This is a genomic window from Halomonas sp. 3H, from assembly GCF_024206005.1.
Classification (GTDB): domain Bacteria; phylum Pseudomonadota; class Gammaproteobacteria; order Pseudomonadales; family Halomonadaceae; genus Halomonas; species Halomonas campaniensis.
The window spans coordinates 55985-109713 of the sequence record NZ_CP100360.1; the positions used below are offsets into that span (position 1 = coordinate 55985).

General features: G+C 68.4%; 55 protein-coding genes (2 of these 55 running past the window's edge). 22 read left to right on the top strand and 33 right to left on the bottom strand.

Features of this window, described 5'->3' with window-relative positions; translation table 11 throughout:
• From NFC98_RS00250 to NFC98_RS00280, 7 genes are all read right to left on the bottom strand, one after another.
• Positions 1-1213, bottom strand: partial view of a multidrug effflux MFS transporter gene (locus tag NFC98_RS00250; RefSeq protein ID WP_254276278.1) — the 5' portion only. 5 nt of this gene lie to the left of the window's left edge; only the first 1213 of its 1218 coding nucleotides appear in the window; its start codon is at positions 1211-1213; its stop codon lies off the left edge, out of view.
• A 115-nt stretch (positions 1214-1328) separates the two neighbouring features.
• Entirely contained in the window at positions 1329-1973 is a 645-nt protein-coding gene (gene maiA / locus NFC98_RS00255) for a maleylacetoacetate isomerase (protein ID WP_254276279.1), read from the bottom strand.
• 26 nt (positions 1974-1999) lie between these two features.
• Positions 2000-3016, bottom strand: coding sequence for a fumarylacetoacetate hydrolase family protein (locus NFC98_RS00260; RefSeq protein ID WP_254276280.1), 1017 nt, complete (start codon positions 3014-3016; stop codon positions 2000-2002).
• Positions 3017-3091: 75 nt separating this feature from the next.
• Positions 3092-4402, bottom strand: a complete 1311-nt coding sequence (hmgA, locus tag NFC98_RS00265; protein ID WP_254276281.1) for a homogentisate 1,2-dioxygenase — start codon at positions 4400-4402, stop codon at positions 3092-3094.
• 15 nt (positions 4403-4417) lie between these two features.
• Positions 4418-4636, bottom strand: a complete 219-nt coding sequence (locus NFC98_RS00270) for a DUF2783 domain-containing protein (protein ID WP_254276282.1) — start codon at positions 4634-4636, stop codon at positions 4418-4420.
• Positions 4623-6353, bottom strand: coding sequence for an FAD-dependent oxidoreductase (locus tag NFC98_RS00275; protein ID WP_254276283.1), 1731 nt, complete (start codon positions 6351-6353; stop codon positions 4623-4625). The genes NFC98_RS00270 and NFC98_RS00275 overlap by 14 nt, the downstream gene beginning before the upstream one ends.
• Before the next feature lie 151 nt (positions 6354-6504).
• On the bottom strand, positions 6505-7473 hold the full coding sequence (locus NFC98_RS00280; protein ID WP_254276284.1) for an MBL fold metallo-hydrolase: 969 nt from the start codon (positions 7471-7473) through the stop codon (positions 6505-6507).
• A gap of 313 nt (positions 7474-7786) precedes the next feature.
• Here NFC98_RS00280 and NFC98_RS00285 point away from each other — a divergent pair, with 313 nt between their 5' ends.
• From NFC98_RS00285 to NFC98_RS00315, 7 genes are all read left to right on the top strand, one after another.
• Positions 7787-8341: a TRAP transporter small permease gene (locus NFC98_RS00285; RefSeq protein ID WP_254276285.1), complete on the top strand. Its 555-nt coding sequence runs from the start codon at positions 7787-7789 to the stop codon at positions 8339-8341.
• Positions 8334-9629 (top strand): TRAP transporter large permease, encoded by a 1296-nt coding sequence (locus NFC98_RS00290; protein ID WP_254276286.1) that lies wholly within the window; start codon positions 8334-8336, stop codon positions 9627-9629. The genes NFC98_RS00285 and NFC98_RS00290 overlap by 8 nt, the downstream gene beginning before the upstream one ends.
• 36 nt (positions 9630-9665) lie before the next feature.
• Entirely contained in the window at positions 9666-10172 is a 507-nt protein-coding gene (locus tag NFC98_RS00295) for a MarR family winged helix-turn-helix transcriptional regulator (RefSeq protein ID WP_254276287.1), read from the top strand.
• A gap of 408 nt (positions 10173-10580) precedes the next feature.
• A complete protein-coding gene (locus NFC98_RS00300; protein WP_254276288.1) occupies positions 10581-11639 on the top strand; it encodes a TRAP transporter substrate-binding protein in 1059 nt (352 codons plus the stop codon).
• Between the two features lie 33 nt (positions 11640-11672).
• On the top strand, positions 11673-12227 hold the full coding sequence (locus tag NFC98_RS00305; RefSeq protein ID WP_254276289.1) for a TRAP transporter small permease: 555 nt from the start codon (positions 11673-11675) through the stop codon (positions 12225-12227).
• On the top strand, positions 12220-13515 hold the full coding sequence (locus NFC98_RS00310) for a TRAP transporter large permease (protein WP_254276286.1): 1296 nt from the start codon (positions 12220-12222) through the stop codon (positions 13513-13515). Before NFC98_RS00305 ends, NFC98_RS00310 begins: the two co-directional genes overlap by 8 nt.
• A gap of 180 nt (positions 13516-13695) precedes the next feature.
• Positions 13696-14100 (top strand): hypothetical protein, encoded by a 405-nt coding sequence (locus NFC98_RS00315; protein ID WP_254276290.1) that lies wholly within the window; start codon positions 13696-13698, stop codon positions 14098-14100.
• Positions 14101-14229: 129 nt separating this feature from the next.
• Here the strand turns inward: NFC98_RS00315 and paaZ are convergent, their stop codons facing one another.
• The 12 genes from paaZ to paaF all read right to left on the bottom strand — a co-directional run bounded on the left by paaZ (position 14230) and on the right by paaF (position 26466).
• On the bottom strand, positions 14230-16272 hold the full coding sequence (paaZ, locus tag NFC98_RS00320; RefSeq protein ID WP_254276291.1) for a phenylacetic acid degradation bifunctional protein PaaZ: 2043 nt from the start codon (positions 16270-16272) through the stop codon (positions 14230-14232).
• A 112-nt stretch (positions 16273-16384) separates the two neighbouring features.
• Entirely contained in the window at positions 16385-17482 is a 1098-nt protein-coding gene (gene paaE / locus NFC98_RS00325) for a 1,2-phenylacetyl-CoA epoxidase subunit PaaE (RefSeq protein WP_254276292.1), read from the bottom strand.
• An 8-nt stretch (positions 17483-17490) separates the two neighbouring features.
• Positions 17491-18030: a 1,2-phenylacetyl-CoA epoxidase subunit PaaD gene (paaD, locus tag NFC98_RS00330; RefSeq protein WP_254276293.1), complete on the bottom strand. Its 540-nt coding sequence runs from the start codon at positions 18028-18030 to the stop codon at positions 17491-17493.
• A 21-nt stretch (positions 18031-18051) separates the two neighbouring features.
• The gene (paaC, locus tag NFC98_RS00335) at positions 18052-18816 is read right to left on the bottom strand and encodes a 1,2-phenylacetyl-CoA epoxidase subunit PaaC (protein WP_254276294.1); all 765 of its coding nucleotides are present in this window, start codon (positions 18814-18816) and stop codon (positions 18052-18054) included.
• Positions 18817-18835: 19 nt separating this feature from the next.
• Positions 18836-19123, bottom strand: coding sequence for a 1,2-phenylacetyl-CoA epoxidase subunit PaaB (gene paaB / locus NFC98_RS00340; protein ID WP_183330839.1), 288 nt, complete (start codon positions 19121-19123; stop codon positions 18836-18838).
• A gap of 12 nt (positions 19124-19135) precedes the next feature.
• Positions 19136-20050: a 1,2-phenylacetyl-CoA epoxidase subunit PaaA gene (gene paaA, locus NFC98_RS00345; RefSeq protein ID WP_254276295.1), complete on the bottom strand. Its 915-nt coding sequence runs from the start codon at positions 20048-20050 to the stop codon at positions 19136-19138.
• Positions 20051-20218: 168 nt separating this feature from the next.
• Positions 20219-21532 carry a phenylacetate--CoA ligase PaaK gene (gene paaK, locus NFC98_RS00350; RefSeq protein WP_254276296.1) on the bottom strand — a complete coding sequence of 438 codons (1314 nt, stop codon included), beginning with the start codon at positions 21530-21532 and terminating at the stop codon, positions 20219-20221.
• A gap of 41 nt (positions 21533-21573) precedes the next feature.
• Positions 21574-22779 carry a 3-oxoadipyl-CoA thiolase gene (pcaF, locus tag NFC98_RS00355; protein ID WP_254276297.1) on the bottom strand — a complete coding sequence of 402 codons (1206 nt, stop codon included), beginning with the start codon at positions 22777-22779 and terminating at the stop codon, positions 21574-21576.
• Positions 22776-23243: a hydroxyphenylacetyl-CoA thioesterase PaaI gene (gene paaI, locus NFC98_RS00360; RefSeq protein WP_254276298.1), complete on the bottom strand. Its 468-nt coding sequence runs from the start codon at positions 23241-23243 to the stop codon at positions 22776-22778. The genes pcaF and paaI overlap by 4 nt, the downstream gene beginning before the upstream one ends.
• Positions 23236-24765, bottom strand: a complete 1530-nt coding sequence (paaH, locus tag NFC98_RS00365) for a 3-hydroxyacyl-CoA dehydrogenase PaaH (RefSeq protein ID WP_254276299.1) — start codon at positions 24763-24765, stop codon at positions 23236-23238. The genes paaI and paaH overlap by 8 nt, the downstream gene beginning before the upstream one ends.
• 119 nt (positions 24766-24884) lie before the next feature.
• The gene (paaG, locus tag NFC98_RS00370; protein ID WP_254276300.1) at positions 24885-25676 is read right to left on the bottom strand and encodes a 2-(1,2-epoxy-1,2-dihydrophenyl)acetyl-CoA isomerase PaaG; all 792 of its coding nucleotides are present in this window, start codon (positions 25674-25676) and stop codon (positions 24885-24887) included.
• A gap of 16 nt (positions 25677-25692) precedes the next feature.
• Entirely contained in the window at positions 25693-26466 is a 774-nt protein-coding gene (gene paaF, locus NFC98_RS00375) for a 2,3-dehydroadipyl-CoA hydratase PaaF (protein ID WP_254276301.1), read from the bottom strand.
• A 396-nt stretch (positions 26467-26862) separates the two neighbouring features.
• Here paaF and paaN point away from each other — a divergent pair, with 396 nt between their 5' ends.
• Both paaN and paaY read left to right on the top strand, forming a co-directional pair.
• Entirely contained in the window at positions 26863-28539 is a 1677-nt protein-coding gene (paaN, locus tag NFC98_RS00380) for a phenylacetic acid degradation protein PaaN (RefSeq protein WP_254276302.1), read from the top strand.
• Between the two features lie 11 nt (positions 28540-28550).
• On the top strand, positions 28551-29165 hold the full coding sequence (gene paaY / locus NFC98_RS00385) for a phenylacetic acid degradation protein PaaY (protein WP_254276303.1): 615 nt from the start codon (positions 28551-28553) through the stop codon (positions 29163-29165).
• A gap of 117 nt (positions 29166-29282) precedes the next feature.
• On the opposite strand, the gene paaX is transcribed toward paaY, so the two are convergent.
• From paaX to serA, 5 genes are all read right to left on the bottom strand, one after another.
• Complete coding sequence (paaX, locus tag NFC98_RS00390) at positions 29283-30209, bottom strand: phenylacetic acid degradation operon negative regulatory protein PaaX (RefSeq protein WP_254276304.1); 927 nt, start codon at positions 30207-30209, stop codon at positions 29283-29285.
• Between the two features lie 144 nt (positions 30210-30353).
• Positions 30354-30863 carry a DUF1566 domain-containing protein gene (locus NFC98_RS00395; protein ID WP_254276305.1) on the bottom strand — a complete coding sequence of 170 codons (510 nt, stop codon included), beginning with the start codon at positions 30861-30863 and terminating at the stop codon, positions 30354-30356.
• Positions 30860-31702 carry an IclR family transcriptional regulator gene (locus NFC98_RS00400; protein WP_254276306.1) on the bottom strand — a complete coding sequence of 281 codons (843 nt, stop codon included), beginning with the start codon at positions 31700-31702 and terminating at the stop codon, positions 30860-30862. Before NFC98_RS00400 ends, NFC98_RS00395 begins: the two co-directional genes overlap by 4 nt.
• Positions 31703-31807: 105 nt before the next feature.
• On the bottom strand, positions 31808-32593 hold the full coding sequence (locus NFC98_RS00405; RefSeq protein WP_254276307.1) for an enoyl-CoA hydratase: 786 nt from the start codon (positions 32591-32593) through the stop codon (positions 31808-31810).
• Positions 32594-32765: 172 nt separating this feature from the next.
• The gene (serA, locus tag NFC98_RS00410; RefSeq protein ID WP_254276308.1) at positions 32766-34016 is read right to left on the bottom strand and encodes a phosphoglycerate dehydrogenase; all 1251 of its coding nucleotides are present in this window, start codon (positions 34014-34016) and stop codon (positions 32766-32768) included.
• A 230-nt stretch (positions 34017-34246) separates the two neighbouring features.
• Between serA and NFC98_RS00415 the strand changes: the two genes are divergently transcribed.
• The 3 genes from NFC98_RS00415 to dxs are packed head-to-tail and all read left to right on the top strand — an operon-like array spanning position 34247 to position 37357.
• Entirely contained in the window at positions 34247-34540 is a 294-nt protein-coding gene (locus NFC98_RS00415) for an exodeoxyribonuclease VII small subunit (RefSeq protein WP_183330854.1), read from the top strand.
• Positions 34524-35414, top strand: coding sequence for a farnesyl diphosphate synthase (locus tag NFC98_RS00420; protein WP_254276309.1), 891 nt, complete (start codon positions 34524-34526; stop codon positions 35412-35414). Before NFC98_RS00415 ends, NFC98_RS00420 begins: the two co-directional genes overlap by 17 nt.
• Positions 35415-35431: 17 nt before the next feature.
• Positions 35432-37357 carry a 1-deoxy-D-xylulose-5-phosphate synthase gene (dxs, locus tag NFC98_RS00425; protein ID WP_254276310.1) on the top strand — a complete coding sequence of 642 codons (1926 nt, stop codon included), beginning with the start codon at positions 35432-35434 and terminating at the stop codon, positions 37355-37357.
• Between the two features lie 82 nt (positions 37358-37439).
• Here the strand turns inward: dxs and NFC98_RS00430 are convergent, their stop codons facing one another.
• Positions 37440-38111: a hemolysin III family protein gene (locus NFC98_RS00430; RefSeq protein WP_254276311.1), complete on the bottom strand. Its 672-nt coding sequence runs from the start codon at positions 38109-38111 to the stop codon at positions 37440-37442.
• A 54-nt stretch (positions 38112-38165) separates the two neighbouring features.
• Positions 38166-38801: a GTP cyclohydrolase II gene (gene ribA / locus NFC98_RS00435; RefSeq protein WP_254276312.1), complete on the bottom strand. Its 636-nt coding sequence runs from the start codon at positions 38799-38801 to the stop codon at positions 38166-38168.
• A 158-nt stretch (positions 38802-38959) separates the two neighbouring features.
• Here ribA and hemE point away from each other — a divergent pair, with 158 nt between their 5' ends.
• The 6 genes from hemE (at position 38960) to NFC98_RS00465 (ending at position 44957) form a co-directional block, all read left to right on the top strand.
• Positions 38960-40036 carry a uroporphyrinogen decarboxylase gene (gene hemE, locus NFC98_RS00440; RefSeq protein ID WP_254276313.1) on the top strand — a complete coding sequence of 359 codons (1077 nt, stop codon included), beginning with the start codon at positions 38960-38962 and terminating at the stop codon, positions 40034-40036.
• Positions 40029-40415 carry a VanZ family protein gene (locus NFC98_RS00445; protein ID WP_254276314.1) on the top strand — a complete coding sequence of 129 codons (387 nt, stop codon included), beginning with the start codon at positions 40029-40031 and terminating at the stop codon, positions 40413-40415. The genes hemE and NFC98_RS00445 overlap by 8 nt, the downstream gene beginning before the upstream one ends.
• Before the next feature lie 293 nt (positions 40416-40708).
• The gene (locus tag NFC98_RS00450) at positions 40709-41734 is read left to right on the top strand and encodes an amino acid ABC transporter substrate-binding protein (RefSeq protein WP_254276315.1); all 1026 of its coding nucleotides are present in this window, start codon (positions 40709-40711) and stop codon (positions 41732-41734) included.
• 113 nt (positions 41735-41847) lie between these two features.
• The gene (locus tag NFC98_RS00455; protein ID WP_254276316.1) at positions 41848-43038 is read left to right on the top strand and encodes an amino acid ABC transporter permease; all 1191 of its coding nucleotides are present in this window, start codon (positions 41848-41850) and stop codon (positions 43036-43038) included.
• A gap of 10 nt (positions 43039-43048) precedes the next feature.
• Positions 43049-44149, top strand: a complete 1101-nt coding sequence (locus tag NFC98_RS00460; protein WP_254276317.1) for an amino acid ABC transporter permease — start codon at positions 43049-43051, stop codon at positions 44147-44149.
• 79 nt (positions 44150-44228) lie between these two features.
• A complete protein-coding gene (locus NFC98_RS00465) occupies positions 44229-44957 on the top strand; it encodes an amino acid ABC transporter ATP-binding protein (RefSeq protein ID WP_254277752.1) in 729 nt (242 codons plus the stop codon).
• 36 nt (positions 44958-44993) lie between these two features.
• Here the strand turns inward: NFC98_RS00465 and NFC98_RS00470 are convergent, their stop codons facing one another.
• Positions 44994-45488, bottom strand: a complete 495-nt coding sequence (locus tag NFC98_RS00470) for a hypothetical protein (RefSeq protein ID WP_254276318.1) — start codon at positions 45486-45488, stop codon at positions 44994-44996.
• Positions 45489-45713: 225 nt separating this feature from the next.
• Here NFC98_RS00470 and NFC98_RS00475 point away from each other — a divergent pair, with 225 nt between their 5' ends.
• On the top strand, positions 45714-46142 hold the full coding sequence (locus tag NFC98_RS00475) for a host attachment protein (protein ID WP_254276319.1): 429 nt from the start codon (positions 45714-45716) through the stop codon (positions 46140-46142).
• Between the two features lie 89 nt (positions 46143-46231).
• Here the strand turns inward: NFC98_RS00475 and NFC98_RS00480 are convergent, their stop codons facing one another.
• Positions 46232-47158 carry a LysR family transcriptional regulator gene (locus tag NFC98_RS00480; protein ID WP_254276320.1) on the bottom strand — a complete coding sequence of 309 codons (927 nt, stop codon included), beginning with the start codon at positions 47156-47158 and terminating at the stop codon, positions 46232-46234.
• Positions 47159-47319: 161 nt separating this feature from the next.
• Here NFC98_RS00480 and NFC98_RS00485 point away from each other — a divergent pair, with 161 nt between their 5' ends.
• Positions 47320-48096, top strand: a complete 777-nt coding sequence (locus NFC98_RS00485; protein ID WP_183330867.1) for a ferredoxin--NADP reductase — start codon at positions 47320-47322, stop codon at positions 48094-48096.
• A gap of 192 nt (positions 48097-48288) precedes the next feature.
• On the opposite strand, the gene glnK is transcribed toward NFC98_RS00485, so the two are convergent.
• From glnK to NFC98_RS00500, 3 genes are all read right to left on the bottom strand, one after another.
• Positions 48289-48627: a P-II family nitrogen regulator gene (glnK, locus tag NFC98_RS00490; protein ID WP_110069051.1), complete on the bottom strand. Its 339-nt coding sequence runs from the start codon at positions 48625-48627 to the stop codon at positions 48289-48291.
• Positions 48628-48780: 153 nt separating this feature from the next.
• A complete protein-coding gene (locus NFC98_RS00495; RefSeq protein WP_254276321.1) occupies positions 48781-50031 on the bottom strand; it encodes an ammonium transporter in 1251 nt (416 codons plus the stop codon).
• A 29-nt stretch (positions 50032-50060) separates the two neighbouring features.
• Positions 50061-50399: a P-II family nitrogen regulator gene (locus NFC98_RS00500; protein WP_106231078.1), complete on the bottom strand. Its 339-nt coding sequence runs from the start codon at positions 50397-50399 to the stop codon at positions 50061-50063.
• A gap of 282 nt (positions 50400-50681) precedes the next feature.
• On the opposite strand from NFC98_RS00500, the gene NFC98_RS00505 reads away from it, so the two are divergent.
• Positions 50682-51035: an accessory factor UbiK family protein gene (locus NFC98_RS00505; protein WP_183330869.1), complete on the top strand. Its 354-nt coding sequence runs from the start codon at positions 50682-50684 to the stop codon at positions 51033-51035.
• Positions 51036-51102: 67 nt separating this feature from the next.
• A complete protein-coding gene (locus tag NFC98_RS00510; protein ID WP_254276322.1) occupies positions 51103-52605 on the top strand; it encodes a YifB family Mg chelatase-like AAA ATPase in 1503 nt (500 codons plus the stop codon).
• Position 52606: 1 nt separating this feature from the next.
• Here the strand turns inward: NFC98_RS00510 and NFC98_RS00515 are convergent, their stop codons facing one another.
• Positions 52607-53095 carry a hypothetical protein gene (locus tag NFC98_RS00515; RefSeq protein ID WP_254276323.1) on the bottom strand — a complete coding sequence of 163 codons (489 nt, stop codon included), beginning with the start codon at positions 53093-53095 and terminating at the stop codon, positions 52607-52609.
• Positions 53092-53729: the 3' portion of an alpha/beta hydrolase gene (locus NFC98_RS00520; protein ID WP_254276324.1), read on the bottom strand. 349 nt of this gene lie beyond the right edge of the window; 638 of the gene's 987 nt are visible here — the last part of the coding sequence; the start codon falls outside the window, past its right edge; the stop codon is at positions 53092-53094. The genes NFC98_RS00515 and NFC98_RS00520 overlap by 4 nt, the downstream gene beginning before the upstream one ends.

A 53729-nucleotide genomic window follows, 5' to 3' on the forward strand; every position in this document is an offset into this window, starting at 1 on the left:
CCTCGCCGGCCGGGCAGCGTTCGGCCGACTCGGCGCGGCGGCGCACCAGCAGCAGGTGGCTGGCCAGCGACAGCAGCCCCATCAGGCCGATGGTCAGGGCCAGGGTGCGCGTGCTGCCGTCGTGGAACTGGCCCACCAGGCCGCCCACCACGGCGGCGATGGTCATCTGCAGGAAGCCGAACAGCGACGAGGCCGCGCCGGCGCACTGGGGGTTGGGGGCCAGGGCGCCGGCCATGGTCTGGGGCATCAGGATGCCCACCCCCAGCATGAACACCATGTGCGGGCCCACCACCGCCCAGGGGGCGTGCACGCCGAGGGTGGCCAGGCCGGCCATCGTCGTGCCGCCGACGGCACAGAGCAGGGTGCCGCGGGTGATCAGCCGGTCGCGGCCCAGGCGGTGGCTGTAGCGGCCGCTGACCAGGGTGCCGGCGAAGAAGCCCGCCACGATCAGGGTGAAGAGGGCGCCGTAGAGGGTCGGTGCCACGCCCAGGTACTCGATCAGCACGAACGACGAGCCCGAGAGGTAGGCGAAGAGCCCCGAGAAGGCCGCGGCGTTGACCAGCGTATAGCCGACGAAGGCGCGCTGGCCCATCAGTCGCCGGAAATTGGCCAGTATCGCCCGCGGGGCGATCGACTGGCGGCGCTCCCGGGGCAGCGGTTCCGGCAGCAGCAGCACCAGCACGGCGAGCATCACCGCGGCATAGAGCGCCAGCACCACGAACACCGACTCCCAGCCGAAGAACAGCAGTAGTCCCGCCCCCACCACCGGGGCCAGGGCCGGGGCCAGCGCCATGGTGCTGGCCATGTAGGAGAGGATGCGTCCGGCCTCCAGGGGGCCGTGGATGTCGCGCACCGCGGCGCGCCCCAGCACCGGGCCGGCGGCGCCGCCGAAGGCCTGCAGGAAGCGGCCGACCAGCAGCCACTCGATGGTCGGCGCCAGGGCGCAGAGCAGGCTTGCCGCCAGGAACAGGGCAATCCCGGCGATCATCACCGGGCGGCGGCCGAAGCGGTCCGAGACCGGGCCGCAGAGCAGCTGGGCCATGGCGAAGCCGGCCATGTAGAGGCTGAGGGTCAGCTGCACCCTATCGGGGCCGGTGCCCAGCGCCTCGGCCATGGCCGGCATGGCGGGCAGGTACATGTCGGTGGCCAGGGGGCCCAGCGCGGTCAGCGCGGCCAGGGTCACCACCGTGGCGGGGGAGGTCAGCTTCAGCACCCGATGTTCCTTCTGCTGTGGGGCCTCTCGGGTTGGTGAAAGGCTCGGGAACGCGAGGCGGGCGCCTCCCCCGGGGGGAGAGGCGCCCGCTTATCATTAGCCTGCTTATTCTAGATCAGCCGGCGTCGGGTTGCGCCCCCGGCGCGGCCTGGGCGAAGGCGTCCAGGGCCCGGCAGTTGGCGGTGATGCGCCGGATCCGCGGATAGGGCGAGAGGTCGCACTCGAAGCGTTCGGCGTTGAACACCTGGGGCACCAGGCAGAGATCCGCCAGGGTCGGGGTGTCGCCGTGGCAGAAGTCGCCGCTGCCGGCCTCCCGCGACAGCATCGCCTCCAGGGCCCGGAAGCCCTCGGCGACCCAGTGGCGGTACCAGGCCAGCTTGGCCGCCTCGTCCGCCCCCAGCTCGCCCACCAGGTACTTGAGCACCCGCAGGTTGTTGAGCGGGTGGATCTCGCAGGCGATGAGCTGGGCCAGGGCGCGTACCCGGGCGCGGCCGGCGGGGTCTTCCGGCAGCAGGGCCGGGTCGGGATGCACCTCGTCCAGGTACTCGCAGATCGCCAGCGACTGGGTGAGCACCAGGCCGTCGTCCGTCACCAGGCTGGGCACCAGCCCCTGGGGGTGGCGGTCGAGGTTGGCCTCACCGCGCTGCTCACCCTTGACCAGGTTGACCGGGGCCTGGTCATGGGCCAGGCCCTTGAGATTCAGGGCGATGCGCACCCGGTAGGCGGCCGAGGAGCGGAAGTAGCCGTATAGCGTGGTCATGCGGCCTCCTTGCTTGGTTTGATGCCTCAGGGCTGGTACTTCACCACCTGCTGGTCGATGGCGCCGAAGATGCTCCTGCCCTCGCGGTCGAACATCTCGATGCGCACCCGGTCGCCGAAGCGCATGAAGGGGGTCTTCACCTGGCCGTGCAGGATCTGCTCCACCATGCGGACCTCGGCCAGGCAGCTGTAGCCCACGCCGCCCTCGCTGATCGGCTTGCCGGGGCCGCCGTCGGCGTCCGGGTTGGAGACGGTGCCCGAGCCGACGATGGCGCCGGCGCCCAGGTAGCGGGTCTTCGCCGCGTGGGCGATGAGCTCCGGGAAGCCGAAGATCATGTCGGGGCCGGCCTCGGGCACGCCGAACGTCTCGCCGTTCAAGTGCACGGTCAGCGGCAGGTGGACGCGGCCGTCCTGCCAGGCGTCGCCCAGCTCGTCCGGGGTCACCGCAATGGGCGAGAAGGCGGAGGCGGGCTTGGCCTGGAAGAAGCCGAAGCCCTTGGCCAGCTCGCCGGGGATCAGGCCGCGCAGGCTGACGTCGTTGACCAGCATCACCAGCTTGATGTGGCCGGCCGCCTGCTCGGGGGTCACCGCCATGGGCACGTCGTCGGTGATCACGGCGATCTCGCCCTCGAAGTCGATGCCGTGCTCCTCGCTGACCGCCTCGATGTCCTCGGTGGGGGCGAGAAACTTGTCGCCGCCGCCCTGGTACATCAGCGGGTCGGTCCAGAAGGTCTCGGGCATCTCGGCGTTGCGCGCCTGGCGCACCAGCTTGACGTGGTTCAGGTAGGCGGAGCCGTCGGCCCAGTGGTAGCTGCGCGGCAGCGGCGAGTGCAGCTGGCCCTGGTCCAGGTCGAAGGCGCCCTCGGCGCGGCCGTCGTTGAGCTCGGCATAGCGGGCCTCGAGCGTCGGGCTCAGCGCGTCCCAGGCCTCGATGGCCTGCTGCAGGGTCGGGGCGATATCGGTGGCGGAGACACCCCGGGAGAGGTCCCGGGAGACGATGATCAGTTCACCGTCGCGTCCGTTCTTGAGGGTGGCCAGTTTCATGGGCGTTCAATCCTTGTCGTCGGGGGCGGGGCCGCGCAGCGACCCCGTCGTCACTCTAGGTGGTGTTCTCTTGGCTCAAGGCTGGTTCGGGTCGAAATGCGAACGCAGGGTCGACCAGACGTCCACGTAGTCGCGCTGGCGGAAGTCGGCGTCCAGCGCCGCCTCGGTGGGATGGTAGACGTAGCGGCTCTCGAACATGAAGGCCATGGTGGCGCCCTGGTACTGCGGGGCCAGCTCGGCATTCGAGGCCTTCTCGAAGGTGTCGGCATCCGGGCCGTGGGGCGACATGCAGTTGTGCAGGCTGGCGCCGCCGGGCAGGAAGCCCTCCGCCTTGGCGTCATACTCGCCGTGGATCAGGCCCATGAACTCGCTCATCAGGTTGCGATGGAAGTAGGGCGGGCGGAAGGTGTTCTCGGCCACCATCCAGCGCGGCGGGAAGATCACGAAGTCGAGGTTGGCCATCCCCGGGGTGTCGGAGGCCGAGGTCAGCACGGTGAAGATCGAGGGGTCCGGGTGGTCGAAGCTCACGGTGTTGATGGTGTTGAAGTGGGCCAGGTTGTACTTGTAGGGCGCGACGTTGCCGTGCCAGGCCACCACGTCCAGCGGCGAGTGACCGAGCCGGGTCTCCCAGAAGCGGCCGGAGAACTTGGCCACCAGGCTGAAGTCGCCCTGCAGGTCCTCGTAAGCCGCCACCGGGCTCTGGAAGTCGCGGGGGTTGGCCAGGCCGTTGGCGCCGATGGGGCCGAGACCCGGCAGCTCCAGGGGGCTGCCGTAGTTCTCGCAGAGATAGCCGCGGGCGGCATCGGCGCCCTCGCCCAGGCGCACCTGGAACTTGATGCCGCGGGGGATCACGGCGATCTCGCCGTTGGCGACCTCCAGCTCGCCGAACTCGGTGCGCAGCCGCAGGGTGCCCAGCTGGGGCACGATCAAGAGCTCGCCGTCGGCGCTGTAGAAGAAGCGCTCGGTCATGTCCCGGTTGAAGGCGTAGACGTGCACCCCCACCCCGGCCTGGGACCCGGCATCGCCGTTGACCGCGATGGTCAGCAGGCCGTCGACGAAATCGGTGGGCTCGGTGGGCACCGGGACCGGGTCCCAGCGCATCTGGTTGGGGTCGGCGGCCGGCCGGGCCAGCGGGGCGGTGGCCACCGGCTTGTCCGGCAGCGGGCGGTAGGCGCTCTGCAGGACCGAGGGGCGAATGCGGTAGAACCAGCTGCGCAGGTTCTGGTGGCGCGGTGCGGTGAAGGCCGAGCCGGTGTACTGCTCGGCATAGAGGCCGTAGGCGCAGCGCTGTGGCGAGTTCTGACCCTCCGGCAGGGCGCCGGGCAGCGCCTCGGTGGCGAAGTGGTTACGGAAGCCGCTCTGGTACTGGAGTGTATCGGTGGTCATGGGAATTTCCTCTGTTCAGCGCTGTTGTTGTTGGGCGGGCCCGGCGGCCTGGGCGGCGATGGCCAGGGCCTCCTCGAGCACCCGCTGGTCGCCGACATGGTTGGCCAGCAGCAGGATCAGCCGGGCGTTGATGCGTTCGCTTTCGGCCTCGCTGCGCTCGCGGTGCGTCTCGGTCAGCGCGGCGTAGAAGGCGTCCGGGTCGGTGAAGTTCGGATTCAGCTCAAGCCGTGGCATGGCGGCCTCCCTGGGTGGTGGCGTCGGTGGTCGCGTCGAGATGGGCGCCCAGGGCGCGGGCCAGGGCGTCTTCCACTGCGGTGGCACTGATGGCGTGCCAGCGGGCGGCGACGTGCTGGTCGGGGCGCAGCAGGTAGCCGCTCCCGGCGGTTAGGCCATAGCGCTCGCCGACCAGCCCCTCGGTGTCCTCCACCAGGGTGGTGCGCGGCAGGGCGGCGAGGGGGTCGGGCGCCGGGCCGACGATCACCAGGTCGAGGTCGTCCTGGCGGGCCAGGAGCGCGCCCAGCTCCGCGGCAAGGGCTTCGGCGCGGACGGTGTCGATGCGGCCATCGAGCAGCAGCACGAAGCGGTCGCCGAACCGGTTGAGCAGCCAGGCCGCTTCGTCGTCCAGGCGCACGGGGGCGTCCTTGGCGGGGCTGCCGGGGCGCAGCTCGGCCGGATAGCCCTCGGCGTCGGGACCGTTGAGGGGCGAGCCGTCATAGCGACAGGGCAGGGAGAGGCGGCCGCTGTTGACCAGGCGCCGGGCGAAGGGGTAGTGCTCGGCCAGTTCCAGGGTCACGTCGCGGAACAGCCGGCTGACGCGGCTCTTGGGGGTGATGAAGTCGGTGGCCCGGGTGGAGTTGAGGATGTTCTCCGCCGCGCCGAGCTGGCGCTCGGTGTTGTAGGTGGCCAGCAGCGCCTCGGGGGCCTGGCCCTTGAGGATCCGCGCCAGCTTCCAGGCCAGGTTCTCGGTGCTCTGCAGGGCGCCGTTGGCCCCCCGGGCGCCGAAGGGTGAGACCTGATGGGCGGCGTCGCCCATGAACACCACCCGGTGGTGGATGAAGTCGTCCATCTTGCGGCAGCGGAAGGTGTAGACGCTGGCCCACTCGAGGTCGAACTCCACCTCCTCGCCGAGCATCGCCTGGACGCGGGGACGGATGTTCTCCTCCTTCTTCTCCTCCTCCGGGTCGGCGTCCCAGCCCAGCTGGAAGTCGATGCGCCAGACGTTGTCAGGCTGGCGGTGCAGCAGCACCGATTGGTTGGGATGGAAGGGCGGGTCGAACCAGAACCAGCGTTCGGTGGGGAAGTCGGCCTTCATGATCACGTCGGCGATGAGGAAGCGGTCCTGGAACACCTGGCCACGGCTCTCCAGGCCCAGCATGTCGCGGATCCTGCTGTTGGCGCCGTCGGCCACCAGCAGGTAGTCGCAGGTCAGGCGGTAGTCGCCGTCCTGGGTGGTAACGGTGATCGCGGTGCGCTCGGGCCGGGCCTCGACCTCGACCACCTTGTGCAGCCAGCGCAGGTCGATCCGCTCGGCCAGCGCCTCGGCGCGGTCGACCAGGTACTCCTCGAAGTAGTACTGCTGCAGGTTGATGAAGGCCGGGGCGCGATGGCCCGCCTCGGGCAGCAGGTTGAAGTCGTAGACCTCGCGCTCCTGGAAGAAGACGCGGCCGTGCTGCCAGGTCACGCCCTTGTCGAGCATGGGCTGGGCACAGCCGAGGCGGTCGAGGATCTCCAGGGTGCGCTTGGCGAAGCAGATGGCGCGGGATCCCACGCTGACGGTGTTGTTGTCGTCCAGGACCACGCTCTCGATGCCCTGCTGGGCCAGGTCGATGGCCGCGGCCAGGCCCGAGGGGCCGGCGCCGACGATCACCACCGGGCAGTGGCGAACCTCGTTGCTGTCGAGCTCGGCGGGGCGTCGGTAGGGGTAGACGGGATTGTTGTAGGTCGTTGGCATGGTTCCTCCGACCGCGGCTGTTTCCGGTGACAGGCCTGTGCGAGGGCGCTGCGAACCCCTCCCTGGGCGCTACCGATTCCTTCCCTGGAATCGGACCCTCTTCAGGCCTGTCCCCGGCGCCGCGCGTCTCGAACGTTGGGAATGCAGAGCGTTACTGGTTCTCGACCACTTCCTGCAGCGAGTGCCACATGGCGGTGTCGCGTTCGGCGGTCCAGATGCGTGGATCCGGGTACTCGCCGCCCGCCTCGTCGTAGCAGCGGGTGATGTCGAAGGGCACGCAGTGATCGAAGATCACCCAGTGGCCATACTTCGGCTTGAGCAGGGCGTAGGTCTCGGCGTAGCACTCGGAGAGGGACTTGCCGGCGGCCTTGCCCGCCTTGACGCTCTCGTACATGTCGGCGAGGAAGTCGCGGGTGCCCTGGATGGCCTCCTGGCACTTCTCGGGGGTCTGCAGGGCGTCGCCGCGGCCCGGCACCAGCTTCTGGGGGCTCATGGCCTGCAGGCGATCCAGGGTGGCGGGCCAGTACTCGTGGTAGGCGTCGCCGGTGTAGGGGGTGGCGCCATACTCCACCAGGTCGCCGGAGAACATCACCTTCTCCTCGGGCAGCCAGACGATGGTGTCGCCCTTGGTGTGGCCGCGGCCCAGGTGGATGATGCGCACCTCGCGCTTGCCCATGAACACCGTCAGCTCCTTCTGGAAGACGATGTTCGGCCAGGTCAGGCCGGGCACGGAGTCGACGCCCTGGAAGAGGCGCGGGAAGCGGCCGACCTCGGACTCGTAGTCCTGCTGGCCGCGCTCGACGATCAGGTCGTAGGTGTGCTGGCTGGCGATGATGTTCTCGGCGTCGTAGGCGGAGGCGCCCAGCACGCGCACGGCGTGGTAGTGGGTCAGCACCACGTGCTTGATCGGCAGGTCGGTGACCTCGCGGATCCGGCGGATCACGTCCTGGGCCATGATTGGGGTGGCCTGGGTATCGATCACCATCACGCTGTCATCGCCGATCACGATGCCGGTATTGGGGTCGCCCTCGGCGGTATAGGCATAGAGGCCCTCGGCCAGCTTGGTGAAGCTGACCTGCTTCTCTTCGGTATCGGCGTGGGACGCGAACTTCTTGCTCATGGATCCTCCGGTGTCGTCGGGGTCGTCACGCGCTGGCGACGCGCTGCTGTTGTAAGGATGAGATGCTTGTCTGGACGAGCTTTGTGGGGCGAGCATAGTTGCTATTGAAACTATATGTCCAGCTTGCTGTGTGATTCATCGCCGACCGTGTAGCCGGGAGACCGCAAAATTCTGCTGCAGATCAACGTTTTTCCTGGATTTTTCGACCTAAGTCTAAGTGCCTCATGTTGCAAACTAGTTGCACAGGAGACTGTCAGCCGGCAAGGTGGCGACCATAACAATCACCCGTGACGATCAGGAGCGAACCCGACCCATGTCGACTTCAGCACTCCTCTGGCCACGCGTCGGCCGGGGTCTGCAGCTGACGCTGGAGGGGGTGGCCGGTGCCACCCTCTTCGGCATGATGCTGCTGACCACGGCAGACGTGACCGGCCGCTACTTCTTCAACTCCCCGATCCTCGGTGCCGTGGAGCTGACCCAGCTGATGCTGGCGGCGCTGGTGTTCCTGTCGCTGCCGGTGGTGTGCTGGCGCCAGGAGCACATCAGCGTGGACCTGCTCGATGCGATCTTTCCTGCCCGGCTGATCTGGGTGCGGGAGGTGCTGGTCAACCTGCTGGTGACGGCGGCGCTGTGGGTGATGGCGCGGCGCGTCTGGGCGCTGGCCGAGCGCGCCTTCGAGTGGGGCGACGTGACCGAATTCCTGCGCATCCCGTACGGCTACCTGATCGGACTGATCGCGATCATGCTCGCGCTCTCCGCGCTGCTGACCCTGGCGCGGGCGGTGCTCTACCTGCTGGAAGGGGTCAGGGTGATCCCGCAGGGCGGCCCGCTGAGTCCCTCTGCAGAACGGGGAGGGCCCCATGACTGAGGCACTCTACGGCTTTGCCGCGCTGCTGGTGCTGGTGTTCCTGCGGGTGCCGCTGGCGTTCGCCATGGGCATCGTGGGCTTCGTGGGCTTCTACTACCTGACCGGCAACTGGAACGCCGCCGAGGCGATGGCCGCGCGGCGGGTGGTGGACACCGCCATGGACTACGGGCTGTCGGTGATCCCGCTGTTCATCCTGATGGGCAACTTCGTCTCCCATGCGGGGCTGTCGGATGCGCTGTTCCGGGCCTCCAACGGCTTCCTGGGGCACCGCAAGGGCGGCCAGGCGATGGCCACCATCGTCGCCTGCGGCGGCTTCAGCGCCATCTGCGGCTCGAGCCTGGCCACCTGCGCCACCATGGGGCGCGTGGCCATGCCGCAGATGCGCAAGTACGGCTACAAGGACTCGCTGGCCGCGGCCTCGATCGCCGCCGGCGGCACCCTGGGCATCCTGATCCCGCCGAGCGTGATGCTGGTGATCTACGGCATCCTCACCGAGACCAGCATCCGCGAGCTGTTCGCCGCGGGCTTCATTCCCGGCATCCTGGGGATCTTCCTCTACCTGGGGGCGGTGAAGTGGGTGCTGTGGCGCGACCCCGAGGCAGGCCCGGCGGCGGAGAAGGTGCCGTGGCCGGAGCGGCTCAATGCGCTGAAGAGCGTGGGCAGCACCCTGGCGCTGTTCGTGCTGGTGATCGGCGGCATCTACCTGGGGGTGTTCACGCCCACCGAGGCGGCCGGCATCGGCGCCATGGGCGCCTTCCTGATCGCCCTGATGCGCCGGGCGCTGAATCCCAGGGTGCTGATGGCGGTGCTGATGGACACGGTGCGGACCACGGCGATGCTGTTCGCGGTGGTGCTGACGGCGCTGATCTTCGCCAACTTCGTCAACCGGGCCGGGCTGCCCAATGATCTGCTGGCGCTGGTCAACGGGCTGAACGTGGCGCCCTTCGTGGTGATCCTGACGATCATCGCCATCTACGTGGTGCTGGGCTGCGTGTTCGAGAGCATGTCGATGCTGCTGCTGACGGTGCCGGTGTTCTTCCCGGTGGTGGCGGGACTGGGCTACGACCTGGTGTGGTTCGGCATCCTGGTGGTGATCGTGATCGAGATCAGCCTGATCACGCCGCCGGTGGGGATGAACGTCTTCGTGCTGCGGGCGGTGCTGCCGGACGTTTCCACGGGGACGATCTTCCGCGGCGTGACGCCGTTCTGGGTGGCCGGTACGATACGGGCGCTGCTGGTGCTGGTATTCCCGGCGATCGTGCTGTTCCTGCCCCAGCTGCTCTATTGAGGGCCGCCCGAGGGAAGGCCGCCGAGGAGAATTGCGATGAATATGGAGGAATCCGGGCTCGATGCCAGGCACCCGGGCGGTGAGGGGGCGGCGTCGGCCCCCCGGGCGGAGCTGGACCTCAACCAGTTCCTGCCCTATCGGCTCAACCGCCTGGCGGACCAGATCAGCCAGTCCCTGGCCGAGCTCTATGCCGAGCGCTACCAGCTCAACGTGGCCCAGTGGCGGGTGCTGGCCTGGCTCAGCCACTGCGACGACCTGACGGCGAAGAAGGTCTGCGCCTACACGAACATGGACAAGGCGCGGGTCTCGCGGGCGATCCAGGCCCTGGAGGAGCGCGGCCTGATCTCCCGCACCCCCTCCCCGCAGGATCAGCGGCAGCACGACCTGCACCTCACCGCGGCGGGACAGGCGCTGCTGGCCGAGCTGGTGCCCGAGGCCCAGGCCTGGGAGGCCGAGCTGGTGGCCACCCTGAGTGCCGGTGAGTATCGCGACCTGCTCAACGTGATGCGCAAGCTCGAGCGCCAGCTCGAGCGTATCGGCTGAGGCGCCTTTCTCTTCCTGCCGGGGCCTTCCTGACGACGCTCCTCGCGGCCGTTGCCCGAGCGGCCGGTGGGAACATGTTGCCGGTTTTTTGTTTGCAGGCTATGTAGCGTAACGCAAAATGTCATCTGTCATGGGAGGCGTGTGCAGTCTCGCCGCCTGCCCATACTCCACTTGCCTTCCTTAATCCATTGATTTAGATATTCTTTATCCGGATGCGACTTAAGTTGTATTAGCTATTGGTCGTGATGGCGTTGCGTTCATGGGCGTGGCAAGGGCATTGTATGCCCGAACGTGTTTCCTGGATTAGCGAGTATAAGAAGATTGATGTATCGCATTGATCGCCCCGGAAACCGTTCCCTGCCACCCGACGATACCGCCAGCCGCCCGCGACGACGGAGGAACTGAACAATGAACAAGACAACAGGCCTGATGCTCGGCACCCTGACAGCCGCCATCATGAGCACGTCCGCCCTGGCCCAGACCACCATCACGGTCAGCACTTGGGCCGGCCCCAACCACGGCATCAACACCATGGTCTGGCCGACCTGGAAATCCTGGATCGAGGAGGCCACCGAGGGTCGCGTGACCGTCGAGGTGGTGCACGACATGGGGCCGCCCGCCTCCCAGATGGAGATGGTGGCCGACGGCATCGCCGATGCCACCTGGGTCTTCCACGGCTACAACACCGGCCGCTTCGAGCTGACCAAGCTTCCCGAATTCCCCACCTTCGAGGACTTCTCCTCCGAGAATGCCTCCGCCGCCTACTGGCGCACCCATCTGGAGCACCTGGAGCAGGCCGGCGAGCACCGCGGCGTCGACGTGGTGGCGGCCGGCGTGCACGGCCCGGGCTGGATCTTCAGCAGCGAGCAGTACGAGACCCTCGACGACATGAAGGGCAAGCGCATCCGCGTCGGCGGCGGCGTGATGGGTGACCTCTCCAACGCCCTGGAGCTGACCGGCGTGGCCCTGCCGCCCACCGGCGTCTACGAGGCGGGCTCCCAGGGGGTCATCGACGGCGCGATGCTGGTGCCCGAGGGGCTGCGCAGCTTCCGCGTGGCCGAGATCTTCCCCTACACCCTCAAGGTGGATGGCGGCTTCTATCGCGGCAGCTTCACCATCGTGGTCAACCCGATGATCTGGGACCAGATGTCGGCAGAGGACCGCGAGGCGGTCGAGTCCGTCTCCGGCGAGCGCCTGTCGCGCCTGTTCGGCTACATGATGGACGTCTCCGACGTGCGCGGTGTCGACTTCGCCGAGGAGCAGGGCCACACCTTCACCGAGCTCGGCGACGACGACCTCGAGACCCTGCGCGGGATCAGCGATGAAATGATCGAGGCGTGGGCCGAGTCGGTCTCCGCGAGCCGCGATGTCGATGCCATGGCCGCCATCGAGTTCTTCCGCGAGCAGCTCGCCGCTGCCGCCGAGGAAGAGAGCGTGGGTGACCTGGTGCCCGACGACTACAAGTAAGTCCCCCCGTCGCCACACGGAGGGCGACCGACCATGCATTCCCCGACGACCCGCGCCGCGCGCGTCGGCCGGGGTCTGCAGCTGACGCTGGAGGGGGTGGCCGGTGCCACCCTCTTCGGCATGATGCTGCTGACCACGGCAGACGTGACCGGCCGCTACTTCTTCAACTCCCCGATCCTCGGTGCCGTGGAGCTGACCCAGCTGATGCTGGCGGCGCTGGTGTTCCTGTCGCTGCCGGTGGTGTGCTGGCGCCAGGAGCACATCAGCGTGGACCTGCTCGATGCGATCTTTCCTGCCCGGCTGATCTGGGTGCGGGAGGTGCTGGTCAACCTGCTGGTGACGGCGGCGCTGTGGGTGATGGCGCGGCGCGTCTGGGCGCTGGCCGAGCGCGCCTTCGAGTGGGGCGACGTGACCGAATTCCTGCGCATCCCGTACGGCTACCTGATCGGACTGATCGCGATCATGCTCGCGCTCTCCGCGCTGCTGACCCTGGCGCGGGCGGTGCTCTACCTGCTGGAAGGGGTCAGGGTGATCCCGCAGGGCGGCCCGCTGAGTCCCTCTGCAGAACGGGGAGGGCCCCATGACTGAGGCACTCTACGGCTTTGCCGCGCTGCTGGTGCTGGTGTTCCTGCGGGTGCCGCTGGCGTTCGCCATGGGCATCGTGGGCTTCGTGGGCTTCTACTACCTGACCGGCAACTGGAACGCCGCCGAGGCGATGGCCGCGCGGCGGGTGGTGGACACCGCCATGGACTACGGGCTGTCGGTGATCCCGCTGTTCATCCTGATGGGCAACTTCGTCTCCCATGCGGGGCTGTCGGATGCGCTGTTCCGGGCCTCCAACGGCTTCCTGGGGCACCGCAAGGGCGGCCAGGCGATGGCCACCATCGTCGCCTGCGGCGGCTTCAGCGCCATCTGCGGCTCGAGCCTGGCCACCTGCGCCACCATGGGGCGCGTGGCCATGCCGCAGATGCGCAAGTACGGCTACAAGGACTCGCTGGCCGCGGCCTCGATCGCCGCCGGCGGCACCCTGGGCATCCTGATCCCGCCGAGCGTGATGCTGGTGATCTACGGCATCCTCACCGAGACCAGCATCCGCGAGCTGTTCGCCGCGGGCTTCATTCCCGGCATCCTGGGGATCTTCCTCTACCTGGGGGCGGTGAAGTGGGTGCTGTGGCGCGACCCCGAGGCAGGCCCGGCGGCGGAGAAGGTGCCGTGGCCGGAGCGGCTCAATGCGCTGAAGAGCGTGGGCAGCACCCTGGCGCTGTTCGTGCTGGTGATCGGCGGCATCTACCTGGGGGTGTTCACGCCCACCGAGGCGGCCGGCATCGGCGCCATGGGCGCCTTCCTGATCGCCCTGATGCGCCGGGCGCTGAATCCCAGGGTGCTGATGGCGGTGCTGATGGACACGGTGCGGACCACGGCGATGCTGTTCGCGGTGGTGCTGACGGCGCTGATCTTCGCCAACTTCGTCAACCGGGCCGGGCTGCCCAATGATCTGCTGGCGCTGGTCAACGGGCTGAACGTGGCGCCCTTCGTGGTGATCCTGACGATCATCGCCATCTACGTGGTGCTGGGCTGCGTGTTCGAGAGCATGTCGATGCTGCTGCTGACGGTGCCGGTGTTCTTCCCGGTGGTGGCGGGACTGGGCTACGACCTGGTGTGGTTCGGCATCCTGGTGGTGATCGTGATCGAGATCAGCCTGATCACGCCGCCGGTGGGGATGAACGTCTTCGTGCTGCGGGCGGTGCTGCCGGACGTTTCCACGGGGACGATCTTCCGCGGCGTGACGCCGTTCTGGGTGGCCGGTACGATACGGGCGCTGCTGGTGCTGGTATTCCCGGCGATCGTGCTGTTCCTGCCCCAGCTGCTCTATTGAGGGCCGCCCGTGGCGCCGGGCTTGGCAGCGCGCGGCCACATAAGTGACACCATATATAGATTTAAAATTTTTAAAGTGTATCAAGAAGCCCCCCGGTTTGACCTCGGTCAACCCGGGGGCTTCTTCTTTACACTAAGCTGACAGCATGCCATGAAGTGATACCAGAGAAAGGAGAGCGTTATGGAGAGGCTGTCAGATTATATTCAGGGCGAGCGGGTCGTTCGCGAGCTGCGCCGCCACGCCCCCGAGGCACTCGAGCAACTGGCCCGGGACCTGGAGCAGCCGCTCAGTCCGCCGCTGGAGAAGGCGGTGGCGCGCAGCCTCGACGATCACCGGGTGGCCGACTTCCGGTCCTCCGAAGTGCTGATGCCGGCGATGATGACCACCTTCGCGGTGGACCCGGCGGCCATCGCCGAGGAGGAGCTGGCCGGACTGGAGGCAACCTGCAACCGCTGCTCCGAGGTGGGCCGCTGCTGGCAGGCGATGCGCGCCTTCTCCGAGGCCGAGGCGTGCCGCGGGTTCTGCCCCAACGCCGAGGCCTTCATGGGCCGCGGGGACCGGGAGGCCGAACCGGCGACGGCATAAGACGCAGGAGGCCGCACCCAGCCTCTCTCGGCTGGGCGCGGTCGTCGTATGTAGGGGAGTCGTCGGATGGAATGCGAAGGCCGGGGCCGCGGCCCCGGCAGGTGGTTTGGCAGGGAGGGCGCGTCGCGGTTATTGGCGCTTCGCCACCAGTGTCAGGATGTCATAGCTGGCCACCAGCTCGTCGTGCTGGTTGGTGACCGCCACGTCCCACATGACCACGCCCTGGGGGTGTCCCTCGGGGGAGGTGCGGCCCTGGTCGATCTTGCGCTTGCAGGTGAGGCGCGCTCGGATGGTGTCGCCGATGGCTACCGGGGTGATGAATCGCAGGGTGTCGAGGCCGTAGTTGGCCAGGACGGGGCCCTCACCCGGGTAGACGAACAGGCCGGCGGCGGCGGAGAGCACGAAGTAGCCGTGGGCGATGCGCTGGCCGAACTGGGTCTCCTTGGCGGCGATCTCGTCGAAGTGCATGTAGAAGTGGTCGCCGGAGAGGCAACCGAAGTTGACGATGTCGGCTTCGGTGACGGTGCGGCGGTGGGTCAGCAGGGACTCGCCCACCTGCAGGTCGTCGAAGTGACGACGGAAAGGGTGGACATCGTTCTCGATCACCCGGGCGCCACGCACGTATTCACGGGTCACCGCGGCGACCATGGTGGGCGAGCCCTGGATGGCGGTGCGCTGCAGGTAGTGATGCACCGCGCGAATGCCGCCGAGCTCTTCACCGCCGCCGGCGCGACCGGGGCCGCCATGCTTGAGCATCGGCAGCGGAGAGCCGTGTCCGGTGGACTCCCGGGACGCTTCGGCATCGAGGATATGCAGGCGACCATGCTGCGCGGCCAGCACCGGGATCATCTCGGCGGCGATGGCCGGGTCCCTGGTGGTCAGGGTGGTGACCAGGCTGCCCTTGCCCTTGGCGGCGAGGGCCAGGGCCTCGTCGATGCCATGGTAGGGCATCAGGGTCGCCACCGGGCCGAAGGCCTCGATGTCGTGGGCGCCGCCATCGTTCAGCGGGTTGCGGTTCACCAGCAGGTGGGGGGCGATATAGGCGCCGTTCTCCACGCCTTCCCCCACGGGCTCGAGGCCCTCGGTACGGCCATAGACGCATTCGCTGGTGGCCAGCAGGCGTTCGATGGCGTCCGTGACGTCCCTCAGCTGGTCCCGGGAGGCGAGCGCGCCCATGCGCACGCCCTCCTCGGCCGGATTGCCGAAGGTGATCTTGTCCAGGCGCTCCGTGAGGCGCTCGACCAGGGCATCCAGCCGCTCGGCCGGCACCAGCACGCGACGGATGGCGGTACACTTCTGGCCGGCCTTGGCGGTCATCTCCTTCACCACTTCCCTGGCGAAGATATCGAACTCGTCGTCATCCGGCGTGACGTCCGGGGCCATGATGGCGCTGTTGAGGGAGTCCGCCTCGGCATTGAAGGGGATGCTCTTCGCCATGAGGTTGGGGTGGCTCTTGAGCTTCAGGGCGGTGCTGGCAGAGCCGGTGAAGGTGACGAAGTCCTGCTCTTCCAGCCGGTCCAGCAGGTCGCCGGTGCCGCCGATGATCAGCTGCAGGGCCCCCTCGGGCAGCAGGCCGGCATCGTTGATGACGCGCACGGCGGCTTCCGTGAGGTAGCTGGTGGCGGTCGCCGGCTTGACGATGCAGGGCATGCCCGCCAGGAAGGCCGGGGCGAACTTCTCAAGCATCCCCCAGATGGGGAAGTTGAAGGCGTTGATGTGCACGGAAACACCACGGCGGGGCACCAGGATATGGGTGCCGTTGAAGTGGTTATCCTTGCCCAGCTGGGTTACGGGCCCTTCATGGGCCACGTTGCCGGAGGGCAGCTCCTTGCGGCCGGTGGAGGCGTAGGTGAACAGGGTGCCGAAGCCGCCGTCGATGTCGATCCAGGAGTCGGCCTTGGTGCAGCCGGTATGATGAGAGATCGCGTAGAGCTCATCCTTGCGGCTCTGGATGTAGATGGCCAGTTCCTTGAGGATGGCGGCCCGCTGCTGGAAGTCCAGCGCCAGGAGGTTCTTCACGCCGATGCGGCGGGCATAGTCGACCGCCTGGGCGAAGTCGATGGATTCCTCATGGGTATGGGCAACGGTATCGCCGTTGACGGCGCTGGGCAGCGCCCTGGCGGGCGTTTCGCCCAGCCACTGGCCGGCAATGAAACTCTGAAGGACGGACATCACGTGTTCTCCCAGTGAAAGGTGTGGGCCGGTGACTCACGTCGGTGAGTCACCCTGACTAGAGCGGGGCGCAATGGGGGCGCATCGAGAGGGGCGGGTGGCTCGGCCAGACTCAGCGCCGATCGAAATCGAGGGTCACTTCATCGGAAAGGGGGTGAGCCTGACAGCTCAGCACATAGCCCGCTTCGATCTCATGCTTTTCCAGGCCGTGGGTCACGTCCATATCCACTTCGCCGACGACCAGCTTGCACTTGCAGGTGGAGCAGACGCCCGCCTTGCAGGAGTAGGGAAGGTCCATGCCGTTGGCAATGCCTGCGTCCAGGATGTTCTCGCCCACCGTGGCCAGGTCGAACATCACCGAGCGGCCATCGGCGACCACGGTGACCTTGCTGGTCTTCTCCTCACCGTATTCCGCGATGCGCTGCTGTGCCTTCTCTAGCATCTTCTTGGAGTCTGCCGCGGAGTTGGCGAAGAGTTCGTAATGGATCTGCTCATTGCTCAGACCCTCGAGGCGGAAGCCATGGGAGACTTCAGCCATCATGGCCTCGGGGCCGCAGATAAAGGCCTCGTCGGTATTCCTGATATCGATCAGGCCGCTCTTCTGCAGGGCATAGCCTTTCCTGTTGTCGATGATGCCGTTAAGAAGGTCCGCTCCCTGGTCCTCGTAGTTCATGATGTTGATCCACTGGAAGCGGTCCAGGTGGCGGTTCTTCACGAAGCTCAGCTCATCCTTGAACATGACCGAGTTGCTGCGGCGGTTGCCGTAGATCAGCGTCACCCTGCTCTCGGGCTCCATGTCGAGCACCGACTTGATGATGGACAGGATCGGTGTGATGCCGGAACCCGCGGCGATGCACATGTAGCGCTTGGCGTTCTCGGGATCTAGCGGGGTGTGGAAGTTCCCCTGGGGCGGCATGACATCGATCTCCATGCCGCGCTTGAAATGGTCGTTGGCGAAGTTGGAGAACACCCCGTTCTTGACGCGCTTTATCCCGACTCTCATGTGCCCGTCATTGACGCCGGAGCAGATGGAGTAGGAGCGACGCACCTCCTCTCCCTCGATTCGGGTCCGAAGCGTCAGGAACTGGCCCTGAATGAAGTTGAAGGTTTCCTTCAGCTCATCGGGAACATCGAAGGTCACGCGGATGGCGGTATCTGTTTCCGGCTGGACGTCGGCGATTCTCAACGTATAGAAGTTCGTGTCAGACATCACGTAGCCTATATTTTCTTGAAATAATCGAAGGTCTCCCTGCATGCCTGGCACTGGAACAGTGCCTTGCAGGCAGTGGAGCCGAATTCGCTGAGGAGTCGTGTATCACTCGAGCCACAGTGCGGGCACAGTGCATGGGCGTCCGGTGTCAGGCCGTCCTCGGTGGCATCGGCATCTTCCGGGGGGGCGACGCCATAGTGGCGCAGTTTTCGACGCCCTTCCGGCGACATCCATTCGGAACTCCAGGCCGGTGATAGCTGAACCTTGACTTCATGGCTGCTGTAGCCTTTTGCGCTCAGGGCAGCCGCAATATCTTCGGTAATGGTATCCATTGCCGGGCAGCCGGAATAGGTCGGTGTGATGGTCACGATAATGTGTTCACCCCGACGCTCGATATCACGCAGGATCCCGAGATCCCAGATGCTCAACACCGGTATTTCAGGATCCTTGACCTCATCGAGCAGATCCCAGATCGCCTTGACCTCGGACGCGTCACGCTGTCTTAGCCGGTGATAATGTTCTTCCGGCATCAATGAAATTGCACTCATGATCGGGCACCCGTTACGCGGTTACCACTGGCAGCCAGGGTAGGAGCGGTGTACGAATTGCATTTCTGTCAGCAGGTGGCCCAGGTTCTCGGTGTGATAGCCGATGCGCCCACCGCGCACTGCCCAGCCATCTTCCGGCACGCTCAGGGTCGCTTCCGTGAGGATGCTGCTGACCTGCCGGTGCCACTCGTCACGCAGCCTGGTGGTGTCGACGGCAATGCCGCTGTCGGCCAGCAGTCGCTCGGTCTCGTCCATCTCGAACATCTCGTGGGTGTATCCCCACAGGCTGTCCACCGCGGCCTGGGTGCGTCGGTGACTCTCTTCGGTGCCATCGCCCAGACGCAGCACCCAGTCCCGGCTTCGGCGCAGGTGATAGCGGCTCTCCTTGATCGCCTTGGCGGCGATGGCGGCCAGGGTACCGTCTCTGGACTCGGCGAGCTGGGGCAGCAGCAGGTTGTAGTAGACATCGATGAACAGCTGCCGCACCTGGGAGTAGGCAAAGTCTCCTCTCGGCATCTCCATCAGCAGCAGGTTGTGGTACTGACGGTCGTCGCGCATATAGGCGAAATCGTCCTCGGTGCGTCCATCGTTGGCCAGCTCCGACGCATAGCCATAAAACATGCGGGCGCGACCGATATAGTCCAGCGCCACGTTGGCATAGGCGATGTCTTCCTCCAGGAAGGGGCCGCGACTGACCCATTCGGAGATTCGGTGACCGAGGACGTTGGCGTCATCGCCCAGGCGAACCGCATATTCGAGGGTGGCATCCTTGAGGGTATCACTCATTACGTAGTCTCCTGAGCGGCTACATGTTGTTGACGGCATCGGGGAGTTCGTAATAAGTCGCGTGCCGATAGGGTTTGTCATCGTTGGGATCGAAAAAGTCTTCCGCGTCGTCCTCCTGTGAGGCGCAGATGTCGCTTGACTTGACCACCCAGATGCTCACGCCTTCGCTGCGACGTGTATAGACATCTCGGGCATACTCCAGCGCCTGTTCGTGGTCTTCGGAGTGCAGGCTGCCGACATGCTTGTGGTCGAGCCCGCGCTTGGAGCGGATAAAGACCTCAAAGAGTTCCAGGGCGTTGTCTTGCATGACGATAACTCCTCAGGCGGCTTCGGTGTGCTTGGCTTGTTTCTTGGCATTGTAGGCAGCCAGCGCTTCACGCACCCAGGCGCCTTCCTGGTGCGCCTTGATATGATGCTCCAGGCGCTGACGGTTGCAGTGACCGTTACCCGCGATCACGTTATGGAACTCCTCCCAGTCGATCTCGCCGCTGTCGTAGTGGCCGCGTTCCTCGTTCCACTTCAGGTCCTTGTCGGGGTGCTCGAGCCCCAGGAATTCGATCTGTGACGCGGTCTGGTCGATGAACTTCTGGCGAAGGTCATCGTTGGTCTCGCGCTTGATCTTCCACTCCATGGACTTGGCGGAGTGCGCAGACTCGGAGTCGTGGGGACCGAACATCATCAGCGCGGGCCAGTAGAAACGGTTCAGGGCATCCTGAGCCATGGCCTTCTGTTCGGGACTGCCGTTGACCAGGCTCAGCATGATGTCGTAGCCCTGACGCTGGTGGAAACTCTCTTCCTTGCAGATGCGAATCATGCCGCGAGAGTAGGGGCCATAGGAGGTGCGCTGCAGGGAGACCTGGTTGACGATGGCCGCGCCATCCACCAGCCAGCCGATCGCCCCCATGTCGGCCCAGGTCAGGGCCGGGTAGTTGAAGATGGAGGCGTACTTGGCCCGGCCGCTCTGCAGTGCCTCGATCATCTCGTCGCGGGAGATCCCCAGGGTCTCCGCCGCGCTGTAGAGGTAGAGCCCGTGACCCGCCTCATCCTGGATCTTCGACAGCAGGATCGCCTTGCGGCGCAGGGAGGGGGCCCGGGTGAGGAAGTTGCCCTCCGGCTGCATCCCGATGACTTCGGAATGCGCATGCTGGGAAATCTGGCGTATCAGGTTCTTGCGGTACTTCTCGGGCATCCAGTCCTTGGGCTCGATCTTCTCTTCAGCCTTGATCTTGTCCATAAACTGCTGTTCTTGAAGAGATAGCTGCTGTTCGGAGGACATCGTGACACTCTCCATTGTTGGGGTTGAGCCTGTGCTGCTCGAGCTGTCAGCTCAGCATAGCAGATAGACCGTAAAAGCGACACGCTAAACAAGATCCAAAAGTTTAATCTGTGTCGCAATTGTCGATCAGCGCAGGTCCTTGACGCGCCTGGCCTTGCCGACGGAGCGCATGACCTCCTCCACGCCGCAGACATCGACCTGGGTGCTGATGCCCACGTAGGTCTTGATGGCGTGCTGCAGGTGCTTGCCCAGCTGCTCGCAGGTCACCGGGTCGCGGGCCACATCGTTGCTGCACGCTTCGACGCGTACCCGGACCATGTCCATGTTGCCCTGGCGGGTGACCTCGATCTCGTAGTGGGGGGAGAGCTGCTCGATCTTGAGCAGCTGCTCCTCGATCTGGGTCGGGAAGACGTTGACCCCGCGGATGATCAGCATGTCGTCGCTGCGGCCGGTGATCTTGTCGATGCGGCGCATGGGGCGTGCAGTGCCCGGCAGCAGGCGGGTGAGGTCGCGGGTGCGGTAGCGGATCACCGGGAGTGCCTCCTTGGTGAGGGTGGTGAAGACCAGCTCGCCATACTCGCCGTCCGGCAGCACCTCGCCGGTGACCGGGTCGATGATCTCGGGGTAGAAATGATCCTCCCAGATGGTCGGGCCATCCTTGGTCTCCAGGCACTCCATGCCTACCCCCGGCCCCATCACCTCGGAGAGGCCGTAGATGTCCAGGGCGTCGATGCCCAGGCGCCGCTCCAGCGCCAGGCGCATGTCGTTGGTCCAGGGCTCGGCGCCGAAGATGCCGGCGCGCAGCGGCAGCTGGTGAGGGTCGATGCCCTGGCGCTCCATCTCGTCGGCGATGTTGAGCATGTAGGAGGGGGTGACCATGATGATGTCCGGCTGGAAGTCGCGGATCAGCTGGACCTGCTTCTCGGTCTGGCCGCCGGACATCGGGATCACCGCGCAGCCCAGGCGCTCGGCGCCGTAGTGGGCGCCGAGCCCGCCGGTGAAGAGGCCGTAGCCGTAGGCCACATGCACCTTGTCGTTGCGGGTGCCTCCGGCGGCGCGAATGGAGCGGGCCACCACATCCGCCCAGATGTCGATGTCACGCTGGGTGTAGCCCACCACGGTGGGCTGGCCGGTGGTGCCGCTGGACGCGTGGACCCGCACGATCTCGCTCATCGGCGTGGCGAACATGCCGAAGGGGTAGTGATCGCGCAGGTCCGCCTTGGTGGTGAAGGGGAGCTTGCCCAGGTCTTCGAGGCTCTTGACATCCTCGGGGTGCACGCCGGCGCGGTCGAAGGAGTCGCGATAGAAGGGCACGTTGTCGTAGGCGTGCTTGAGGCTCCACTGCAGGCGCTTCACCTGGGTGGCACGCAGCTCGTCGAGGCTGGCGGTCTCCAGGGGGTCGAGGCTGGCGGTGTCGATACGCTTCACGGTCTGGTTCATCGGGAATCTCCGGTCGCAGGGGAATGTTGTTGTGCGCTGTCTCAGAGGCGCTCGATGATCAGGGCGATGCCCTGACCCACGCCGATGCACATGGTGCACAGCGCGTAGCGTCCCTGCCGGCGTTCCAGTTCATGCAGGGCGGTGGTCACCAGGCGGGCGCCGCTCATGCCCAGCGGGTGGCCCAGGGCGATGGCGCCGCCGTTGGGGTTGACGTGCTCGGCGTCGTCGGGAAGGCCAAGGTCGCGGGTCACGGCCAGCGCCTGGGCGGCGAAGGCCTCGTTGAGCTCGATCACGTCCATCTGGTCGAGGGTCAGGCCGGTCTGCTCGAGCACCTTGCGGCTGGCCGGGGCCGGGCCGAAGCCCATGATGCGCGGCTCGACGCCGGCGGTGGCCATGCCGATCACCCGGGCGCGTGCCCGGAGGCCGAAGCGCTCGGCGGCTTCCGGCGAGGCGAGCAGCAGGGCGCAGGCGCCGTCGTTGACCCCGGAGGCGTTGCCGGCGGTGACGCTGCCGCCCTCGCGGAAGGGGGTGGGCAACTTGGCCAGCTGCTCCAGGGTGGTGGAGGCACGGGGGTGCTCGTCGGTATCGACCACCTGCGGCGCCTGCTTGCGGCGCGGCACCTCGACGGGCACGATCTCCTCGGCCAGGCGGCCCGCCTCCATGGCGGCGGCGGTGCGCTGCTGGCTGCGCAGGGCGAAGGCGTCCTGGTCTTCCCGGGAGATGTTGAACTGCTCGGCGACGTTCTCGGCGGTCTCCGGCATGGAGTCGATGCCGAACTGCGCCTTCATCTGGCGATTGACGAAGCGCCAGCCGATGGTGGTGTCGAAGACCTCGGCGCTGCGCGAGAAGGCCTGCTCGGCCTTGCCCATCACGAAGGGCGCCCGGGACATGGACTCGACGCCGCCGGCGATCATCAGCCCCGCCTCGCCCGCCTTGATGGCGCGGGCGGCGTTGCCGATGGCGTCCATGCCGGAACCGCACAGGCGGTTGAGGGTAGTGCCGGGCACCTCCACCGGCAGGCCGGCCAGCAGCGCCGACATGCGGGCCACGTTGCGGTTGTCCTCGCCGGCCTGGTTGGCGCAGCCGTAGAAGATGTCGTCGACCCGGGCCCACTCCACCGAGGGGTTGCGCGCCATCAGGGCGCGCAGGGGCACGGCACCCAGGTCGTCGGGACGTACCGGGGAGAGGGCGCCGCCGTAGCGGCCGATGGGGGTGCGGATGGCGTCGATGATCAGGGCGTCTTTCATGCTTGGCTCTCTGCGGCGGTCTCTTCCAGGCGGCGAACGGTGCCGCGGATCTTGTAGGAGCGGCCGCGGAACAGGGCGACCTCATCGCCGTGCTGGTTGCGCACGGTGATGTCGTAGATGCCGGTGCGGCCGCGGCGGCTGCGCTCCTCGGCGGTGGCGGTGAGCACGTCGCCCAGCTGGCCCGGGCCCAGGTAGTCGATGCTGCAGCCCGACGCCACGGTGGCCTCGTCATAGCTGTTGCAGGCGAAGGCGAAGGCGGAGTCCGCCAGGGTGAAGATGAAGCCGCCGTGGCAGTTGCCGTGGCCCTGCACCATCTCCTCGCGCACGGTCATGGTCAGCACGGCGCGCCCCGGGGCCACGCTCTCGATGCGCATGCCCAGGCCCCGGCTGGCGTTGTCACGGGAGAACATGGCGTCGGCGCAGGCCTCGGCCAGCTGCTGGGGGCTCAGATCGCGATCAGTCATGGAAGGTCTCCTCGGCCAGGGCCTTGCGGCGCAGCAGGAAGGAAGCGCGGTAGCGCTCCTCGCCATAGCTCTGCTGCAGGTGGGTCAGGGTGCGATGGACGAAGGCCAGGCCCAGCGCATCGGCCCAGGCCAGCGGCCCGCGCGGGTAGTTGACGCCGGCCTGCATGGCGAGATCGCCGTCCCGGGTGCTGCACACGCCCTGGAGCACCGCGTCGGCGGCCTCGTTGGCCAGCATGGCCACGGTGCGCAGCACCGCGAGGCCAGGGGTATCGGTGAGCCAGGCGACGTCCAGGCCCAGGCGCTGGAAGAGCGCGCTGGCCTGCTCGCGGGCCTCGGCGTCGACGCCGGGACTCGCCGCCAGGGCGATGGCGCTGGCGGCCTCGTAGTCCAGGCAGAGATCGAACAGCACCAGGGCCTCGAGGCCCTCGTCCCGGGCACGCTCGGCGGCGCAGCGACCGTCGCTCAGCGCGAGCGTCAGGCCGCCCAGGCGCAGGCGCGCCTCGCCGGAGACGCTCTCGCGACGCACCACCTCGACACCGGCGGCCTCGGCGCGGGCCACCAGCGGCGCGATGGCGCCGAGCTGGCCCTCGGCCACCAGCGGCGGCACCTCGGCCTCGATGGCGGGGGCGAAGTCGGGCGCGACGGAGGTGGCATTGTCACGATAGTCATAGAAGCCCTGGCCGCTCTTGCGACCCAGGCGGCCGGCCTCCACCAGCGCCTGCTGCACCAGGGAGGGCTCGAAGCGGGTGTCACCGTAGTAGGCGTCGAACACCGAGCGGGTCACGGCGTAGTTGACGTCGTGGCCGATCAGGTCCATCAGCTCGAAGGGCCCCATGCGGAAGCCGCCGGCCTGGCGCAAGAGGGCGTCCAGGGTGGCGGGGGCGGCGGCGCCCTCCTGCATCAGGCGCAGCCCCTCGGCGTAGAAGGGGCGGGCGACCCGGTTGACGATGAAGCCCGGCGTGGAGCTGGCGTGGACCGGCACCTTGCCCCAGGCCGCGGCGGTGGCATGGAGGGTCTCGGCGACCTCGGCATCGGTGGCCAGGCCCGAGATCACCTCGACCAGCTTCATCACCGGCGCGGGGTTGAAGAAGTGCAGGCCGGCCACGCGCTCGGGGCGCTCGAAGCCCGCGGCGATGGAGGTGATGGAGAGCGAGGAGGTGTTGCTGGCCAGCAGGGTGTCGGGGCCACAGAGGGCCTCCAGCTCGGCGAAGACGCCGCGCTTGACCTCCAGGTTCTCGACGATGGCCTCTACCACCAGGCGGCTGTCGGCCAGCTCGGCCAGGGTGGCGGCCGGGGTCATCCGCGCGATGATGGCGTCGACCTCTGCCTGGGCCATCTTGCCCCGGGCCACGCGCTTCTCGAGCTGGCGGCGCACGCCGTCGATGCCGGCCTGGGCGGCGCCGTCACGGTTGTCGTAGAGGCGCACCGGGTGGCCGGCCTGGGCCGCCACCTGGGCGATGCCGGCGCCCATGGCGCCGGCGCCGATCACAGCGATGATGTCGCGGGTTGCGAGGGCGGGCATCTCACTCCCCCTTGAAGCTGGGCTGGCGTTTTTCCATGAAGGCGCTGACGCCCTCGCGGTCTTGTTTCGGGCGGCGGTGCCCGGCGCCGGTCGCGAGGCAGGATTCGTAGGTGGGCATCTCACTCCCCCTTGAAACTGGGCTGGCGTTTCTCCATGAAGGCGGCGACGCCCTCGCGGTAGTCGGCGGTGCGGCCGGCCAGGCGCTGCAGGTCGCGCTCCAGATCGAGCTGGGCGTCGAAGTCGTTGTCGGCGCTGGCGTGCAGGGCGCGCTTGATCAGCGCCAGGCCGCGGGTCGGCTGGGTGGCCAGGTGGCGGGCCAGGGTGAGCGCCTCGTCCTGCAGGCCCTCGTCGTCCACCACCTTCCAGATCATGCCCCACTGCTCGGCCTGCTCGGCGCTGAGCTTGTCGCCCAGCATGGCCAGCCCCTTGGCGCGGGCCATGCCCACCAGGCGCGGCAGGCTCCAGGTGCCGCCGGAGTCCGGCACCAGGCCGATCCGGCAGAAGGCCTGGATGAAGCTGGCGGAGCGGGCCGCCAGCACGATGTCGCAGGCCAGGGCGATGTTGGCACCGGCGCCGGCGGCCACCCCATTCACCGCACAGACGGTGGGGAAGGGCAGGTCGCGCAGGGCGCGCAGCATGGGGTTGTAGCGCTTCTCGAGGGACTCGCCGAGATCCGGCGCCTCGGCGCCGGGGGCCACGTTGCGGTCGGAGAGGTCCTGGCCGGCGCAGAAGCCGCGGCCGTTGCCGGTGAGCAGCAGGGCGCGCACGCTGCTGTCCTGGCGCACGGCCTTGAGGGCCTGGCGCATCTCGGCGTGCAGCTCGGCGTTGAAGCTGTTGAGGCTGTCGGGGCGGTTCAGCGTGAGGCGGGCGACGCCGTCTTCCACGGTGTAGAGCAGGGGCGCTTCACTCATGATCGATTTCCTGTGTTCAGTGGCCGCTGAAGGTGGCGGGGCGTTTTTCCTGGAAGGCGCGGATGCCCTCCTCGCGGTCTTCGGTACCGGCCAGCAGCGTGAAGGCGTGGCGCTCGAAGCGCAGGCCGGTGGCCAGGTCGGTGTCCTCGGCCTTATGCAGCGCCTCCCGGGCCAGGCGCACGGCCAGCGGCGCCTTGGTGGCGATGGTCTCGGCGATGGCGATGGCGCGCTCCACGGTCAGCTCGGGCTGGGTGATTTCGCTGACCAGGCCCGCCTCCCGGGCGCGGCGGGCGGAGATCGGCTCGCCGGTGAGCACCATCTGGGTGGCCAGCGCCTTGCCCACGGCGCGCACCAGGCGCTGGGTGCCGCCGGCGCCGGGCATGATGCCCAGGTTGATCTCGGGCTGGCCGAAGCGGGCGTCCTCGCCGGCGATCAGGATGTCGGCGTGCATGGCGAGCTCGCAGCCGCCCCCCAGGCAGAAGCCGTTGACGGCGGCGACGATGGGCTTGCCGAAGCGGGCGATGGTGGCCCAGTGGCGCTGGCGGGGGTCCTCAAGGATGCCCACCAGGTCGCGCTCGGCCATCTCCTTGATGTCGGCGCCGGCGGCGAAGGCGCGCTGGCTGCCGGTGATCACCACGGCGCGCACTTCGGGGTCCTGCTCGGCGGTGGTGAGTGTCTCGGCCAGCTCCCCCAGCAGGGCGGTGTTGAGGGCGTTAAGCGCCTCGGGGCGATGCAGGGTGATGCGCAGCACCCCTCTCTGCGGCTCCTCGACGATCAGGTGATTCGGCATGGTGTCCTCGTCTTCGGCACGGGGTAGGCACGGCAAGGGCCCGCGGTCAGTGCGGGTGAGCCTGGGTCGAGTATAGGTTTTTTTTGATACGCATCAAATCGAATGGATTCGCCATGATGTATCGTTTATGCCGAAAGTCCTTAGGATTCGGCTTGTTTTTCAGGAGGTTGTGACGGCAAATCGCCCGCCCGTGAGGCGAGGTTATACCATGGTCGAAACCCGCCGATGGTGACGCGGTAATATACACTAACTATTTGATATTAATAAAACTTTATGGCTTGTCCCGAGCGCCCGGGAGCGGGCGTTGCGAGTCGGGGTTTGATGTTTTGTTACGCTATGGATAGTCTTTCTATCAATATCGTATCGAATACAGCCTCCCGCTGCGCAGGAGCCGGAATGTCACGACAAGCCCAGCAGTTGTTCGACCGTCACCGCGAGACCCTCGACCAGGCCGTCGAGGCCATTACCGCCCGCGGTTTCTGGAGCCCCTATCCCGAGAACATCAGGAAGTATCCGGAGGAGGCGGTGAAGGGGGCCTCCCGGCGCTTCGAGGCCCTGCTCAGGCGGCCCTTCCCCCTCAAGGTGCCGGCGGTGGCCGGCCAGGTGGGTGCCGAGGTCTCTCCCTACGGCTTCGAGCTGGGCGTGACCTATGACCAGCCCGAGCAGGGCGCGCTGATCGCGGCGATGCAGGCGGCGATGCCCGCCTGGCGCGACGCCGGCGCCGAGGCCCGGGTGGGGGTCTGCCTGGAGATCCTGGCGCGCCTGAACGCCATGAGCCCGGACATCGCCCAGGCGGTGACCCACACCAGCGGCCAGGCGCCGATGATGGCCTTCCAGGCCGGCGGCCCCCACGCCCAGGACCGCGGCCTCGAGGCCGTGACCTACGCCTGGCAGGCGATGTCCCGGGTGCCGGCCACGGCCAGGTGGGTGAAGCCCCAGGGCAAGCATGACCCCCTGGTGCTCGACAAGCGCTACCACATCGTGCCCCGCGGTATCTCCCTAGTGGTGGCCTGTTCCACCTTCCCCACCTGGAACACTTACCCGGGCCTGTTCGCCAGCCTGGCCACCGGCAACCCGGTGATCCTCAAGCCGCACCCGGCCGCCATCCTGCCGGTGGCCATGACCGCCCGGGTCGCCCAGGAGGTACTCGAGGAGGCCGGTTTCGACCCCTGCCTGGTCAGCCTGGTGCCGGATACCGCCGAGGCCCCGGTGACCAAGACGCTGGCTCTGGAGCCGGCCGTGAAGCTGATTGACTTCACCGGCTCCAACGCCTTCGGCGAGTGGCTCGAGCAGAACGCCACCCAGGCCCAGGTCTTCACCGAGAAGGCCGGCATCAACACCGTGATCATCGACAGCGTCGAGCAGATCAAGCCGGTGGCCCAGAACCTGGCCTTCGCCCTGAGCCTCTACGCCGGCCAGATGTGCACCACCCCCCAGGCGATCTACGTGCCGAAGGAGGGCATCAGGACCGCCGAGGGCCGGCTCTCCTTCGACGAGGTGGCCGGCGCCCTGGCCAGGGCCGTCGAGACGTTCCTCTCCGACAACGACCGTGCCTGCGCCGTGCTGGGGGCCATCCAGTCGCCCGCCACCGCCGCCCGCATCGACGCGTGCCGCGGCCTGGGCGAGGTGCTGCTGGACAGCGAGCCCCGCGAGCACGCCCAGTTCCCCCGGGCGCGCATCCACACCCCGCTGCTGCTCAAGGTGGATGCCAGCCAGCGCGACGCCTTCGGCGAGGAGCGCTTCGGCCCGATCAGCTTCGTGATCGCCACCGACAGCACCGCCCACAGCATCCGGCTCGCCCGCGAGGTGATCGGCGAGAAGGGGGCCATCACCCTGGGTGCCTACACCACCGACGAGGCCGTGGCCGAGCAGTTCGAGCAGCTGGCCATGGCGGTGGCGGCCCCGCTGTCGCTGAATCTGGACGGCGGCGTCTTCGTCAACCAGTCCGCCGCCTTCAGCGACTTCCACGCCACCGGCGGCAACCCGGCGGCCAACGCTTCCCTGTGCGACCAGGCCTTCGTGGCCCGTCGCTTCGTGGTGGTGCAGAGCCGTCGCCACGGCCAGCCTGACTGAGGAGACACGAGATGCCCTGCTATCGACTCGAGGGGGTCACCCCGGTGGTGCACCCCACCGCCTATGTACACCCCACCGCGGTGCTGATCGGTGACGTCATCGTCGGCCCGGGCTGCTACGTAGGCCCCGGCGCGGTGATGCGCGGGGACTTCGGCCAGCTGGTGCTGGAGGAGGGAGCCAACCTCCAGGACACCTGCGTGATGCACGGCTTCCCCGGCTGCGTCACCCGGGTGGAGAAGGATGGCCATATCGGCCATGGCGCGGTGCTGCACGGCTGCGTGGTGGGCCAGGACGCCATGGTGGGCATGAACGCCGTGGTGATGGACAACGCCGTGATCGGCGCCCGCTCCATCGTCGCCGCGGCGGCCTTCGTCAAGACCGGTTTCGAGTGCCCGCCCCAGTCCCTGGTGATGGGCGCGCCGGCTGCGGTCAAGCGCGAGCTCTCCGACCAGGAGGTGGCCTGGAAGCAGCAGGGCACCCGCGAGTACCAGCGCCTGACCGAGCGCTGCCGCGACAGCCTGGAGCCCTGCGAGCCGCTGGCCGAGCTGGAGGCCGACCGGCCGAGGTTGAACGCCGGCGATACCCAGCCCAAGCAGCAGACCCTGGGCCAGCAGAACCGGTCATGAGGTGACGGGACACGCCGGCGTTGCCGGCGGTGACAACGCAAGCGCCCCCTGCCATGAGCCATGGCAGGGGGCGTTCTCGTGTGGGGTCGGCCGGGCGCAGGCGCCGGCCAAAAGGCCCTACTCCAGCCCGCCGAAGCGCCGGTAGAAGCTGGGGCCGGGGGCGGGCAGCGGGCCCTCGGCGGTCTCCAGGTGGCGGTCGAGCCAGTTCTCCGCGCGGCGGTAGATCATGCGGTAGATGTTGCGGCACAGCTGGTGGGCGTTGCGCCCCTCCCAGGCGGTGGGCAGGAGCTCGTCGGGCAGCTGGGGGTCGCGCAGCTGCACCCGGCGATACTCGTGGATCAGCAGGGTGCGGGCGATGAAGCAGGCCTCCTCGTCGAGGTGGTTCTCCTCGTTGAGCGCCTTCCACAGCGGGCGGAACAGGGTCAGGAAGCGCTGGTAGTGCTCGGCCAGCTCGTCGAGGTTCCAGCTCTCGCGCACCTGCAGGCGCAGCGGCTTGCTGGCCAGGGGTTCCAGGGCCTCGGTCTGCAGCACGATGGCCTCGTCGGCGGCGCCCAGCTCCTGGAGGGCGGCCATGGCCTCGCTGCGGCCGAGCATGGGGTGGGCGAGCAGGCCCGGGGCGAAGTGGCCGAAGCCCAGCCACTCGAGCTCGTCGCGCACCTTCTGGCGGCGGGTGCTGTCCAGCTGGCTCAGCAGCACCAGGGTCCACTGGCCCGACCAGGGCGCCTGGGCGCCGTGGTAGACGCGCTTGAAGGCCTGCTCGAAGCGGCGTCGCCCCGGCCCGCTCAGGCTGTAGTAGCTGCGCCGGCCGACCTTTTCCCCCTGCAGCCAGGTCTCCCGGGTCAGGCGGTAGACCGAGGTGCGCACCAGCCGTTCGTTGATGCCGATCGGCTCCACCAGCTTCGACAGGCTGCCCAGCCAGACGGTGCCGCCGCGGGGCACGATGGCATCGCCGTAGACGGTGATGATCAGCGAGCCGGCGCGGATCGGGCGGCGCTGCTGGAAGTCATCGATGAGGGCGGAGACGCATTCGGTGGCGGATGACATGATACGAACCGGTTCCCTCTCTACAGGAGTTGCGAAGGGCCCTCGCCTCGAGGGCGTCCGGGCCATGGCAGCCGAATGTTACGGTTGCCCAGGATTTTACCACAGGAAACGTATCAGGTTGCCTCGTGCCATCGGAGGAGGCGCTCAGGGCGTGCGGCAGGTGGGGGAAGGCGCCTCGACGTCATGATCCATCACCAGCCTGAGGTAGAAGCTGCCGCCCATGTTGCAGCGGGTCCTGCCCGCCCCGGCGAAGTCCACGAAGCAGTCCTGCTGGGAGTGACCGCCGGCGCTGGCGTCGGTCCAGTACCAGCCGGCCGGGGTGTCCGGAAAGGCGACGGTATCGATCGCCTTTCCGTGCTCGGCGGGGTTCGGCTGGCGCAGCGCGTTCAGCTCGTGGAAGCGGGGGAGCCGCCAGGGGCACGCCCGGCTGTGCCGGGCCCTGGCCTCGGCTCGGGCCTCCAGGAAGGTCATCCGAGTGGCTGTCCCCTGGCAGCGTTCGTCGGCAAAGGCCTGCCCCTTGCTGCAGCGCTGCCATACCAGTGACTGCGCCGCGTCGATGACCCGATCTCCCTGCGGGAGCAGGTCGCCCTGGGCCGTGGCGGTGAGCAACACCGCCCCGGCCAGCAGGGGCAGCCGGCAGGCGAGACGCGTCATGGCCCCGGGGAGGCGGGCGGTTCCGGCACCCGCCCGCCCAGCAGGGCGGTGATCTCGGTGGCGGTGGTGCGCACCAGTTCGCCGAGTTCGGGGAGCCGCGACTCGGGGATGCGTGCCTTGGGCCCCGAGACCGAGATGGCGGCCAGCGGGATGCCGTGCTCGTCGTGGATGCAGGCGGCCACGCACTGCAGGCCGATGGCGTGCTCCTCGCGGTCGCAGGCGAAGCCCTGGCGACGGATCTCGGCCATTCCCTCGCGCAGGGTCTCCGGCGTGTGCAGGGTGTTCTCGGTGACCCGGGCGAGGCCCTGCTCGGCGAGGATGCGCTCGAACTCGTCGTCCGGCAGCCAGGCCATCAGCGCCTTGCCCACCCCGGAGGCATGCAGCGGGGCGCGGGAGCCCAGCCGGGTGATCATGCGCATCATCTGCGACGATTCGCTCTGGGCGAGGAACACCGCCGTGCCGCCGTCGCGGATGCCCAGGTTGGCGGTCTCGCCGGTCAGGGCGGTGAGGCGGCGCAGGAAGGGGCGGCTGGTGGCCACGAAGTCGCGGGCCTCGAGGAAGCTGTTGCCGATGCGGAAGGTCTTGACGTCGATCTTCCAGACGCCGAGCTCGCTGTCCTGGGTAACGAAGCCCTGGCTCTGCAGTGCCTGCAGCAGGCGATGGGTCGTCGAGGGCGCCAGGTCGGCCTGCTCGGCCACCTCGGAGAGCGCCAGGCCCCCGGGGCTGGCGGCCAGGCGCTCGAGCAGGTTAAGCCCGCGCACCAGTGACTGGCTGTGGCCGCTGGCCGACTTCCCTGATCCGGCGGGGCGGCCCGCCGTCCTGCGCTTGACTTCACTCACCCGGTCTCTCCTCGTGCCGCGTTGGTACGCCAGCGGACAGGATACCGTGTCGCCACGGCCCTGTCTCGGTTGCGGAAATGGCTTCCATTGCCCGTGGCAGGCGCCTCAGCGGTCCCGCCATTGCGGGGCACGCTTCTCGATGAAGGCGTCGATGCCCTCGCCGGCGTCCTCGGCCATCATATTGCAGGCCATCACCTCGCCGGCGAAGGCGTAGGCCTCGTCCAGCGGCATCTGCAGCTGGCGCTGGAACATCGCCTTGCCGGTGCGCACCGCCACCGCGCTCTTGGCGCAGATGCTGGTGGTGAGCTCGGCCACGGCGGCGTCGAGGGCCTCGTCGTCGGCAATCCGGTTGACCAGTCCCCAGTCGCGGGCGGTCTCGGCGTCGATGAACTCGCCGGTGAAGAGCAGCTCCATGGCGCGCTTGCGGGCCACATTGCGCGACAGCGCCACCGCCGGGGTAGAGCAGAACAGCCCGGCGTTGATACCGGAGACGGCGAACCGCGCCGAGCGCGCGGCCACCGCCAGGTCGCAGCTGGCCACCAGCTGGCAGCCGGCGGCGGTGGCCAGCCCCTGGACCCGGGCGATGACCGGTACCGGCAGCTCGACGATGGCCTGCATCACCGCGCCGCAGCGGGCGAACAGGGTCTGGTAGTAGGCCTTGTCGGGGTTGTCGCGCATCTGCTTGAGGTCGTGGCCGGCGCAGAAGGCTCGCCCCTCGGCGGCGATCACCACGCAGCGAACGCCGCCGTCGTCGGCCAGCCGTGCCAGCTCGTCCTGCAGGGCCTCCAGCATCTCCTCGGAGAGGGCGTTGAAGCTTCCGGGGCGGTTGAGGGTCAGGGTGGTCACGCCGTCGTGGTCCTGGCGCAGCACGGGGGCGGTCGGGTCGGTCATCGGTCTCTCCGGTCGGTTCGGCAGACGTCAGCCTAGCGCCTGTGGCGGCGCTGTCGTGCGGGGTGCGACCAAAGGAGGGGAGGCGTGCCGATTGGGCCGGGGAGGTCCGGACGCGAAGGGCCGCCGTGTCGTGGCGACACGGCGGCCCCGGGCGGTGCGGCGGCGAGGGGGGTTACGCCGCGCTGTTGGTCTCGGAGTAGAGCACGCGGACCTTGAGGGTGTGCTCGACCTGGCGCAGGGCCTCGAGGGCCTGGGGGCCATAGGCCTTGTCCACGTCGATCACCACGTAGCCGACCTTCTCGTTGGTCTGCAGGTACTGACCGGAGATGTTGATGTCATTCTCGGAGAGCACCCGGTTGATCTCGGAGAGCACCCCCGGCACGTTGTCGTGGATGTGCAGCAGGCGATGCTTGTCCGGGTGGGCCGGCAGGGCGACCTCGGGGAAGTTGACCGAGGTGACGGTGGTGCCGTTGTCGGAGTAGGTGATCAGCTTCTCGGAGACCTCGATGCCGATGTTCTCCTGGGCCTCCAGGGTGGAGCCGCCCACGTGGGGGGTCAGGATCACGTTGTCCATGCCGCGCAGCGGGCTGACGAACTCCTCGTCGTTGCCCTTGGGCTCCACCGGGAAGACATCGATGGCGGCGCCGTTGAGGCGGCCGGCCGCGAGGGCCTCGGCGAGGGCCTCGATCACTACCACGCTGCCGCGGGAGGCATTGATCAGGATGCCGCCCTCCTTCATGCGGGCGATCTGCTCGGCGCCGATCATCCATTTGGTGGAGGGCAGCTCGGGCACGTGCAGGCTGACCACGTCGGCGCGGGCCAGCAGGTCGTCGAGGCTGGCCACCTGGCGGGCGTTGCCCATGCCCAGCTTGGTCACCACGTCATAGTAGATGACGTCGAAGCCCAGCGACTCGGCCAGCACCGAGAGCTGCGAGCCGATGCTGCCGTAGCCGACGATCCCCAGGGTCTTGCCGCGGGCCTCATGGGAGTTCTTCGCCGACTTCAGCCAGCCGCCGCGGTGGGCGCGGGCGTTCTTCTCGGGGATGCCGCGCAGCAGCATGATCGCCTCGGCCAGCACCAGCTCGGCCACCGAGCGGGTGTTGGAGTAGGGGGCGTTGAACACCGGGATGCCGCGTACCAGGGCCGCGTTGAGGTCGACCTGGTTGGTGCCGATGCAGAAGCAGCCCACGGCCACCAGCTTCTCGGCGGCGGCGAAGACCCGCTCGGTGAGCTGGGTGCGCGAGCGGATGCCGATGAAGTGGACATCGCGGATCTTCTCGATCAGCGCCGCCTCGTCCAGCGAGGTGGGCAGGCGCTCGATGTTGGTGTATCCCGCGTTGTGCAAATTGTCCACCGCGCTCTGGTGGATCCCCTCGAGCAGCAGGATCTTGATCTTGCTCTTTTCCAGGGACGTCTTGGCCATGGTCGAATCAACCCCTTTCGGCGCGAGCCGCATGCAGTGTCAGGTAAGGTGAGAGGGCGCCGATTCTACCACAGGCGTCGGATGAGCCAGGATGAAAATGCTGCGCGCCATGATGAAGTGCATGCATGTTCGCCGATGCGGTGCCGGGGCAGACGACCCCCGGGGGGGAGCGTGTATACTGTCGCCTTTCGGCAATCCCCACCGACCCGAGGATCGTGGCAGACACAACCATGGCAGAGCGCAACGAGCGGCCGGACGGCCCCCAGGCCGGCGAGGCGGCCACGATGGACTTCGCCGCCACCGTCGAGCGGCTGGAGCAGCTGGTGGAGCGGCTGGAGTCCGGCGAGCTGTCGCTGGAGGGCTCGCTGTCCGCCTTCGAGGAGGGCGTGCGGCTGACCCGCGACGCCCAGCGCCGCCTCGACGAGGCGGAGCTCAAGGTGCGGACCCTCACCGAGGGGCCGGACGGGGGCGTCGAGCTCGAGCCCTTCGCCGCCCCGCCGGCGGAGGATGACGGTGAGCGCTGACACCCTGGCGGCCCGCCTGGCCGCGGACCGAGCCCGGGTGGATGCCGGGCTGGAGGCGCTCTTTGTCGATCGCGCGGCGCCCGCGCCCCGGCTCGACGCCGCCATGCGCCACGGCGTGCTGGTGGGGGGCAAGCGGCTGCGCCCGGTGCTGGTCTATGCCGCCGGCCGCGCCCTGGGCGCGGAAGCCGCCGACCTCGACGCCCCGGCCATGGCCATCGAGCTGGTCCACGCCTACTCCCTGGTCCACGATGACCTGCCGGCCATGGACGACGACGACCTGCGCCGCGGCCAGCCCACGGTGCACCGTGCCTTCGACGAGGCCACGGCGATCCTGGCCGGCGATGCCCTCCAGGCGCTGGCCTTCGAGGTGCTGGCGCGGGCCGGTCATCCACGGCTCCCGGCGCTGACCCTTGCCCTGGCCGAGGCCGCCGGCCGCGACGGCATGGTGGCCGGCCAGGCGCTGGACCTCGCCGCCGTGGGCGGCCACCCCGATGTCGAGGCCCTGGCCACCATGCATGGCCACAAGACCGGCGCGCTGATTCGTGCGGCCGTGCGCCTGGGTGGCCTGGTGGCGGTGGACGAGGCCGACCCGCGCTTGGCGGCCCTGGGGGCCTACGCCGGGGCCATCGGCCTGGCCTTCCAGATCCACGACGACGTGCTCGACGTCACCGGCGATACCGCCACCCTGGGCAAGGCCTCCGGGGCCGATGCCGCCCGGGACAAGCCCACCTATCCGGCCCTGCTCGGGCTGGAGGGGGCCCGTCGCCGGGCCGCCGAGCTGGTCGAGCAGGCCGTCGCCGCCCTGGAGCCGCTGGGCGAGCCCGCCATGCCGCTGGCGGCGCTGGCGCGATACATGATCGAGCGTGACCACTGACACGACAAGATGAGCCCATGAAGCTGTTCGATGACATTCCCGTCGAGCGTCCGGCCACGCCGCTGCTCGACACCCTGGAGACGCCGGCCGCGCTGCGCGCCATGACCACCGCGCAGCTGGCGCAGGTGGCCGACGAGCTGCGCGCCTACCTGCTCTACAGCGTCGGGGTCTCCGGGGGGCACTTCGGGGCCGGCCTTGGTGTCGTGGAGCTCACCGTGGCCCTGCACCAGGCGCTGGAGACCCCCCATGACCGCCTGGTATGGGACGTGGGCCACCAGGCCTACCCCCACAAGATTCTCACCGGGCGCCGCGAGGCGATGCCGAACATCCGCCACTACGGCGGCCTGGCGGCCTTTCCGCGCCGCGCCGAATCGGAGTACGACACCTTCGGCGTGGGCCACTCCAGCACCTCCATCTCGGCGGCCCTGGGCATGGCCCTGGCCGCCCGCGCCTGCGGCGAGCAGCGCCGCGTCTGCGCGGTGATCGGCGACGGCGCGCTGACCGCGGGCATGGCCTTCGAGGCCCTGGCCCACGCCGGCCACGTGGACGCCAACCTTCTGGTGGTGCTCAACGACAACGAGATGTCGATCTCCGAGAACGTCGGCGGCATCGCCAGCTACCTGGCGCGGATCCTGGCCAGCAAGCCCTATACCACCATGCGCGAGGGCGGCAAGAAGGTGCTCTCCCACCTGCCCGGGGCCCTGGAGCTGGCGCGGCGCACCGAGGAGCACATGAAGGGCATGATCAGCCCGGCCACGCTCTTCGAGGAGATGGGCTTCAACTACATCGGTCCCATCGATGGCCACGACCTGCCGTTGCTGGTGCAGACCCTGCGCAACATGCGCGACCTGGAGGGGCCCCAGTTCCTGCACGTCAAGACCCGCAAGGGGCGCGGCTTCCTGCCCGCCGAGGCGGACCCCATCGGCTACCACGCCATCACCAAGCTCGAGAAGAACGGCGAGGTGCCGCCGCCGCTCAAGCCCGTCAGGCCGCCGGCAAGCCCGCCCTCCCCGCCGAAGAAGAAGTACTGCAACGTCTTCGGCGACTGGCTGTGCGACATGGCCGCCGCCGACCCGCGGCTGATCGGCATCACCCCGGCCATGCGCGAGGGCTCCGACCTGATCCGCTTCTCCCGGGAGTACCCGGAGCGTTACTTCGACGTGGCCATCGCCGAACAGCACGCCGTGACCCTGGCCGCCGGCATGGCCTGCGAGGGCATGAAGCCGGTGGTGGCGATCTACTCGACCTTCCTGCAGCGCGGCTACGACCAGCTGATCCACGACGTGGCGGTGCAGGCGCTCGACGTCACCTTCGCCATCGACCGCGCCGGCCTGGTGGGCGAGGATGGCCCCACCCACCACGGCAGCCTGGACCTCTCCTACCTGCGCTGCGTGCCCGGGCTGGTGGTGCTGGCACCGGCCGACGAGGCGGAGTGCCGCGCCATGCTGAGCGCCGCCTATCACCACCCCGGCCCCGCCGCGGTGCGCTATCCCCGGGGCACCGGCCCCGGGGTCGAGATCCCCGCCCACCTGGCGCCCATCGCCATCGGCCAGGCCCAGGTGTGCCGCGAGGGCAGCGCCGAGCCGGGCCGCCGGGTCGCCCTGCTGGCCTTCGGCAGCCTCAACACGCCGGCGGTGCGGGTGGCCGAGGCGCTGGATGCCAGCCACCTCAACATGCGCAGCATCAAGCCGCTGGACCGCGAGGCGGTGCTGGCCGCCGCCGCGGACCACGACCTGCTGGTGACCCTGGAGGAGAACGTGGTGGCTGGCGGCGCCGGCAGCGCGGTCAACGAGCTGCTGGCCGCCGAGGGCGTGAAGACGGAGGTGCTCAACCTGGGGCTGCCCGACGCCTTCGTCGAGCACGGCAAGCCTGCCGAACTGCTGGCCGAATGCGGCCTGGATGCCGAAGGCATCGAAGCGGCGATCCGCGCCCGGCTGCCCTGAGCGCTCCTCGCCTCCAGCGGCCGACGCCGCCCTGCCGCCCCGTCTCCCTCGAAGGGGAGACGGGGCGGTCGACTGTCCGGGGTCAGGCGCCGTAGGGCAGCACGGCGGTATAGACCGCGAAGTAGTGGCAGGCGCTGCCGCCCAGCACGAACAGGTGCCAGATGACGTGGTTGAAGGGGATCGCGCGGATGGCGTAGAAGAGCACGCCGAGGGTGTAGGTGAGGCCGCCGGCCACCAGCAGGGCGATGCCCGTGGCGGACAGCCGCTCGGCCATCTCGCCGCCGGCGAAGAGGATCAGCCAGCCCATGAGCAGGTAGATCCCCACGCGCAGCGCCGCGAAGCGGTGGGGCCAGAGCAGCTTGCAGGCGATGCCCCCCAGCGCCAGGGTCCAGACCACGGCGAACAGCGTCCAGCCGGTGGGCCCGCGCAGGTTGACCAGCAGGAAGGGCGTGTAGGTGCCGGCGATCAGCAGGTAGATGGCGCAGTGGTCCAGCAGCTGGAACAGCCGCTTGAGGCGCGGATGGCGAACGCCATGGTAGAGCGTCGAGGCAGTGTAGAGCAGCACCAGGCTGGTGCCGTAGAGGCCGATCCCGGCCAGCTTCCAGGGGTCGATCTGGGCAGACAGGCTGGCCATCACCAGCAGCACCGTGGCCCCCGCCAGGCTCAGCACCGCGCCGATGCCATGGCTGATGCTGTGCAGCCACTCCTCGGCGACGCTGAAGGGAGTCTCCGGTTCACGTAATGGGCGGTTCATCGGGCCTCCTCCCCCGTCAGGGGGTTGCCCCGATGGCGGGAAGGGCTCCCCTCCTCAGGGCTTGCGTTCGATGTCTACGTCGCTAGCCTGGGTGAAGTCGCCCAGCGCCATCATGTGGCCAAGCTTGCCGGCCTTGGTGGACAGGTACTGCTCGTTGTGGGGGTTCAGGCCGGTGGTCAGCGGGACCCGCTCAACAACGCGCACGCCGGCGCTGGTCAGGGCCTCGACCTTGCGCGGGTTGTTAGTCATCAGTCTAAGCGATGCGACGCCAAGGTGCTCGAGCATCGGCACGCAGAGGTCATAGCGGCGCAGGTCGGCACCGAAGCCGAGGCGCTCGTTGGCCTCCACGGTGTCGGCGCCCTGGTCCTGCAGGTGGTAGGCGCGGATCTTGTTGAGCAGGCCGATGCCGCGTCCCTCCTGGCGCAGGTAGAGCAGCATCCCGCGTCCCGCCTCGGCGATGCGTTTCAGCGCCTCCTGCAGCTGGTAGCCGCAGTCGCAGCGCATCGAGAACAGCGCATCGCCGGTCAGGCACTCGGAGTGGACCCGCCCCAGCACCGGCTCGCCATCGGCGACGTCGCCGAGCGTCAGGGCGATATGGTCCTTGCCGGTGGCCTCATCCTCGAAGCCATGCATGGTGAAGGTGGCCCAGGGGGTGGGCAGCCGGGAGGCGGCGATGAATCGGATCGTCACGGGGTACCTCGGTGTCAGGCCCTTCTTTGACCACGGCAGGGCGATGCCGGCGGGTGGGGGCCTATTCTAGCAGGAAGCCGCGCCGGGCTCACGACCGCAGCCCCAGGCGCCATGATCGGGTACAATATGGCCCACATTTCCCGTGGATGACCGCCTGCATGGAACTCAAGAACGATCGCTTTCTGCGCGCCCTGGCGCGTCAGCCTGTGGACCGCACCCCGGTATGGATGATGCGCCAGGCCGGCCGCTACCTGCCGGAGTATCGCGCCACCCGCGCCGAGGCCGGGAACTTCATGGACCTCTGTCGCAACCAGGACCTGGCCTGCGAGGTCACCCTGCAGCCTCTGGAGCGCTACCCGCTGGATGCGGCGATCCTCTTCTCGGATATCCTCACCATCCCCGATGCCATGGGGCTGGGGCTCTACTTCGAGACCGGCGAGGGACCCAAGTTCCGCAAGCCGGTGCGCAGCGCCGAGGACGTGGCGGCGCTCGCCGTGCCCGACGCCGAGCGCGACCTGGACTACGTGATGCGCGCGGTCTCCACCATCCGTCGCGAGCTGAACGGCCGGGTGCCGCTGATCGGCTTCTCCGGCAGCCCCTGGACCCTGGCCACCTACATGGTCGAGGGCAGCTCCAGCAAGGACTTCCGCCACGTCAAGACCATGCTCTACGACACGCCCAGCGTGATGCATGACCTGCTCGACACCCTGGCCACGGCGGTCACCGAGTACCTCAACGCCCAGATCCGTGCCGGCGCCCAGGCGGTGCAGATCTTCGACACCTGGGGCGGGGCGCTCTCCACTCCCGCCTACCTGGAGTTCTCGCTGCGCTACATGGAGCAGATCGTCGCCGGCCTGATCCGCGACCACGACGGCAGGCGCGTGCCGGTGATCCTGTTCACCAAGAACGGCGGCCAGTGGCTCGAGGACATCGCCCTGGCGGGCCCCGATGCCGTGGGCATCGACTGGACCACCGAGCTCGCCGACGCCCGCGCCCGGGTCGGCCACAAGGTGGCCCTGCAGGGCAACCTGGACCCGAACGTGCTGTTCGCCCGCCCGTCGGCGATCCGTGCCGAGGTGGCGCGCATCCTCGACAGCTACGGCGCCGGCCCCGGGCACGTGTTCAACCTGGGCCACGGCATCAGCCAGTTCACCGACCCCGACAACGTCACCGCCTTCATGGAGGCGCTGCATGAGCTGAGCCCGGCCTACCACCGCCGGATCCAGCATGGCTGACGAGGCCTGGCGGAACCGGCTGAAAAGCCTGCATGACCGGCGCCGCCTGTGGGCGGCGCTGGCCGTCCTGGGGGCGCTGGCCATCGCCCTGGGCAGCCTGACGCCGGGCAGCGAGATGCCCTCGAACCTGCCCTGGGACAAGCTCAACCACTTCGTCGGCTACGCCGGCCTGGCCGGGCTGATCGGCCTGGCCGGGGTGCGCCTGCCGCGTGCCTTCCTGGCCGCCGTGCTCTTCGGCATCGCCATCGAAGTTGCCCAGGTCCCGGTGCCGGGGCGCAGCGGCGGCGACTGGGCCGACATCCTCGCCAACTCCCTCGGCGCCGCCTTCGCGGTGGTGCTGCTCCACCTGCTGCGGCGGGGACTCTGGCCGCGGCCCTGAGCCGCGAGAGTCCCGCCGGCTACCCCCCTGCGCCCCGCTGCCGAGACCGGCCGCGGGGCGCCTCGCGTTCGGCGCAATGGACGCACCGCCATGGTGCCGCGGGGCCCTGCCGTGCGCCAGGGCGGCGCCGTGGCAGCGTCATCGGGGCGGGGATTCCACTCCCCCGGCAGCGTTGAAAGCGCAGGATTCCTGGCACCCGGCGGATATGGAATGATCCTTGCTGCAGTCAGCGCGCATGCTGCGGGCATGCGTGACAACACGAACAACACTCCAAGATGCGAGGGAAGATCCCCATGCTGAATAACAACAAGCTGCTCCTGCTGGCCTCCGCCGGCGCCATGGCCTTCGCGGCCACCTCCGTCGCCCAGGCCTCCACCCTCGACGAGACCCGCGACCGTGGTGCCGTGCAGTGCGGCGTCAGCGATGGCCTGCCGGGCTTCTCGGCCCCGGACGACGAGGGCGAGTGGCAGGGCCTGGACGTCGACGTCTGCCGTGCCGTGGCGGCCGCGGTGTTCGGCGACTCCGAGGCGGTGCGTTACGTGTCCCTCAACGCCGTGGAGCGCTTCACCGCGCTGCAGTCCGGCGAGGTGGACGTGCTCTCCCGCAACACCACCTGGACCACCACCCGCGACACCACCCTGGGCCTCAACTTCACCGGCGTGACCTTCTACGACGGCATCGGTTTCATGATCCACCGCGACATGGGCATCGAGAGCGCCAAGGAGCTCGACGGCGCGGCGATCTGCGTGCAGTCCGGCACCACCACCGAGCTCAACGTGGCCGACTACTTCCGCGCCAACGACATGGAGTTCGACCCCATCGTCTTCGACACCTCCGAGCAGACCGTCGGCGGCTACGAGGCGGGCCGCTGCGACGTGCTGACCTCCGATACCTCCCAGCTGGCGGCGCTGCGCATCCAGCTCGCCGAGCCGGACGCCTCCATGATCCTGCCGGAGATCATCTCCAAGGAGCCGCTGGGCCCGGTGGTGCGTCAGGGCGACGACCAGTGGTTCAACATCGTCAAGTGGTCGCTGTTCGCCATGCTCAACGCCGAGGAGATGGGCATCACCCAGGACAACGTCGACGAGATGCTCGAGTCCGAGGATCCTGACGTCGCGCGCCTGCTCGGCCAGGACGGCAACTACGGCGAGGGCATGGGGCTCTCCGCCGACTGGGCCTACAACATCATCAAGCAGGTGGGCAACTACGGCGAGACCTTCGACCGCAACGTCGGCATGGGCTCCCCGCTGGAGATCGAGCGCGGCATCAACGCCCTGTGGACCGAGGGCGGCATCCAGTACGCCCCGCCGATCCGCTGAGTGGCCTGCCCCGGTGCCGCCCGGTGCCGGGGCACCGACCCGACCGTCGCCCCGGGGATCCCGGGCCGGCGGTCCCGCACGCTGCTTGACGGATCCAGGCGGAGACCTTCCCCATGTCCACAAGACCCCAGGCCCGGCCGGCGGGCCCCAGGCCGCCGTTCTGGCGCGACCGTGCCAAGCGGGCGCTGATCTTCCAGCTGCTGCTGGTGGCCGCCGTCGCGGCCTTCCTGATCTTCATCATCGGCAATACCCAGGCGAACCTCGCCCAGCGAGGCATCACCACCGGCTTCGGCTTCCTCAATAACACCGCGGGCTTCGGCATCGTCCAGAGCCTGATCGACTACTCCTCCCAGAGCACCTACGGCCGCACCTTCCTGGTCGGGCTGCTCAATACCCTGCTGGTCTCGGCCCTCGGCGTGCTGGCGGCGACGATCATCGGCTTCACGGTGGGGATCGCCCGGCTGTCGCCCAACTGGCTGATCGCACGGCTGGCCAGCGGCTACATCGAGATCTTCCGTAACATCCCGCTGCTGCTGCAGATCTTCTTCTGGTACTTCGCCGTGCTGCGCGCCCTGCCGAGCCCCCGGGACAGCATCTCCCTGGGCGAGGCGGTGTTCCTCAACGTGCGCGGCCTGTTTCTGCCGGAGCCGCTCTTCGAGTCCGGCTTCGGCCTGATCCCGCTGGCCCTGGCCGTCGCCGTGGTCGCCAGCATCGCCCTGGTGATCTGGAACCGACGCCGCCACGAGGCCACCGGCCGGCGCCTGCCGGCGGGCTGGATATCCCTGGCACTGATCGTCGGCCTGCCGCTCGCGGTGCTGGTCGCCACCGGGGTGCCGGTGACCTGGGATGTGCCGGAGCTGCGTGGCTTCAACTTCCGCGGCGGCATCACGGTGATCCCGGAGTTCCTGGCCCTGTGGCTGGCGCTCTCCATCTACACGGCCTCGTTCATCGCCGAGATCGTGCGCTCGGGCATCCAGGCGATCCCCCACGGCCAGACCGAGGCGGCCCAGGCGCTGAGCCTGCCCCAGGGGCTGGTGCTGCGGCTGGTGGTGGTGCCCCAGGCGCTGCGGGTGATCATCCCGCCGCTCACCAGTCAGTACCTCAACCTGATCAAGAACTCCTCGCTGGCCACCGCCATCGGCTACCCGGACCTGGTCTCGGTGTTCGCCGGCACGACCCTCAACCAGACGGGGCAGGCCATCGAGGTGATCGCCATGACCATGGCGGTCTACCTCACCATCAGCCTGCTGGTGTCGATGTTCATGAACTGGTTCAACGCCCGCGTGGCGCTGGTGGAACGCTAGGAGAGGCGCCATGACACACAACGACAAGATGATCGAGGCGCGGCCGGCGCCGATCCGCACCGTGGGCCCCCTGGCCTGGCTGCGCGCCAACCTGTTCAGCGGCCCGGTCAACACGGTGTTCACCCTGGTGGGCCTCTACCTGCTCTACGTGCTGCTGACGCCGACGATCCAGTGGGCGATCATCGACGCCGACTGGATCGGCACCAGCCGCGACGACTGCTCACGGGAGGGCGCCTGCTGGGTGTTCGTCAACGCCCGCCTGACCCAGTTCATCTACGGGCTCTACCCCCGCGATGAGCTGTGGCGGGTGAATATCGTCTTCGCCGGCTTCGCGGTGCTGATCGCCTGGCTGGCGATCCCGCGGCTGCCCTTCAAGCGCTGGGTGGCCATCGCGACCCTGCTGGCCTTCCCGGTGTTCGCCTACGTGATGCTCTACGGCGGCCACTTCGGCCTGCGGCTGGTGGAGACCCACCGCTGGGGCGGGCTGATGCTGACCCTGATCCTGGCCGTGGTGGGGATGGTGGCGGCCCTGCCCATCGGCATCCTGCTGGCCCTCGGGCGCCGCTCGCAGATGCCCATCGTCAAGAGCTTCTGCGTGGTGTTCATCGAGTTCTGGCGCGGCGTGCCGCTGATCACCATCCTCTTCATGGCTTCGGTGATGCTGCCGCTGTTCCTGCCCACCGGGGTCAGCGTCGACCGCCTGGTGCGGGCGCTGATCGGCATCACCCTGTTCCAGAGCGCCTACATGGCGGAGGTGATTCGCGGGGGGCTGCAGGCGATTCCCCGGGGGCAGGAGGAGGCCGCCGCGGCGCTGGGGATGGGCTATTGGCAGCGCATGGGGCTGATCGTGCTGCCCCAGGCGCTGAAGATGATGATCCCCGGGATCGTCAACACCTTCATCTCGCTGTTCAAGGACACCACCCTGGTGATGATCATCGGGCTCTTCGACCTGCTGGGCATCGTCCAGGCGGCGCTGTCCGACTCCCGCTGGCTGGGCTTCGCCCTGGAGGGCTACGTGTTCGCCGCGTTCATGTTCTGGATCTTCTGCTTCAGCATGTCGCGCTACAGCCAGTACCTGGAGCGGAAACTGCATACCGGCCATCAACGCTAGGCAGCGGCGCCACCCGAATCGAGGAACGACGACAATGAGTGAACAGGCAACCCAGTCCCTGGCCGGCGCCGAGACCCCGATGGTCGAGATGCGCGGCGTCAACAAGTGGTACGGCGACTTCCACGTGCTGAGGGATATCGACCTCACGGTGAAGCGCGGCGAGCGCATCGTCATCTGTGGCCCCTCCGGGTCCGGCAAGTCGACGCTGATCCGCTGCATCAACCACCTGGAGGAGCACCAGCAGGGCGAGATCGTGGTGGGCGGCGTGCCGCTGACCCAGGACGTCAAGCGCATCGAGCAGATCCGCCGTAGCGTCGGCATGGTCTTCCAGCACTTCAACCTCTTCCCGCACCTGACGGTGCTGGAGAACTGCTGCCTCTCGCCCATGTGGGTGCAGAAGAAGTCGCGCCGCGAGGCCGAGGCCCAGGCGATGCAGTACCTGGAGCGGGTGCAGATCGCCGAGCAGGCGCGCAAGTATCCCGGGCAGCTCTCCGGCGGCCAGCAGCAGCGGGTGGCCATCGCCCGCTCGCTCTGCATGCACCCGGACGTGATGCTCTTCGACGAGCCCACCTCCGCGCTGGATCCGGAGATGATCAAGGAGGTGCTCGACGTCATGGTCGAGCTGGCCCGCGAGGGGATGACCATGCTCTGCGTGACCCACGAGATGGGCTTCGCCAAGACCGTGGCCGACCGGGTGATCTTCATGGACCAGGGCCAGATCATCGAGGAGAACGCCCCGGAGCCCTTCTTCAACGATCCCCAGTCGGAGCGCACCCGGCTGTTCCTCAGCCAGATCCTCGGCCACTGAGTCGCGAAGGCCCCCGGCGATGCCGGGGGCGGCGGGTCAGAGCCGTGGCTCCCGACGCTGCGCGGGATCGGGTTCACCTTCGGCGGCCAGGTCCAGCGTCGGTTCGCTGTCGCGCGGGTGCAGGCGCTCGGCGGGACGGGTCACCCGGGGGCGGCCGACGCTCTCCTCGGGGGCGGCCATGGTGCGCGCCTCGCTGGTCCAGGCCGTGTCCTGGCCATGCACCGCCGGCCGGCGGTCGAAGGAGCGCGTCACCACGGCACCCGGCGCGAAGCCGGGGCGCAGGGCCGCCAGATGGTGGGGGAGCAGCCACAGCTCGGCGAGCAGGCGCAGGCCGATGACGGCCAGCAGCCAGGCGCCGCCGCCCAGGGCCAGGCTCGGCCAGGCCTCGGCCCAGCCCAGCGGGGCTAGCCAGGGGCTGCGAGGCGCCAGCCACAGCATCGCGCCGGCCGCGAGGCCGAGCTGGAGCAGCAGGTGACAGGTGATCAGGGTGGTGCGGCCCAGAGGGCGGTGGGGAAACAGCAGCTGTCGCATCGGGGGTCCTCCCGGGGGATGCACATCGTGATGATGAGGCCCGCTGGCATCCGTGCCAGCATCACGGGATGCTACCCCAGATCACGCCGCGGTGCAGTTCTCCCGTGCAGCGCCCGATGCGGGTTGACCAACCCGGGCGGGCTTGCCAATGTTGAACCAGAGGCGGGTGCCCAGCGGGAGACCGCGGCACGGCACCCGCCCATCCATCGGCATCAAGGAGCGGCTATGACAACCTATATCGTGGTGGCGGATGCGGCACGGGCCAGGATCTTCACGCGTGATGCCCTCAAGCTGGTCGAGCAGGACAGCCTGGTGCATGCCGCGAACCGGCTGCACGAGGGCGATCTGGTGACCGATCGCGGGGCGGACGTGCACGAGTCCATGTCCACGTCGTCGCGCTCCTCAGGCGGGGAGAGCACCGCCCGCACCCATGAGGAGACGATCTTTGCCAAGGAGGTCGCCGAGCGCATCTACCGGGCCCGCGTCGACAACACCATGGAGAAGCTGATCCTGGTGGCGCCGCCCCGCTTCCTGGGCCAGCTGCGCGACAAGCTCGATGGCCCCACCACCAAGCTGGTGATCCACTCCCTGGCCAAGGACCTCTCCAAGGCCAGCCTGGAGGATATCCAGGAAGCCGTCAGCGACATGCGCTGACCCCGCCCCCAGCCCCGTCTCCTCCCGCGGGCCCGGCCATCGCTGCCGGGCCCGCTGCCGTTGGTGCACAGGACGCGGCGGCGCAGGCGTCAGGGCACCGGCGGCAGGTCGATCTGGTCGCTGCGCGTGATCCCCTCGGTCATCTGGCGACACAGCTTGAGGAACTCGCGCATGCCGGTGGCCAGGTACTTGTGGCGGTGCCAGATGAAGGTGAACTGGCGGCTCAGGTCCAGCTCCGGCGTGGGGATCGGCACCAGGCTGCCGCGGCGAAAGGCGTCGCGCAGCGCCAGCTTGGACACGCAGCCGATGCCGAGCCCGGACTCCACCGCGCGCTTGATCCCCTCGGTGTGCTCCAGCTCGAGCAGGATATTGAAGCGTCCGCGGCGATGGCGGGCGGCCTGTTCCAGGGTCATGCGGGTCCCGGAGCCCTGCTCGCGCATGATCCAGGCCTCGCGCAGCAGCCGCTCCAGCTCCACTTCGCCGGCCCCGGCCAGGGGGTGGCGGGGCGAGCAGAAGACCGCCAGCTCGTCCTCTACCCAGGGCTGGGTGATGATGTCATCCGCCTCGCAGTGCCCTTCGATCAGCCCCAGGTCCAGCTCGTGGTGGCGCACGTCCTCGATGATCGCCCGGGTGTTGCGGACCGCCAGGCGCACCCGGCTGCCCGGGTAGCGCTGCATGAAATCGCTGATCAGCAGGGTGGCCAGGTAGTTGCCGATGGTCAGGGTGGCGCCCACGTCCAGGGTGCCGATGCCCTGCTGGCCGCGCAGCAGCTCCTCCACCTCCTCGGCACGGTCGAGCAGGGCCACCGCCTTGGGCAGCAGCTGGAACCCCAGGGCATTGAGCTTCAGCCGCTTGCCGAGCCGGTCCAGCAGCTGGCAATCGAACTGGCGCTCCAGCTCGGCCAGGGCGGTGCTGGCCGCCGACTGCGAGAGCGAGAGGGCGCGGGCCGCCCGGGAGACGCTCTCGTGCTGGGCCACGGCGACGAAGACCTCCAGCTGGCGCAGGGTGTAGCGCATGGCGCGTGCCTCCTCTGACCTATATCAAAGATATGGATAAGCATTATCCATACAATCCATTTAACAGATAACCCGCCCTCCCTTAGAATTCAACGCAAATATTATCCGCCTATTTATTCTTTTCTAGAATATCAGATGTTCGGGAACATCAAGGAGCCGGCATGAGCAAGTTTGCCCTGGAAGAGGTCCTCAGCGTTCACCACTGGAACGACACCCTGTTCAGCTTCCGCACCACCCGTGAGCGCAGCCTGCGCTTCAAGAACGGCCAGTTCGTGATGATCGGCCTGGAGGTGGGCGGCAAGCCGCTGATGCGCGCCTACTCCATCGCCAGCCCCAACTACGAGGATCACCTCGAGTTCTTCAGCATCAAGGTGCCCGATGGCCCGCTGACCTCGCGGCTGCAGCACCTCAAGGTGGGCGACCAGATCATGGTCAGCCGCAAGCCCACCGGCACCCTGGTCACCGACGACCTGCTGCCGGGGCGCAACCTCTACTTCCTCTCCACCGGCACCGGCCTGGCGCCCTTCATGAGCCTGATCCAGGACCCGGAGGTGTACGAGCGCTTCGAGAAGGTGGTGCTGGTGCACGGCGTGCGCAATGTCAGCGAGCTGGCCTACGCCGACTTCATCCAGCAGGAGCTGCCGGCCCACGAGTACCTGGGCGAGGAGATCGCCGAGAAGCTGGTCTACTACCCCACGGTGACCCGCGAGGACTTCCACACCATGGGGCGCCTCACCGACCATATCCGCACGGGCAAGCTGTTCGAGGATATCGGCCTGCCCCCCATGGATCCCAAGCAGGACCGCGCCATGATCTGCGGCAGCCCGGCAATGCTCGACGAGACCAGCGCGCTGCTCGACGACCTGGGCTTCAAGATCTCGCCGCGGATGGGCGACCCGGGTGACTACGTGATCGAGCGGGCCTTCGTCGAGAAGTAAGCGCCTAGCACCGAGCACCCGGCGCCCAGCAGATCGGCAACGGGCTGGAGTGTCGTGGCGTAAAACGAAAATCCCACCGGATCCGGTATCCGGTGGGATTTTCGTTTGTAACTTGGTCGGCCGCAGGCATCATCCTGCGGCGCTCGGCGCTCGGCGCTCGGCGCTCGGCGCTCGGCGCTCGGCGCTCGGCGCTTACACCGCATCCTTCCCCGTTTCGCCGGTGCGGATGCGGATCACCTGCTCCAGCGGCGTGACGAAGATCTTGCCGTCGCCGATCTTGCCGGTATTGGCCACCTGGGTGATGGCGTCGATCACCTTCTCGGCCATGTCGTCGTCCACGGCGACCTCGAGCTTCACCTTGGGCAGGAAATCGACCACGTACTCGGCGCCCCGGTAGAGCTCGGTATGGCCCTTCTGGCGGCCGAACCCCTTCACCTCGGTCACGGTGATGCCCTGCACGCCGATCTCCGAGAGGGACTCCCTCACGTCGTCGAGCTTGAAGGGCTTGATGATGGCGGTCACCAGTTTCATGGTCGGACTCCTCGTCTGTTCGGTGCGGTGGCCGGGCCACCCGCTTGCGCCTGATTGTCCTCTAGCATACACCGCGCGGGGCGGGAATAAAAAAGGCCCCCGAAGGGGCCAGGAGGAGCACGCCAGCTCACTCGGTGGGCGTCGCCATGGCGATCATTTCTTGGCGACGCTGAACTCGGGATAGGCTTCCATGCCACATTCGGCGAGGTCGACGCCCTCGTACTCCTCTTCCTCGCTCACGCGGATGCCCATCACGGCCTTGAGGATCAGCCAGACGACCAGGCTGGCGCCGAACACCCAGGCGAAGATGCCGACGATGCCGAGCAGCTGAGCACCGTAGCTGGCGTCGGCGTTGGAGAGCGGCACGGCCAGCAGGCCCCAGATGCCGACCACGCCGTGCACGGAGATGGCGCCGACCGGGTCATCGATCTTCAGCTTGTCCAGGGCGACGATGGAGGCCACCACGATGGCGCCGCCCACGACACCGATGAGGGTGGCGCCCAGCGCCGAGGGCGCCAGCGGCTCGGCGGTGATCGCCACCAGCCCGGCCAGGGCGCCGTTGAGAGCCATGGTCAGGTCGGCCTTGCGGAACCACAGCTTGGCCAGGATCAGGGCAGCGATCACGCCGCCGGCGGCCGCGGCGTTGGTGTTGACCATCACTTGGGCGACGTTGTTGGCGGAGTCGACGTCGGAGACCTTCAGCTCGGAGCCGCCGTTGAAGCCGAACCAGCCCATCCACAGGATGAAGGTGCCCAGGGTGGCCAGCGGCAGGTTGGCGCCGGGAATGGCGTAGATGCTGCCGTCCTTGCCGTACTTGCCCTTGCGCGGACCGAGGATCAGCACGCCGGCCAGGGCCGCGGCGGCACCCGCCATGTGCACGATGCCGGAACCGGCGAAGTCGGAGAAGCCGGCGGCGTCGAGCCAGCCGCCGCCCCAGGTCCAGAAACCGGAGACCGGATAGATCACGGCGGTCATCACCACGGCGAAGGCCAGGAAGGCCCACAGCTTCATGCGTTCGGCCACGGCGCCCGAGACGATGGACATGGCGGTGGCCACGAACACCACCTGGAAGAAGTAGTCGGCGCGCATGGAGTAGTAGGGGGCGTCATCGCCGCCGGCCAGCACCGCGTCGACGCTGTTCTCGCCGCCCAGCAGGAAGCCGAGGTTGGGCAGGATGCCCCCCTCGGGGCTGGAGTACATGATGTAATAGCCCACCAGCAGATACATGGTGCAGGCGATGGCGAACAGGGCCACGTTCTTGGTGAGGATCTCGGCGGTGTTCTTGGAACGCACCAGGCCGGCTTCCAGCATCGAGAAGCCGGCGGCCATCCACATCACCAGCACGCCGCAGATCAGGAAGTAGAAGGTATCGAGCGCATAGCTCAATTCGGTCAGTTCACTCATGGCAGTCTCTCCAGGGGCAGGGGGAACGGTCAGACGGCGTCGGCGCCGCGTTCACCGGTGCGGATGCGGATGACGTCCTCCAGCGGGGTGACGAAGACCTTGCCGTCACCGATCTTGCCGCTGTTGGCGGCGCTGCAGATGGCGTCGAGGACCGTCTCCAGGCGCGAGTCGTCCACGGCGACCTCGACCTTGACCTTGGGCAGGAAGTCGACCACGTACTCGGCGCCGCGGTAGAGCTCGGTGTGGCCCTTCTGGCGGCCGAAGCCCTTGACCTCGGTGACGGTGATGCCCTGGACGCCGTTGTCGGCCAGCGCCTCGCGGACGTCGTCCAGCTTGAAGGGCTTGATGATGGCGGTGATGAGTTTCATCCCATGTCTCCACGGTTGGCTTGGATGTCGGCTGCCGGTGCAGGCTTGTCATGCTCAAGCGTAAAGCGTGCCAGTGGGATGAAAATACTCGTATTATCAGTCGGTTGAGGGGTTGTTGTGGACGAAGCGAGCCCGGTCGTCGACTATTCGTCAAGGGTGATGCACCAACAAGGTGCCGGGCCATGGTGCAGATGCGCCATGGCGGGGCGAAAGCCGGACATGCGTTCCGCCCGGGCCATGCGTATCCTGTAGGCGACCCTTGATACGAGCAGGAGAGAGAGCATGGTGAGCCACGACCGCATCAGCCGCCTGGCCCAGCAGATCGGCGACCGCCTCCAGGGCGCGTCCCAGGCGCCAGAAGAGGTGCAGAAGGGCATCCAGCAGGTGGTGCGCGGTGCCTTCGACCGCCTGGAGCTGGTGTCCCGGGAGGATTTCGACATCCTGATGGACGTCCTGCAGCGCACCCGGTCGCGGGTGGAGGCCCTGGAGCAGCAGGTCGCTGCCCTGGAGGCGCTGCTGGAGGAGCGCACCGGCGAGGGGCAGGCCCCGGCCGAACTCGTCTCGGATGGCCCCGAGGCGGGCGACGATGCCGGCGAACCGGAGGAGGATGCCGGCGGCGGCGAAGCCGGTCGCTGAGCCCTTGCCGGGCGCCCCGCCGTCGTCTGGACTAGCCTGAGGGCAGACGACATGCGAGGGATCGCCCATGACGCTGGCCATCGTTCACACCCGGGCCGGGCTCGGCCTGGAGGCTCCCGAGGTGCAGGTCGAGGTGCACCTGGCCAACGGCCTGCCGGGCATGACCCTGGTGGGCCTGCCCGAGGCGGCGGTGAAGGAGAGCCGCGAGCGGGTGCGCAGCGCCCTGGTCAATGCCGGCTTCGACTACCCCCTGCGACGCATCACCCTCAATCTGGCGCCCGCCGACCTGCCCAAGGAGGGCGGACGCTTCGACCTGCCCATCGCCCTGGGGCTGCTGGTGGCCTCGGGACAGGTGCCCCCCGAGGCCCTCGACGGCATCGAGAGCGCCGGCGAGCTGGCGCTGGACGGCCGGCTGCGGCCGGTGACCGGCGTGCTGCCGCTGGCCATGGCCACCCGCCGGAAGGGACGGCGCCTGATCGTGCCGCGGGCCAATGCCGATGAGGCGGCCCTGGCCGGCGACCTCGAGGTGCTCCCCGCCGACCACCTGCTCGAGGTGGTGGCGCACCTGCTGGGCCAGGCGCCCATCGTGCCCCATCGGCTGGCGTCGGCACCGGAGGCCGACACCTCGCTGCCCGACCTCGCCGAGGTCAGGGGACAGTTCCAGGCCCGCCGGGCCCTGGAGGTCGCCGCCGCAGGCGGCCACAATCTGCTGTTCGCCGGCCCGCCTGGCACCGGCAAGACCATGCTGGCCAGCCGCCTGCCGGGCATCCTGCCGCCGCTCTCCGAGGAGGAGGCGCTGGAGGTGGCGGCGGTGCGGTCGGTGAGCGGCCTGCCCCTGGCGGCCGGGTGGGGGCGGCGCCCCTTCCGCGCGCCGCACCATACCGCCAGCGCCGTGGCGCTGGTAGGCGGTGGCTCCAGGCCGCGCCCCGGGGAAATCTCGCTGGCCCACCACGGCGTGCTGTTCCTCGACGAGCTGCCGGAGTTCTCTCGCCACGTGCTGGAGGTGATGCGCGAGCCCATGGAGTCGGGGCAGATCCATATCGCCCGGGCCAGCCACGAGCGTCGCTATCCGGCCCGCTTCCAGCTGGTCGCCGCCATGAACCCCTGCCCCTGCGGCCACCTCGGCGATCCTCGCCAGGCCTGCCACTGCACGGCCGCCCAGATCCAGCGCTACCAGGCGCGCCTCTCCGGCCCGCTGCTCGACCGCATCGACCTGCAGGTTGAAGTGCCGGCGCTGCCGCCGGAGCAGCTCACCGCCGGGGAGGTCGGCGAGTCATCGGCCGAGGTGCGGGCCCGGGTGGTGGCGGCGCGGGCGCGTCAGCTGGCGCGCGGGGGGCTGAATGCCCACCTGGCGGGGCGGGAGCTGGACGCCGCCTGCGACCTGGGGGCGGCAGACCGGGCCTGGCTGGCCGGCGTGCTGGAGCGGTTGAAGCTCTCGGCCCGGGCCTACCACCGGGTGCTGCGGGTGGCCCTGACCCTGGCCGACCTGGCAGGGGCGGCAAAGCCGGAGCGCGAGCAGCTGATCGAGGCGATCGGCTATCGGCAGCTCGATCGTCTGCTCAAGGGCTGACTCACAGCGCGGTGGCGTCCAGGGCGCCTTGGAGGCTCTCTTCCCAGAGGACCTCCTCGCTGCCCGGGCGGCGCAGCACCAGGGTCAGCCGGTAGGGCAGGAGCTCCCGGTCGGAGAGCTGCAGGCGCGGACCATCGGCCATCAGCCGGCTCTCCAGGCGCCACTGGTTGTCGCCGTTGCCCTCGGCCATGGCCTCGTTCCAGTCCAGCACCTGGGGACCCTCGCTCACCGCCAGCAGGGCCCGGGTCAGACTCTCCCGGAAGCGGTCCCGGCCGATGGCGAGGCTGCCGTTCACCTCGGGAGCGGCCAGCAGCAGCACCTGGTCGGACGGCGGGTGGGGCAGGGCGGGGGCCTCCATCACGCGGCCGGCGGCGCGTTCGCCCAGGTTGAGCAGGGCCTGGCGCAGGGTCTCGGGGCGGTCGGGAGCGGCGGCGCAGCCGATCAGCAGCAGCGGCAGCAGGGCCAGCGGGAAGAGCCGGTGGGCAGTCATGGCGGGTCGGTCTCCTGTCGGGAGGCGGTGGGCTCCAGGGCGTCGATGAAGCGGTCCAGGGTGTCGAAGAGCGACTGGCGAATCGGTTCCGCCTCGTTGACCAGGTGGTGGCGCGCCTCGGGGTGGCGGTGGATCTCGGCGTTGGGGAACTTGCGCTCCAGCACGTTGAGGTTCCACTCCCAGTCCACGGTCAGGTCCTGTTCGCCCTGCAGGATCAGGGTCTTCACCGGGTTGGGAGGCAGGGCGAGCAGCCGGGGCATCCAGCGTCGCATGGCGCTGACCCAGCCGATGGCCACGCGGTCGGCCTGCAGCGGGTCGCCTTCGCGCAGGAAGTCGGCGAAGTCGCTGTCGGTGGAGTTGGCGCGGAACTTGCGCGGAATGGAGCGCACGAAGGGTCCCACCAGCAGGTGCAGCCAGCTGGACTGGTTCCAGCCCCAGGGGCGCACCAGCGGTGCCAGCAGGGCGAGGCCGGCCCAGTGGCCGTCGTCGCCGCGGGTCAGCGCATCGGTGGCGAGTATCGCCGCGCCGGTGCTCTGGCCGACCCCGATCCAGGGGCGCGGGGCCAGGCCCGCCTCCTCCAGATGCTGCTGCAGGGCGTGCAGGCAGCCCCCGTAGTCATCGAAGTCGTCGATGG

What these genes read in the sequence shown, in the direction of transcription:
- NFC98_RS00510 (WP_254276322.1), top strand. Translation starts at nt 51,103, where the DNA reads ATGACGCTGGCCATCGTTCACACCCGGGCCGGGCTCGGCCTGGAGGCT.
- NFC98_RS00300 (WP_254276288.1), top strand. Translation starts at nt 10,581, where the DNA reads ATGAACAAGACAACAGGCCTGATGCTCGGCACCCTGACAGCCGCCATC.
- NFC98_RS00315 (WP_254276290.1), top strand. Translation starts at nt 13,696, where the DNA reads ATGGAGAGGCTGTCAGATTATATTCAGGGCGAGCGGGTCGTTCGCGAG.
- paaB (WP_183330839.1), bottom strand. Translation starts at nt 19,123, where the DNA reads ATGCAAGACAACGCCCTGGAACTCTTTGAGGTCTTTATCCGCTCCAAG.
- NFC98_RS00455 (WP_254276316.1), top strand. Translation starts at nt 41,848, where the DNA reads ATGTCCACAAGACCCCAGGCCCGGCCGGCGGGCCCCAGGCCGCCGTTC.
- paaK (WP_254276296.1), bottom strand. Translation starts at nt 21,532, where the DNA reads ATGAACCAGACCGTGAAGCGTATCGACACCGCCAGCCTCGACCCCCTG.
- NFC98_RS00485 (WP_183330867.1), top strand. Translation starts at nt 47,320, where the DNA reads ATGAGCAAGTTTGCCCTGGAAGAGGTCCTCAGCGTTCACCACTGGAAC.
- NFC98_RS00305 (WP_254276289.1), top strand. Translation starts at nt 11,673, where the DNA reads ATGCATTCCCCGACGACCCGCGCCGCGCGCGTCGGCCGGGGTCTGCAG.
- dxs (WP_254276310.1), top strand. Translation starts at nt 35,432, where the DNA reads ATGAAGCTGTTCGATGACATTCCCGTCGAGCGTCCGGCCACGCCGCTG.
- NFC98_RS00480 (WP_254276320.1), bottom strand. Translation starts at nt 47,158, where the DNA reads ATGCGCTACACCCTGCGCCAGCTGGAGGTCTTCGTCGCCGTGGCCCAG.
- paaN (WP_254276302.1), top strand. Translation starts at nt 26,863, where the DNA reads ATGTCACGACAAGCCCAGCAGTTGTTCGACCGTCACCGCGAGACCCTC.
- NFC98_RS00470 (WP_254276318.1), bottom strand. Translation starts at nt 45,488, where the DNA reads ATGCGACAGCTGCTGTTTCCCCACCGCCCTCTGGGCCGCACCACCCTG.
- NFC98_RS00460 (WP_254276317.1), top strand. Translation starts at nt 43,049, where the DNA reads ATGACACACAACGACAAGATGATCGAGGCGCGGCCGGCGCCGATCCGC.
- NFC98_RS00415 (WP_183330854.1), top strand. Translation starts at nt 34,247, where the DNA reads ATGGCAGAGCGCAACGAGCGGCCGGACGGCCCCCAGGCCGGCGAGGCG.
- glnK (WP_110069051.1), bottom strand. Translation starts at nt 48,627, where the DNA reads ATGAAACTGGTGACCGCCATCATCAAGCCCTTCAAGCTCGACGACGTG.
- paaZ (WP_254276291.1), bottom strand. Translation starts at nt 16,272, where the DNA reads ATGTCCGTCCTTCAGAGTTTCATTGCCGGCCAGTGGCTGGGCGAAACG.
- pcaF (WP_254276297.1), bottom strand. Translation starts at nt 22,779, where the DNA reads ATGAAAGACGCCCTGATCATCGACGCCATCCGCACCCCCATCGGCCGC.
- maiA (WP_254276279.1), bottom strand. Translation starts at nt 1,973, where the DNA reads ATGACCACGCTATACGGCTACTTCCGCTCCTCGGCCGCCTACCGGGTG.
- NFC98_RS00270 (WP_254276282.1), bottom strand. Translation starts at nt 4,636, where the DNA reads ATGCCACGGCTTGAGCTGAATCCGAACTTCACCGACCCGGACGCCTTC.
- NFC98_RS00285 (WP_254276285.1), top strand. Translation starts at nt 7,787, where the DNA reads ATGTCGACTTCAGCACTCCTCTGGCCACGCGTCGGCCGGGGTCTGCAG.
- paaX (WP_254276304.1), bottom strand. Translation starts at nt 30,209, where the DNA reads ATGTCATCCGCCACCGAATGCGTCTCCGCCCTCATCGATGACTTCCAG.
- NFC98_RS00450 (WP_254276315.1), top strand. Translation starts at nt 40,709, where the DNA reads ATGCTGAATAACAACAAGCTGCTCCTGCTGGCCTCCGCCGGCGCCATG.
- NFC98_RS00310 (WP_254276286.1), top strand. Translation starts at nt 12,220, where the DNA reads ATGACTGAGGCACTCTACGGCTTTGCCGCGCTGCTGGTGCTGGTGTTC.
- paaH (WP_254276299.1), bottom strand. Translation starts at nt 24,765, where the DNA reads ATGCCCGCCCTCGCAACCCGCGACATCATCGCTGTGATCGGCGCCGGC.
- paaG (WP_254276300.1), bottom strand. Translation starts at nt 25,676, where the DNA reads ATGAGTGAAGCGCCCCTGCTCTACACCGTGGAAGACGGCGTCGCCCGC.
- NFC98_RS00395 (WP_254276305.1), bottom strand. Translation starts at nt 30,863, where the DNA reads ATGACGCGTCTCGCCTGCCGGCTGCCCCTGCTGGCCGGGGCGGTGTTG.
- NFC98_RS00405 (WP_254276307.1), bottom strand. Translation starts at nt 32,593, where the DNA reads ATGACCGACCCGACCGCCCCCGTGCTGCGCCAGGACCACGACGGCGTG.
- NFC98_RS00500 (WP_106231078.1), bottom strand. Translation starts at nt 50,399, where the DNA reads ATGAAACTCATCACCGCCATCATCAAGCCCTTCAAGCTGGACGACGTC.
- NFC98_RS00445 (WP_254276314.1), top strand. Translation starts at nt 40,029, where the DNA reads ATGGCTGACGAGGCCTGGCGGAACCGGCTGAAAAGCCTGCATGACCGG.
- hmgA (WP_254276281.1), bottom strand. Translation starts at nt 4,402, where the DNA reads ATGACCACCGATACACTCCAGTACCAGAGCGGCTTCCGTAACCACTTC.
- paaF (WP_254276301.1), bottom strand. Translation starts at nt 26,466, where the DNA reads ATGCCGAATCACCTGATCGTCGAGGAGCCGCAGAGAGGGGTGCTGCGC.
- paaY (WP_254276303.1), top strand. Translation starts at nt 28,551, where the DNA reads ATGCCCTGCTATCGACTCGAGGGGGTCACCCCGGTGGTGCACCCCACC.
- NFC98_RS00495 (WP_254276321.1), bottom strand. Translation starts at nt 50,031, where the DNA reads ATGAGTGAACTGACCGAATTGAGCTATGCGCTCGATACCTTCTACTTC.
- NFC98_RS00290 (WP_254276286.1), top strand. Translation starts at nt 8,334, where the DNA reads ATGACTGAGGCACTCTACGGCTTTGCCGCGCTGCTGGTGCTGGTGTTC.
- NFC98_RS00430 (WP_254276311.1), bottom strand. Translation starts at nt 38,111, where the DNA reads ATGAACCGCCCATTACGTGAACCGGAGACTCCCTTCAGCGTCGCCGAG.
- paaC (WP_254276294.1), bottom strand. Translation starts at nt 18,816, where the DNA reads ATGAGTGATACCCTCAAGGATGCCACCCTCGAATATGCGGTTCGCCTG.
- paaD (WP_254276293.1), bottom strand. Translation starts at nt 18,030, where the DNA reads ATGAGTGCAATTTCATTGATGCCGGAAGAACATTATCACCGGCTAAGA.
- NFC98_RS00420 (WP_254276309.1), top strand. Translation starts at nt 34,524, where the DNA reads ATGACGGTGAGCGCTGACACCCTGGCGGCCCGCCTGGCCGCGGACCGA.
- paaE (WP_254276292.1), bottom strand. Translation starts at nt 17,482, where the DNA reads ATGTCTGACACGAACTTCTATACGTTGAGAATCGCCGACGTCCAGCCG.
- NFC98_RS00275 (WP_254276283.1), bottom strand. Translation starts at nt 6,353, where the DNA reads ATGCCAACGACCTACAACAATCCCGTCTACCCCTACCGACGCCCCGCC.
- NFC98_RS00260 (WP_254276280.1), bottom strand. Translation starts at nt 3,016, where the DNA reads ATGAAACTGGCCACCCTCAAGAACGGACGCGACGGTGAACTGATCATC.
- NFC98_RS00505 (WP_183330869.1), top strand. Translation starts at nt 50,682, where the DNA reads ATGGTGAGCCACGACCGCATCAGCCGCCTGGCCCAGCAGATCGGCGAC.
- paaI (WP_254276298.1), bottom strand. Translation starts at nt 23,243, where the DNA reads ATGACTGATCGCGATCTGAGCCCCCAGCAGCTGGCCGAGGCCTGCGCC.
- paaA (WP_254276295.1), bottom strand. Translation starts at nt 20,050, where the DNA reads ATGGACAAGATCAAGGCTGAAGAGAAGATCGAGCCCAAGGACTGGATG.
- NFC98_RS00475 (WP_254276319.1), top strand. Translation starts at nt 45,714, where the DNA reads ATGACAACCTATATCGTGGTGGCGGATGCGGCACGGGCCAGGATCTTC.
- NFC98_RS00465 (WP_254277752.1), top strand. Translation starts at nt 44,229, where the DNA reads ATGGTCGAGATGCGCGGCGTCAACAAGTGGTACGGCGACTTCCACGTG.
- NFC98_RS00280 (WP_254276284.1), bottom strand. Translation starts at nt 7,473, where the DNA reads ATGAGCAAGAAGTTCGCGTCCCACGCCGATACCGAAGAGAAGCAGGTC.
- serA (WP_254276308.1), bottom strand. Translation starts at nt 34,016, where the DNA reads ATGGCCAAGACGTCCCTGGAAAAGAGCAAGATCAAGATCCTGCTGCTC.
- NFC98_RS00295 (WP_254276287.1), top strand. Translation starts at nt 9,666, where the DNA reads ATGAATATGGAGGAATCCGGGCTCGATGCCAGGCACCCGGGCGGTGAG.
- NFC98_RS00515 (WP_254276323.1), bottom strand. Translation starts at nt 53,095, where the DNA reads ATGACTGCCCACCGGCTCTTCCCGCTGGCCCTGCTGCCGCTGCTGCTG.
- hemE (WP_254276313.1), top strand. Translation starts at nt 38,960, where the DNA reads ATGGAACTCAAGAACGATCGCTTTCTGCGCGCCCTGGCGCGTCAGCCT.